Raw genomic sequence first — 57,671 nt, 5'->3', positions numbered from 1 at the left:
AAAATGTCGACGCTGCAGCCGAAGACATGTCGATAAACCAACCAATCATCACCCGCAGTTTAAAAGAGTTAATTCTATTTGGGTTTTATCAAAATAATTTTATTTGGTTTGCCATTATCGCAGGCCCTATAGCGGGTCAAATCCAGTGGGAAGAGATTGTTCAAACAAGACTTTTTCAACAACTCATTACTTGGGTTAATCACACCACCCATGAAAGCTTTATGCTGCAATTAGTCTTGTTTGTTGGGATCTTTATTGCTGGGTATTTGTTATTTTCTGCAATTTCAATTCTAGCCTCAGTGCTAAAGTATTACCCCTATACACTAGATAAACGCCAACAAACACTGCAAAGAAGTGGAGGTGTTATTGCGCATCAACAAGATGCGTTAGCGATAAAACGTATACAGGTGATCCACTTCCACCAACCTTTACTAGCAAGAATGGTAAATCGCTGGACCCTTTACCTTAAACAAGTAAAAGGCAATGAGATAGAAGAAAAAACCCAAAAGCATATGTTAATACCAGCTATAAAACCCAATGAAGTAGAGCGGATATTCAAGCCTCTCACCTCATTAAGCCAAAACCCGATCCATTTACCAGACAGTTATATGCCGATTAATATCGCTTGGTTATATAAACGTATTTGGCTACCTTTTATCCCTTTTACTGCCTTAATGGTTTTAACGTTATTTACGCCATTACCCATTGAGAACGCACTTATTGAAGTCGCATTTGTCGCCGCCTTAGTCGTCTGCACTTTACTTGTTGTCCGCTTTAAAAAGTGGGGGTATTTTTTACAGCATGACGCGATATGGCAACACAGTGGATTATTAGGTAGACATTGGAAGCGCATTCCATTTGAAAAAATTCAACACGTGAAAATCATTCAAACTCGTGCTCAGAAGGAAAAAAATCTTGCTTATCTTGAGCTTGGATTAGCCAGTGGAACGCTTGTGTTTCCCTATATCTCAATAGAAACCGCCAATCTAATAGCCGCTAGAGCATTCAACACGATTTCGCCGCAGTATAAGCAGTGGATTTAATGTTATTTTTCGTGATAGAGCACACTAGATCAAGCCTGTTATTGTTATTAAGATACTTAGTCACAACGCTAATACCTAATACATTCGCATCGTTATGTGGCTAAGGATTAAGCAACTGCTGCAGATAAGAGGATGAAGGTTAACTCATAACTAGATGTCAGTTCACAGTTCACAGTTCACAAGGATATTTTGTCAGGGCTAGTGACACTTATGCTGTCGATTAGTGTTGGTTTATAAGCTATTACCTCAATGCTATTCTGCAAGGCTGACGTTTTATGATGTCATGATTTTACATAAAACGGATAATGGCTTAACACAGCCCATAAAACTAAACCAAGAAAACATTACTTTTACCGCGACTTAACCCAAATAAGCGAATAAGTTTTTTTGCATACAGCTAATATTGGCGACTCAGCTGAATACTTACCAACAGATGACTTAATCTCAGCAGGGTTAAGAGATGAATAAATGACGTTTAAAGCATTCGTATTCAATCAGTTACAGTCAACCATCAACTGAGCACTGATATCAAGGCTAATTTACACGTCACTAGCAGGTCTATTGCAAGTCAATTCGACGAAGTTAGCGGTGCAAAGAACTGTTTGATATCCATTTATCATCTCAAAACTGAGGTTACTTAACCACTAGTACCGGGCAACGGGCTTGATTAGCCACCGACTCCGCCACGTTTTCATGTAAAAAATGCGCCAAACCGGTTCTTCCATGGCTGGCAATCACGACCATACCAATATCTCCAGAATTAGCCTCTGCGACTATCTCAGTTGCAGCATCGCCGCGACGGATAACGGTTTCAATCGGCATAGCAGTATTAAGCCCAGCAAGTAATGAATGCATCTTTTGCGCCGCAATCTCTTCCATATTTTTAGCCAGTTCTTCCGGAGTCACAGCTAACACCATGTAGTTTTCATCACCAAAAGGCTGATCAACAACATGTACTATTCTAATGCCCACATCATAGAGGTTAGCCATTTCGATAGCATATTGAAGAGCATGGGATGCCGTCTCAGAAAAGTCTGTTGGCCATAAAATTGTTTTACTTCGCATAACCACCTCCAGTCATATGGAACTCTCTCGAATCACAATCATCTATGTTCACACGGCGTTGAATCCAACAGATGATGTAAAAGCCACAAGCAAAATTTGTTTAAATAAAGATTAGCCCTGAGATCCCCATAAAGGAACAGGCGTGCGTCTCGTTCCCCCCACGATGTCAGTTTGCTAGTCAGTTTCATTATTAAGTGTAGCCTGTTGCATCGGGCAATTATTGATATAGCTCAAATTATCAACACTTCTTGCTTATATCCGTCGCAGGGATTAATATTAGACCGACTAATCAGTCGGTTTTTTATTAAACCTTAATTGACATTATTTTGCTGGAGTAACTTATGAATATGGCTGTTGAACAACCCCAATTATCACCACTGCAACAATTACTGCACAATCAACGCAGCCATTATTTGTCACACCCTGCACCTAGCTATCAATCCCGAGTAGACAAACTGAGACAACTCAAGCAATTACTTTTGCAGCATCAACCGCAAATTATTGCGGCCTTGATAAAAGACTATGGCCACCGCTCTGAAAACGACACAGTTATTTCAGATATCATGCCGTGCATCAATAACATTAACTACACCCTCAAAAATCTCAAGTCTTGGATGAAACCAAGCAAACGCCATGCGGGTTTATTGCTCTCACCATCAAAAGTGTCAGTGCATTATCAACCATTAGGAGTTGTCGGCATTATTGTTCCGTGGAATTTTCCGGTGATGTTATCTATTGGGCCTTTGATTACAGCTATCGCTGCAGGTAATAGAGCCATGCTGAAAATGTCAGAGTTCACTCCAAATACCAATCAAGTACTTAGAGATATGTTGGGGCAAATTTTTGCAGAAAATGAAGTGGCGTTAGTAGAAGGTGAAGCTAATATCGCGGCGCAATTCTCGGCACTGCCTTTTGATCATATTTTATTTACGGGTTCAACCTTAATTGGTCGCCATGTGATGCGAGCTGCGGCAGAAAACTTAACGCCTGTCACGCTAGAGTTAGGCGGTAAATCTCCAGCGATTATTGCCCCTGACATGCCAATTGAGACCGCCGTTGAGCGATTGATTTTTGGTAAATGTTTAAATGCCGGTCAAATATGTGTCGCACCTGATTACGTGCTATGTCCTGAAGATAAAATTGATGAGTTAATCAAAGCCTACCAAGCTAGATTCAATAAAATGTACCCTGATTTTGATCACAATCCTGATTACGGCAATATTATCAATGACAATCAGTTTGCACGATTAATGAAAGTGATTGACGATGCAAAATCAAAAGGGGCAAGGATTGTTTCAGCATCAAACACTGCAACCGCTATTGATAAACGCAAACTCGCCACCCAATTAATGACACAGGTTAATCCCGACATGCTTGTCATGCAGGATGAGATTTTTGGACCTATCCTGCCTATTATCGGTTATAAGTCGGTTGATGAAGCCATTGGATACGTTAATCAACGTGATAGACCCTTAGCACTGTATATTTTAAGTTTTGATAGCAGCACTCAAGCTCATATTTTACAGCACACCCATTCTGGCGGTGTGTGTATCAATGATACTGTGTTTCATGTCGCCGCTGATGACGCGCCATTTGGAGGCATTGGGCCTTCGGGAATGGGTCACTATCACGGCAAAGAAGGCTTTCTCACCTTCAGCCATGCAAAAACCGTATTAAACAGTGGTAAAATCAATACCGGCATTTTGGTGCATCCACCCTATGGCACATTTATCCAAAAAGCATTGATGAAGTTTTTTTTACGTTAGGAATAACCTCTTGTGACCATCGAACATGCGGTAAAAAAACAAACTGATAAGAAAAACGCCATTTTGGATTCCGCTTTGGCGTTATTTGTCAGCCAAGGGTTTCATGCCACATCCACAGCTTCTATTGCAAAGGCTGCTGGCGTCGCTACCGGAACCCTGTTTCACCACTTTCCGTCAAAAGACAGTATCATCAACCATCTTTTTTTAAATATTAAACAAGAGTTTGCCAATACTATTACTAGTAACAGTCAAGTTATCGGCGATATTGAATTAGATGCAAACGCCCTTTGGCAAAGTGCCATTGATTGGGCCATTGCTCAACCACTAAAACAAAAGTTTTTTTTGCAGTTTTCACTATCCGCAGAGATCAATGCCGCCACACGGCAACAGGCAATGAATGGGATTTTACGGTTTATCGTTGAGTTAATAGAAAAAGGCCAGCAACAAAATATCGTGGCTCACTACCCTATCGATTTATTATTAGAAAATTGCCATGGTCAATATTTAGCCGCCATTCGGTTTTTTACCGACCACCCAGAATTAGGGAAAGATGCATCACATCGTCATGCCAGCTTTCAATTATTCTGGAAAGCCATTAAAGCTTAAAGCAGTTTAATAGGGCTAGAGTTAGTAACACTTTGTATCCAACGGTTGTTAAGTATTAATGCGATAGAGAGATAGTGATAACATGATGTTTATGACTTGTTCCCTATTTAATCCCGAAGTAATAAGAAGGTTAAATATCAGGAATTTAGCGCTAAACACATTGAAGGTTATAAAGTCATTTATGCTTAAATACATACGTAATGTTTTATTATTCTTGATTGCAGCACCACAATTTATGATGCCTGCAGAAGCTGAACCTGTGTGTCTAGCTTCCAGTGACTGCATTACCCAAGGAGAGTGGGAGATCTCATTGGCTATGGGTTATGGCAAGAAAACCAATCCATTACAAGATTATGATGACATTCCATTGTACGTATTGCCATCAATTGCTTACTACGGTGAGCAATGGTTTTTTGACAATGGCAATTTAGGCTACAGCCTAAAAGAAGCGGAAAAGTTTTCTGTCAATCTTGTTACCAGTTACAGCGATGACAGAGCGTTTTTCTACGATTGGGATCCAAGTAATCTTTTTTTAAGTGGGGAGCGCAGCGCCACTGACGTGAATATCATGCCAATGAGAACCATGTCGCGGCAAATAACTGAGCCGCCCAAAGTGTTTGAAGAGTTAGAAAGCCGTCACTTTACCTTTTATGGTGGCATTGAAGCATTTTACTATGCTCGCTGGGGCTTTTTAAAGTTTGCCTACGCCCATGATTTACTGAATGTTCACAATGGTGAAACGCTTCACTTTAGCTGGAATTATGGCATGGCCATTGAACAATGGGTGTTTGATGCCGCATTAAGAGCTGATTGGAAAAGCGCAGAAGTGATTCAATATTATTATGGCGTTAGAGCAAGTGAAAATAGCTACTGGAGCGAGCATTATCGCGCCGATTCGGGCTGGAATACGGGGTTAGAATTAACCACGCGCTACATTATTAATGAGCAATGGAACATTTTAATGGCATTTCGCTATACAGCACTGTCAGATGAAATAACAGATAGCCCATTAGTCAATGAAGATAACAGCCAAAGTTATTTTGTTGGCGCAGCTTATAGGTTTTAACGTTGAAGTATTTCACCATGCGTGCGGCAAAGTGCTTTTGTGGCATATTAATTCTGTCGATGACTGGCTTTAACCTTAAAGCACAAACACTCGAACAACAGGCGCAGCTTAAAGCGACGCCAAATTTGTGCTTAACGGATGATCAATTTAATTACTGTGAAATAGATTTATTATTAACATGGAAAACGGTTAATGATGATCTTGTTTGCATCATATCTGATTATCCAACCATACCGCGTTGGTGCTCGGACGACCCAAGCGTAAAATCTGTCAACTTAACAATAAAAACCGATAAAGATATTCAATTTATACTAGTAAATAAGGACAGTAATCTCACCCTTGCCGGCGTAAAATTGAAAATAAATAAAGCCTCAACTCATCAAGTACGAAGGCGCTATCGGAACCCCTGGAGTTTATTTTAATGACCACGCCACAATTTACGCATAGAGTGCTATTAGTTGAAGACGACATTAGACTTGCCAATCTCATTGTTGATTATTTAAAGTCCCACGACATGCACGTTGAAGTTGAACGCCGTGGCGATACTGTATTAACCCGTCTAATCAGCTATAAGCCTGATATTATTTTACTCGACATTATGTTACCCGGTCTTGACGGTTTAAGCCTTTGTGAAAAACTGCCTGACTATTTTTCTGGCCCAATTTTATTAATGAGTGCACTTGGCAGCAATGAAGATCAAATTAAAGGTCTTGAATTAGGTGCAGACGACTACATAGTTAAGCCTGTAGACCCTGCTTTATTAGTCGCTAGAATGAATAACTTACTGCGTCGCCAAGCACAGCCAAACAAACCAGAATCACATTGTCTTAACTTCGGCAAACTCAGTATCGATCCTCATACTCAGGCCATTCGCTTAGGCAATACCGAAGTCGACCTAACCAGTCATGAATTTGAGTTGTTATGGCTACTTGCCTCCCAAGCGGGGCAAATACTCAGTCGCCAGTATATCTACCAATACCTGTTAAACATCGATTTTGACGGTAAAGACAGAAAAATTGATGTACGCATTTCACGTCTTCGTAAAAAACTCGGTGATAGCATTGAAACGCCTTTCCGGATTAAAACGGTATGGGGGCAAGGCTATTTATTTGCCCCAGAAGCGTGGAATAATTAAATGAGTTTCGAATAAATTGAAACGTCTATTCATCAGCCTGTATCTCTTATTAAGCTTAAGCTTTTTAGGGATCGGCTGGACTTTAGATAGTCTATGGCAAAACCATTTTGAAGATAATGGCGATATCGATGCACCTCTGATTGCGTTAGCATTAATACTTTCTAAGCACCCTGAAGTAGAACGCCAATTGTTGCTTGATGAAATAAGCGAGCAACACGCGTTTCCGCTTCAACTGCTGGCGCGAGATCAAATTGCCTTAAACGGCAACATGCAGTTGTCGCATAATGAGGTTCTCACCACTCAAACAGATAAGACTCAATTGCAATTCATCGCTGTGGATAATCAGGTGCTGATAGCAGGTCCGTTTGATATTGACCCCCGTGATAAATTGCGCGGCATTTTTACCATCATCTTCTATGTGTCTTTGGCTTTGGTTGCACTCGTTTGGGTATGGCCTTTGTCTCGAGATTTAAAAGTGCTTCGAAGTGCAACAAAAAAGTTTGGTGAAGCACATTGGGATACCCGCATCGAGCTCAATGGCCGCTCTCAAGTTGCACCTTTGGCACTGACATTTAATGATATGGCACAGCACATTAGTGGGCTGATTGATAACCAAAAACATCTCACTAACGCAGTGTCGCATGAAATCAGAACGCCGTTAGCCAGACTAAAGTTTGCCCTCGCCTTGCTACCTAAATATTGTTTACCTGACAGTGATATTCAGCAGCGCACTCACTTTTTACATGAGATGCAAACTGATATCAAAGAAATGGAAGATTTACTGCAAGAGTTGCTTACTTATGCCAGCTTAGAAACCATGCAAATTGAGCCAGTATTGGAAAATTGTGAGTTAGTCAGTATCAGTAAACAGCTTATCATTAGATTAAAAGATTTGAGTGAGCACCACATTGAGTTAACTTGGCCTGAACTGCACGATGAAATATATATAAAAGGTGAAGGTTCATTGGTTGAACGCGCGATTCAAAATCTGATTATCAATGCCCAGCGTTATGCAAAATCCAAAATTAACATCGACCTCAGTAGCGATCAAAGTCACATTTACTTATCTGTCAGCAATGATGGCCCCAGTATAGCTTTGGAAGACCAACCGCATATATTTGAAGCTTTTTATCGGAGTCAGTCGCAATTTCATGGTAACAAGGGACATGGGTTGGGATTAGCGATTATAAAAAGGATCATGTTGCGCCATCGTGGTAACGTCAGCATATTTAGCAATGAAGAAAAAACAGCATTTACGTTAAGCTGGCCTAAAAGCTAATCCAGTTTAAACTGATTTCTATCGCCTTAGACATCGTTATCATTCGGTTCTTCAAAGTCCAATTGAGTATTAATACTGGCTTGTAATTGCTGTTGCTGTAATTTTCTAGCATGAAAAACAGCATATTGACGGCGTTTTTTCCGTTGGGCGCACAAACGAATTACATCTTGTTTTTGCAGTTCAGAAAAACTCATCCAATTAAAACGCTCATCACGACTACGAAAACAACCCAAGCAATATCCTTTAGGATCTGACTGGCAAATACCTTTACAGGGGCTTGGTACGGCAAAAAAACTTAATTGTTCCATAGTAGAGCGTAATTAACTTATTGACGATATAGTTAAGGTTATACTAATAGCAGTAAAATTGTACAATTTTTGGAGAGTCTAATTATGTTGCAGTACACTTTTTGCCTAAATGCTTATCGCAGAGGTTTCTCGGCCTCAGTATTGCTAATGGCTAGCTTGGTCATATCTGGCTGCCAAAGTACTGTTAAAAATGACTATGATGTTAATTATGACTTCAGCAAACTGAACAGCTTTACGCTATTAGATGTCGTTAATGCCGAAGACCCGCTTACCGTTCAACGGGTACGTGAAGACATTATTCAAACCCTGACCCAGCAAGGTTTTACACCACAAGCAAAACCTAGCGATTTTAGCGTGAGCTTTGCTTTTAAAACCGAAGACAAACCCAAAAGTTCTGGTCTATCGATTGGTTTAGGCACAGGAAGTTGGGGCAATAACGGCGGCGCCAGCATTGGTACCAGTGTCGGGATTCCGATAGGCAGCGACACTGCGAAAATACAAACCATTCAAATCGATATAATCGATCCGACTAATAACCGTTTAATTTGGCGTGGCTCAGATAAATATGATTTCGAAATGGGCGGCCAAGGTAAAGCAGACAAGACAGCTGAAACCGTGCAGCATATCCTCAAACAGTTTCCGCCTAAAAACACTAAATAACCTTCAAAGCCTGATAAATATTGCAAATTTGTCAGCTTAAAACTCAATGCTCAAGAAGCCAAAAGCAAGATGTAAGAAGCAAAGAGCAAGGTTCATTCTAAAGTTTAACAACTGACATGATTGATCGATGTCGTAACTTGAGCTAGCAATAAAAACGTCCGCTGTTGCGGACGTTATTATTTCGGGCTTGAGAAGCCAACTCGACTCACTTTAGTCAATCGTTCTGACTGCTACTCAAATAATGCCATTTGGCTATTAGTGCCCCTCTGCAAAGAGGTAATTTAACCAACCTTGCATTCTAAGTAGTACTTTTCGCATAACAGACACGTGGCTAAAGTGCTCAGTATAAATTGCAGCTTGCCCTGCGACACCTGCGGGCAAAGAGTTAATGACCTCGCTGTCATCAAGATCAATTAATACTATCACTCGGCCTCGTTGAAATAAGCGACTCGATGACTGCAAACTGCCACTGAATTGAATTTCCCCTTCAGCCATAGCTGGCAATATTTTAGCGACTTTACCTTTGAAAACCACACCAGGAACCGCATCAATAATCACTTCAGCTTCATCACCTTCTTTTAAACGCAGTAATGAGTTTTGCCAAAATGCACCAGCAAAGTAACGCTCTTCATCAGGGATAAATGTTAATGCTGGACGAAGTGGAAGTGGCACCGCCATCACGCCTTCTCGCAACGCTAGCTGAGTGACGACACCGTCCGCCGGCGCGCGTACAACAGTTTGCTCTAGTTCAAATTGCGCTTTATCAAGTTCAGCCAGCAGGCCTGCAACCTTAGTATTGACACCATCGATATTAGACTCATACGCCAAACGATTACGAAGCACTTCTGCTCTTGCCCCATCAAGTTGAGCTAAAGATGCGAGATAAACCTGACGACGGTTATCTAATTCAAGTTCAGTAAATGGGGAGTTTTTCCCGCCTTTTCTTCGCCCTTCTTCGTATCGTCTATATGCTGACTCGGTTCGCGTAGAGTCTGCTTGAGCTTGTTCAAATTTTGCATGTGCAGCCTCGAATGCGGCTTTTAATTGTGGAACTTGCTGTTCAGCCTCTTTCAATGCTGCTTGTTTTTGCATAACGCTTGCAGCATAAGGTGTAGGATCAATTCTGAACAGTATATCGCCTTTTTTAACTGGCATGTTTGGGATGACATTAACTTCTGTCACTATGCCTTTTACGGCAGGGGTAATTGGAATAGAGACAAAGTATTCACGGGCAAATTTGGTATAAGGATGATTGTAGTTCATCAGTAACAACAAGGTACCGATTAACACTATGCCACCTAATATTGCTGTTGGCACAGTCCATTTATTCAATGGGATTTTGAATATTTTAAAAATCGCGATACAAATTGCACCGTAAGTAAGGATAAGTAATAAATCCATTATTTAAGCTCCTTACTATTCGATGTCGCAGCTTGGTCAGAATTAAACTCGGCTGTATGAGTATTTTCCATTAAGGCCAAACGTTGTGATAGGTCAGTGACTTGCTGAATCAACTCTTTTACTTCGCCCTCTAAAATCAACTCTCTTTTACGGCTATCGCTAAATCCCCATCCGCGGTCTTCACGGTATAAGGTGGCCCATATCCATAAAAACGGCCAAATGGCATGTAAGGTAAACAAACTCACCCAACCGGCTATATGCAGCGCATCTTGCTGTGGGTGATTACGTTTTTTAGCTATTTCATAGGGGATATCATGGATAGCAATTACACCATAAAAGATAAAAATGACCACAAAAAACAATACCCCTAACGCGAAGTAATCTAAAAACATTTTAGCCTCCAAGCTAAATTCAACTTTATGTTCACAAATCTTACACAGCCTCTTACAATTTACAACGCTTGTTTTATTGCTAGAACAAGTTAAACAGGTAAATCTATCAAACGTATATCACAAAAATGTATTCAAAAATGGCAACCATGCTTATTGAATAGGTAAACTGTTCTGATATCAGAACACTTAACAAGGTTTATTATGAGTCATTCTTCATTAGAGATTTTAGGTACCCCAAACCGAACTGATGCTGTTAAAGCCATGTTACTTGGGTGTGGTGAGCTGGGCAAAGAAGTTGCCATTGAGCTACAACGTTTTGGTATTGAAGTCATTGGGGTAGACAGATACCCCAACGCTCCGGCCATGCAAGTCGCACACCGTTACCATGTGATTAATATGTTAGATGGCGCAGCATTATCCGCTGTCATAGAGTCTGAAAAGCCGGATATTGTGATCCCAGAAATTGAAGCGATTGCTACCGATACTTTAGTCTCTCTGGAGGCAAAGGGCTTGAATGTGGTGCCTTGCGCGCAAGCGGCAAAACTTACCATGGACAGAGAAGGTATTCGTCGTCTTGCTGCTGAAACATTAGGCTTACCCACATCAGCTTATTTTTTCTGCGACAACCTAGATGAACTCACCATCGCAATTAACCAAATAGGTTTTCCCTGTGTCATCAAGCCTGTGATGAGCTCGTCAGGCAAAGGCCAAAGTATCATTAGGTCAGCAGAAGATATTCAACCGTCATGGGATTATGCTCAACAAGGTGGAAGAGCGGGTCAAGGACGCGTAATTGTCGAGGCTTTTATCAAGTTTGATTATGAAATTACGCTACTAACTATCAATGCCATTGACGGGATTCATTTTTGCGATCCTATCGGCCATCGACAGGAAGATGGCGATTACCGTGAGTCATGGCAGCCTCAGAGTATGCCAGATCATGTGTTGGAAAAAGCGCAAATAGTGGCGATGAAAGTGGTAAAAGCATTAGGTGGATTTGGACTATTTGGTGTTGAGTTATTTATTCAAGGCGATGAGGTATATTTCTCTGAAGTCTCGCCTCGCCCACACGATACCGGACTTGTCACGTTAATCAGCCAAGACTTATCCGAATTTGCCTTACATGTGCGTGCTATTTTAGGATTACCGATTGGCAAAATAACCCAATATGGGCCTTGTGCATCTGCAGTTATTTTAGGTGAAGGTAAGTCAGACAATATTCGTTTTCAAGGAATGGGTAAAGCATTAGCTTTGCCAGATACTCAACTCAGATTATTTGGCAAACCGGATATCGATGGTCGTAGAAGATTAGGCGTTGCTTTAGCTAAAGATAACAACATCGACAATGCGATAACAAAAGCCAAGAAGGTTGCTGCAGAAATTACCGTTATTCTGTAACGAAGAATATTAACCTAAGCCATAGTTTAAAGAATATACGCCATGTTTCATAATATGGCGTTTCTGTTTATTGACGATACGTTATTAACGACGAGGTAAAGCTTTATCGGCAAGATGGTAATGAACCAGCATAAAAAACCTAAATAACGATTTGAGTTTAAGCTGCTGATCATTTTGACCTGCTGCAATGAGTTTTTGCAAAAGGTTCAATCTTAAATAGGCTCGTTCGATTAACTTATCAGCGTTCCAATGCAAATATTTTTCAAACTCTTTGTAGCCATTAATTGTTGAGCTTTTTAATGGCTTAGAATGAATAGTACTCGATTGCTGCATAAGTTGTTTAAACACGCTACTTTCCAATCCCGCCACTATCACATCGCAGGGTAACTGTTGTTTAAAAGCAGATGCCATAAAATGAATATTCGATTCCATTTCGAATTGCAGTTGGCGTAAATTGATATCAGAGGCTTTCTTTAAATTGCGTTCTTTGTCGAATACATCATACAGTTCTTTATAAATACTCATGTGAATTCCGGCGATATCCTTAAACCAAATTAATCGGTGTACCTTGTATGTACTGAACACAATTGTTCACAGCTATGTTTAGCAGGTTTTGTCTAGCTTCCCTAGTTGCCCAGGCAATATGCGGAGTAATGCTAATGTTATTTGCAGATAATAAAGGATTATTCGCTTGCGGTGGCTCAGTGGATAATACATCAACACAGGCATAACCTTGATTTTGATTAAGCCAATCGGCTAAGGCTTGCTCGTTAATGAGATCCCCTCTAGCAGTATTTATCACCATGGCATTGAACGGTAGCAGCTTTAAGGTAGTAGCATTGATCATTTGATGTGTCGCTGCGGTTAACGGGCAATGCAGTGATAAAAACATAGCTTGGGATAACAACTCAGTTTGCTCGCACCAAGTTACGCCCTCTGGCAAATGTTTTTTGCGCTGGGGCGTATTAACCAAAACTTTCATCCCAAATGCTAGGGCAATTACAGCCACTTGCTGAGCGATATCACCATAACCAATGAGGCCTAATGTTTTACCTTTTAAGGACATTAAAGGACGTAAAGTAAAACAAAAGTCTCGATGCCGATTCCAATCACCTTGTTTAACAGCCTGATCGTGTAGCGCAACATGTTGGCTGTGATGCAAAATATGAGCGAACACCATTTGTGCCACAGCATCAGCGCCATAGGCGGGTACGTTGGTCACAACTATACCTTGCTGTTTTGCAAAACCGATGTCGACAACATTGGTCCCTGTAGCAAGTACCCCAATATATTTAACCTGAGGGAGACGCTTTATAACATCAGCGGATAAGACGGTTTTGTTGGTTAATACTATGTCGTAATCTTGGCATCTGCTGACAACATCTGCCGCCAACGTATGATCGTAAACTTGGCACTGCTGGGCTAAATCGCTAAATCCGTCCCAACTCAAGTCACCTGGATTTAACGTGTATCCGTCTAAAATGACAATTTTCATGATTTATCCTAACGCTTTAAGGCTGGCTTAAAAGCTAACCGCAACACCAATATTGGTTTGACCTTGCCACATTAAATCACCTTCAATTTGCCAAATACAGCTAGCTTGGTTACAAAACAAACCACCCGTAGAGTTTACAAAAGTGGCATAACCCCGAATATCAGCAAAGATACTGACGTTGTCGGTGAGCTCGTATGCAACGCCACCACCTAACCCCATTGAGAAATTAGTTTCACTTGAATATTGCTTATCGGGGCGAAGTTGGGTCAGACCAGCACTGGCTGTGATGTAGGGATTAATATTGCCATTGGGGAAATATAATGTCCCCCCCAAATGAAAATAGTTAACCTCTAGCTCAGTTAATATATCGGAAGATAGTCCGCCTTGGCGTAAATCCGTATTATGGCGACTAAATAGAAAGTACATATTGCCGGGATCATTAGTCGTCATGCCGACTATTAATCCGCTACTTCCACCCTCGCTCATATCCAAGTCCGTGGTCGTATCACTTTTGACTAAAACATCTAAGCCATTCCCGCCAAAACTATAACCGCCAAAAGGAGCAATAAACACTTCGGCATAACTAGGAACGCTGACAGTTAAGCATCCTGCAATTAATCCCCAAATTATCTTTTTCATCATTGAATCACTCCCGGTATTTACACCCTATAACAATATTGTCTAAGTCCTAACGCATACCCCTTGAGGTTTTTATCGCCTCATAAGCAGCTTGAATATCTTGTGCTTTATCCTTGGCTATCATCATCATTTCTTCAGGTAAGCCTTTAGCAACCAACTTATCCGGATGATGCTCATTCATTAACTTACGATATGCCCGCTTGATTTGCTGGTCGCTTGCAGACCCATCAATACCCAATACTAAATAGGCATTTTTAATAGGCATTTTACTGCCATGACTAGATTGATGATGTTGAAACTCAGCTTGCCAACGGGATAATAAGTCTTTTAATACGCCTGACATCCCTAATTGTTCAGCTATAACAGCTAACACTTGTTGCTCTTTTGCTTGCAGCTCGCCATCAGACAAGGCCGTTTGAATTTGAATTTCTAAAAACATCTGCAATAATTCATGCCGACTTTGGGTGACTCTTTTAAAATCAGCAAGTTGCTTAAAAAGATCAAATCCGCTTTGGCGTCCGGAACGAAACGCGTCTTGAGCCTCTTGCCGTGCACGGCCTGTCAGCTGCATTTTATCCATGAGTAATGTTGCAACACGAATATCTGCCTCAGTGACATGACCCGATGCTTTAGCAACATGCCCCATAACAGCAAAGGTGGTATTAAAAAAAATCGCTTGGCGCTCACCTGCATCTTGGATCAAGCCAGATAATCGCTGACGCTTATCATAAAGGTGACCCAGCCATAGCCCCAACAGACCGCCGAACACCCTGCCAAACATAAAACCAATAATAAACCCGAAAACCTTTCCCCAAATTCGCATCGACTTGTCCGTTATATTTAAAAAGGATAATTTGTTTTAAGATAGTGACTTTAAGCGCGCGTTCAAAGCATCTAATCTCGCTATAGTGCCAACATCACACCAATATTGGCTGAGACAATGACCATATATCTGCTCTTGTGCAATAGATTGCCTTAATAACGGCCCTAATGGTTGTGAGCCCTCAGCAAGCCCAGCAAACATTTGAGGATGATAAATGCCCATGCCACTATAGGTAAACTTAAGCTCACCTTCGAGTTTAACCAGTGATGCTGAATCTGTTTCAAAATGGGTATGATGTGAATTGGCGTCAAGACTAAAGTCACCTTGAGGATGATGAGCTGGATTTTCAACAAACCAAATATAGGCATCTGCTTGTTGCTGATTCAGTATTCTGAGTGCCAGAGCGATATCTGGTAGTTCATCAATAAAAATATCGCCATTTAGTAATAGAAAAGGTTCTGTTCCCAATAAAGAGAGCGCTTGTTTAATTCCGCCTGCGGTTTCTAACGCCTCAGTTTCAGCACTATATTGAATAGATAATCCCCAACGTTCACCATTGCCTAATGTTTCAGGCAACAAATGCCCAAGCCAAGCGTGATTGATAATCACCTGTTTGATCCCAATGGCAGCAAGCTTCTCTAAATGATATTCAATCAATGGCTTACCGTTAACGGCCACTAAAGGTTTAGGTAAAGTGTCGGTGATGGGTCTTAAGCGCTCACCTCTTCCTGCAGCTAAAATCATAGCTTTCATTCAATTGTCCCCTTCGGTGAGCCATTTTTTTCCTGCACTAAAGGTAAAACCAGCTTTTCAACCCACTCACCTAAAGGCATTAACTTTGGGTACCGTTTAGCAATATCAATAACATATTGTAGTGTTAGCGGGATATCCGCCATATACCCAGCTTTACCATCACGCAGTTTTAGCCTTGCAAAAATCCCCGCAGCTTTAAGATGACGCTGTAACCCCATCAAATCAAACCACTGTAAATACTGTGCAAAACTGGTGTCTGGCGTCATTAATTGATGCTTAATCGCTAGCGCATAATGATATTCAATCAATGGATTAATTAAGTTTTCAGGCCATTTGACATAACAATCACGTAAAAGTGATACCGCATCATAGGTAACCGGACCAACAACAGCATCTTGAAAATCAATCACTGCAAGGCGAAATTGCTGAGGATTATCCTGATTAATCAGTAGATTTCGACTGTGGAAGTCTCGATGCATCCCCACTTTAGGTTGCTGAATGACATTATCGACCAAAAGTTGAAAACAGCTTGCTAGCATGGTGGTTTCAGCTGCTGTCATGGCATATTGAAGGTGTTCGCCAATTAGCCACTGGGTGAAAATAGCTAACTCTCGCTCGACAAAGGCCGAGTCATATTCAGGCAAAAGTGATTGCTGTCCCGTTACATTGGAAATGGTGGTCGCCTTACTAATAGGTACAAGTAAGTCTAAGGCTTGTTGATAGTAATCACTGACATTAGTTGGCGTTATAACCGACAGCAGTTGCGTTTGACCAACATCTGTTTGCAAAACAAAACCATGTTCGTGACAAACATGAATAATTTTGGGCACCAATAACCCTGCTTGTTGGTAAGCATCGGCAACTGCAATAAAAGGCGCGACGGGAACAAGCTCGATTGGAGAGTCCGCGACGATATAATCAACATTATTAACCGTTAATCTAAAATAGCGTCTAAAGCTGGCATCACCACAAATCAGTACCAAGATGACTTCTTCACCAAAATATTGGTTTAACCAAGACACTAATAAATTGAATCTTAAATCTGTTTCACTCATCTCAATGGCTCTTCATCAAAAATTGCTTTATTATAGCGAGCATAACATTTGGAAACAGCTAAAGAATGGATTGTTTTGCATATACTTAACTAGCTGCATTTCTTTATCAGTCCAAACTTTCCTGAACAAGAATTCATAATTATTTGACAACAATGCAAATCCGATATTTTTTGGCTTTATGCCTTTTACCTCATTACGTGTTTGCCCAAACACCTGCTATCGAAGAGGAAACTGTTGAGAATCGACTTGCACTTTGTGTGGTTGAGCCTCCGGTATCACGTTCTTTTAATGATCGTGAAAAACTCTCTGGCATTAAAGATACTGACATTGTCATTATTTCGGATAACTCTTCAGCCTCTTTTGATGATAAGGCACACTTCAGTGGCGATGTTAGTTTTAGTCAAGGCTCTCGGCACATCGCTGCGGATGAAGCCATTTTAGATCAGAAAAAACAACAACTAAATGCCAATGGTAATCTAATCTTCAAAGACGAGCAGTTTACGATTACTGCTGAAAACTTACAGGCTCAAATGAGCAGCAGTAGTGCGACATTAGATGGTGCTGAGTATTGGTTTCATGGACAGCAAGCCCATGGTGATGCTCAAAAATTACAAATCACCTCAGAGAATAACCTCATTCTCTCTGGCACCAACTTTACCACTTGCCCACCGGGTGATGAATCTTGGCTGCTTGAAGCAGACATGATAAAAATCGATAGCGAAGAAGAATGGGGAGAGATTTGGAACGCCAAATTACGGATTGCAGATGTCCCCGTCATGTATATTCCTTATATGACGATCCCTGTATCAGATAAGCGTAAAACAGGCTTTTTATTCCCAAGTTTTAGCACCAGCACCACCAATGGTGTACAAATTAGCACGCCTTATTATTGGAATATTGCACCAGAATACGATTTAACCTTTACACCAGATGTCATGTCATCACGAGGGTTATTCGCAAAAACTGAATTACGTTACTTAGCGGGCGAGCAACAAAATGGCCAACTCAATGTTGAATATCTAGGTAATGACCGCAAATTATTTAACAATCCTGAACGTTATTTATTTCACTGGAACCATCAAGGTGCAATCGACGAAAATTGGCGAGTTAGAGCTAATTACACTGATGTCTCTGACAACAATTATTTCAATGATTTAAATTCAGATGTCAATCGCTCAACTGACAACCAATTATCACGTATTGGAGAAGCCAGCTATTTTGAACAGAACTGGGATTTCAATATGCGAGTTCAAGATATCAAAGTACTTGGCGAAGATGAATTGCCATACCAAGTCATGCCACAATTGAATTTCAATTACCGCGAAATTAACTTCTGGAACGCCATTGATTTTCGCTTCAACTCTGAACTGACAAACTTTCAACATCAAGATAATCAATACACCACAGCCACACGTTTGCATATGGTGCCAAGTCTAACCTTGCCAATTCAAGGCCCAGCAGGCAGCTTGACCAGTGAAATTAAATTGTTGCAAACACAATACTGGCAAGCCTCTGAAGACAAAGACACTCAGCTAGACGAATCAGTTAGCAGAACGATTCCGCAAATTCGTTTGCACGGTCAAATTAACTTTGAACGGCCAACATCTTTTTTTGATAGTGCTTTTAAGCAAACATTAGAGCCACAATTTCAATATCTTTATGTCGGGTATGAAGATCAATCTAATATTGGGATCTACGATACCGCTCAGCTGCAAGAAGACTATTTTGGTCTATTTCGTGACAGACGTTTTTCGGGTTTAGACAGAATTGCAGATGCAAACCAATTAACTCTCGGATTCACGTCTCGATTCTTAGATGAAGCAAACTTAGAAAAATTCAAATTTAGCTTAGGACAAACACTCTACTTTGAAGATTCAAGAGTGTTAGTTGAAAATCAATACCTTCAAGAATCAGAATCCACCTCAGTACTAGCCGCGGAAGTAGATGCTCATCTATTTAAAGATTGGTTTATAAGTGGTTCATTGCAGCACGATACTGAAAATAACAAAAATAAAAAAAATGAAGTCACATTAGATTTCAGACCTAGCAATGATAAATTATTACAGTTTAGCTATCGTTATGTACCCGATTTACTCAATACCAATACTAACGACAGAGTTAATATCTCTCAAGCAGGTATCAGAACCTCTTGGCCAATTCGTGACGACTTATATTTTGTTGGTAATTGGTATTATGATTTAAATGAATCACGCAGAATTGAAACTTATACTGGCTTTCAATATGAATCATGCTGTTGGGCCTTACGTTTAAGCTATCATTATCGAATCAAAACCAATTACGACGATGATTTATCACAAAGTATTGATGGACGTGAAGAATTTGAAAAAGGTATTTATTTAAACTTTGTTATAAAAGGCCTTGGAGGCTCAGGACCGCTTGGGGTTGATGACATGTTAAATGAAGGTTTATTTAACTACCGAAAACCACTTTACTTAAGGAATTAAGCGGCTTTTATGCTAGCTTATGGTAAATTGCTGAACCAAGATTAAAATGCGTAGTCCAACGTTAAGTTCGTTCAGTTGAACTTAATCGAAACAATAACGATAGATTTGGGCTCAACACCCGATTTGACAGAATTACAGTGCCAAGGATTTTTGGATGAAATACAGTAAGAAACTTTTTTTTGCATTATTCGCACTAGCAATGAGCCAAACAGCTTATTCAGCCCCGCAACCGTTAGATAACGTTGCTGTTCAATTAAATGACGGTATTATTCTAGAAAGTGAAATTAGCAATATGATTGCCAATGTTACCGCAAATGCCAAAAAGTCAAATCAGACTTTACCGTCGGCTGAAGCACTTCGTACTCAAGTTATTGAACGTCTGATATTGACCCGTTTACAGTTGCAAACAGCGCAAAGAATAGGTCTTTCAATTGGTGATTTACAATTAGACCAAACCATCGAGAATATTGCCAAAGAACAAAAAGCGACGGTTGCAGAAATGCAGCAGGAACTTGAAAAGGATGGAGTCAGTTTCAGTCAATACCGCGAACAATTACGTGAAGAAATTACCTTAGGTGAAATTCAACGCATTCAAGTGCAACGTCGTATTCAAGTCTCTCCTCAAGAAATTAGCAGCCTAGTTAAACTGATTGAAGAACAGGGATTAAAGGATGTTGAATTCCAAATTGGCCATATTCTGATAGAAATCCCTAACGATCCAACCAGTGAACAACTTGACTCATCAAGTAAACGTGCTGATATCGTAATCAAGCGATTAAATGACGGTGAAGATTTCCGTAGTACAGCTATTGCATCATCTTCTGGCCCGAAAGCATTAGAAGGTGGTATTTGGGATTTTATGAACATTAATGAAATGCCGACCTTGTTTGCTGAAGTGATTTCAGGCGCCAAAAAAGGTGAAATATTTGGGCCGATAAAATCAGGTTCAGGTTTTCATATCATTAAAGTGATGGATACTCGTGGATTACAAACACAAGAAATTGATGAAGTAAAATCGCGTCATATTTTGCTAAAACCTTCACCGATTTTATCCGATGACCGTGCTCAAGCTATGTTAGCTAATTTCCTAAGGGATATACGCAATGGTGATGCTGAATTTGATAAATTAGCCCGTCAATATTCTGAAGATCCGGGATCTGCCACTAAAGGCGGAGAGTTAGGCTGGGCAGAACCAAGTCTATATGTGCCAGAGTTTTCACAGACACTAGCTAGCTTAACACCAGGGCAAATTAGCGAACCATTTAGAACATCTCATGGTTGGCATATCGTTCAATTAGAAGACCGTAGAAAAACCGATGCCACTGACAAGTTCAACAGCAATCGAGCGCAACAATTAATTTTTCGTCGTAAATTTAACGAAGAATTACAAAACTGGTTAGATGAAATGCGCAGTGATGCATACATCGAAATATTCGAGCCTGAAAATTTACGGGGCTAGTATCATAATGATTAAACGTATCGCAATAACACCGGGTGAACCTGCGAGTATTGGCCCTGACATCGTCATTAAGCTCGCTCAGCAGGAATGGCCTGCTGAGTTAGTTGTTTGTGCCGATCCACAATTATTAATAGATAGAGCTAAATTACTCAATTTACCACTTGAACTCCGTCTGTATGATGCACTTAAGCCAGCTCAAGCCCAACAGGCCGGCACATTAACCATTATGCCGTTTAGCTTGGCTGAGCCTGTAGAGTGTGGTGTGCTGAATGAAGCCAACAGTAGTTATGTTGTAGAAACACTGCGGGTGGCTGGTGAAAAAAACATGTCAAAGGAATTTGATGCTGTTGTCACTGGCCCAGTTCATAAAGGCATTATTAATCAAGCAGGTATTCCTTTTAGTGGCCATACAGAATACTTCGCTTTGCAGGCTGATTGCCCTGACGTAGTCATGATGTTAGCGACACCAGGTTTGCAAGTTGCTTTAATGACAACCCATATTCCTCTTGCTTACGTGTCAAAAGCCATCACTAGAGACAGACTGCACCATATTATCAAAATCTTACATCGTGAATTAGTCAGTAAATTTGGATTAGGTTCTCCAAAAATATTTGTATGCGGTTTAAATCCACATGCGGGTGAAGATGGCCATTTAGGACGTGAAGAAATTGATGTCATGATCCCTGCCATTAACGAATTACGAGAGCAAGGAATTGATATTATCGGGCCACTACCTGCTGATACCTTGTTCCAACCTAAATATTTAGAGCAAGCTGATGTTGTACTTGCGATGTATCACGACCAGGGGTTACCTGTACTAAAATCTATCGGTTTTGGTAAATCGGTGAATATTACCTTAGGTTTACCCTATATTAGGACTTCTGTTGATCACGGCACCGCACTCGATCTAGCAGGTACCGGAAAAGCAGACAGTGGCAGTTTATTCTGTGCACTTCATAAAGCCATCGAAATGATCGACAAGAGTAAGTAAATAAACGTAATGAGCAATAAAGTACATTTAGGCCATACGGCCAGAAAACGATTTGGACAAAACTTCCTCACTGACGAAGGCGTCATCAGCAGTATTGTCGGTGCTATTTCACCAGACAATGACCATGTGATGGTTGAAATTGGTCCTGGGCTTGGAGCGCTCACTGAGCCTGTTGCAGATTCCATTGACAATCTAACGGTTGTTGAATTAGACCGTGATTTGGTTGAACGCTTAAAAACACATCCAGTTTTAAAAGACAAACTAACAATACACCAAGGTGATGCACTGCAGTTTGACTTTACCCAGTTAAAACAAGATGGCAAGAAAATGAAAGTGTTTGGTAATTTACCCTACAATATTTCAACGCCATTGATGTTTCACTTATTTGAATTTGCTGAACACATCGAAACCATGCACTTTATGCTACAAAAAGAAGTGGTGCTTCGATTATCTGCAAGCCCAGGTTGTAAAGCCTATGGCCGTTTAACCGTTATGGCACAGTATTACTGCCAAGTGGTACCTGTATTAGAAGTGCCACCAGGATGTTTCACACCACCACCGAAAGTGGACTCTGCTGTTGTACGGTTACTTCCTTATGAGCAAAAACCTTGGCCCTGTAAAGATGTGACAGTTATGCGTCATCTATGCACTACCGCCTTTAATATGCGTCGTAAAACACTGCGAAATAATTTGAAAGGGATGTTAGATGATGATGATTTTGCCGCTTTAGGTATCGATTCAACCTTAAGGCCAGAGCAAATCAGTGTCGAACAATATGTCGCGATGGCAAACTTGTTCATTGATAAAAGCACCGCAAATTAATCACTACACCTTAAAGGGCACATTCATTGAATCTGCCCTTTTGCTTTAGGATCCCTTTATGAGTCAAACTGAATCTCCAATCAAAATTAAAGTAGAAACAGAATACCTCGAACAGCAATCTGATATAGCAGAACAAAAATTTCTGTTTACCTACACTATCACCATTATTAATACCGGCGATCAAGATGTCACTTTGAAAGATCGCCATTGGATCATAACCGATGCTGATGGCAATAAGAGTGAAGTTAAAGGTCCCGGGGTTGTTGGCGAAACTCCCACTATTGCGCCTAATACTGCATATCAATATTCCAGTGGAACCGTGTTAGATACTCCGATCGGATTCATGGAAGGCGCTTATGGCATGACCTACAATGATGGTAAAAAGTTCTCCGCTGCTATCCCGACATTCAGATTATCAGTGCCAGGAATATTGCAATAAATTATGGCCAATTATTTTGTCGGTGATATTCAAGGCTGCTTTAAAGAACTACAAAGGTTATTAATTAAAGTTAGTTTTAACTCTTCAAAGGATACCCTATGGGCGGTAGGTGATTTAGTTGCTAGAGGTCCAGGATCATTAGAGACACTGCGTTTTTTTGAATCACTAGACGAGAGTGGTAAAGTGGTATTAGGTAATCATGATCTCCATTTAATGGCAGTGCAAGGTAAAGTTAAACAAGCAAATCCAGATGATCATTTGCAAGCATTATTGAATGCACCTGACTGCCGAAAACTTATTGATTGGTTAAGACAACAGCCTCTAGCACGGTTTCTACCTGAGCATAATTTAATCATGTGCCATGCCGGAGTTCCGCCTCAGTGGGATCTTGCTACCCTAAAACAAGAAAGCGAATTGGTTAGTGAGCAACTGAAACAAACTGATTACCTCGATCGCGTTATTAGGATAATGTATCAAAATAAACCTAATGCTTGGCAAGAGAATCTCACTGGTATTGAACGCACCATATTTTGTATTAATGCTTTAACAAGAATGCGTTTTTTGCATCGAGATGCTAGCTTAGACTTTGATTGTAAACTGCCACCATCAAAGACAAACGCCAAAAAATTAACCCCTTGGTTTGAATTTGCATCTAACCTTAAAGCCCCCTACCAAATCGTTTTTGGTCATTGGGCTGCATTAATGGGTAAAACACCGCATACTTATCTTCATGCATTAGACACTGGGTGTTGCTGGGGAGAGCATTTAACCTTATGGCACATTGAAACAAATGAAAAAATTACCCAAAAAAAGTTAATTTAGCGTTAAACTAAAAGACAAATAAGCCGATACTTAATAATCGGATTTAGAGATACCTGAGTACCCGAGCCCTCCTTACAGGGATAAAATAATAATAGGTTGGAGTAACATATGAAAATTAACGTGGCCACTAGGGTTATTGGTGGGTTTTCTGCCGTAACGTTATTGCTGATAATTCTTGGGGGCGTCACCCTCATAGGTAATAGTAGTATTAAAGATGGGACTCATATATTAAAACAAGTCAGCCTGCCCGCCCTAGAATCGACCAATTTGTTAAGTGAAAATTTAAGCAGCCAACAACTAGAATCATTACAAGGCTATTACAGTAATCACTCTTCAAAAATCCCAGCTATTGAAAAAAATCTTGCCAACGAAAATAAAAAGTTCCAAACAGAATTTAGTAAGTTAACCAGTACAATTTCAGGCCAAGCTCAACTGACACAACCGTTAAATCAATTAAAGTCAGCTTACCTAAACTATGAAACTATTGCAGAAAAAATGCTTAGCGAAAGAACGCTTGCGTTATCAAAGCAGGAAACACTACTCAAAATGAGAAGTGATTTGGAAAATGCTGCCGATGATGGATCATCAATTCTTTTAGATATTATTGATCTAGAAACTAGCGAAGATGAGACAGAAAGAAGTTTAGCGGCATCAGCAAGTGTCGTAGACAATACCTTTATTAACTTAATTACTACCGTATATGATTTAGTCGGAGCAACTGAGCAAAGTAAATACGACCTCATAATTAAAGAACTTGATTACATGGTCGGTGAAGCAAAAGGCAAATTAAGCCACATTAATATGCAAGGTCGCGACGTTATCGATAGTGACATTTTATCTGATTTAACGAAAGAAACGGATAAAGTGTTTAATTTATTATCGGGTTCAAATTCTATAATTTCACTAAAAAGCCAACAGTTACAACATGCTGAATCATCAACTCAAGCCCTAACTGAAACCCAAAAGAAAGCGAAAGTAGCAAACTCAAAAATGACAGAGCTTGCTTCTGCCATTGAAGCTTTCACTAATGACATCAGTACTCAGGCAATAGAAGTTATCGATTCTGCAGCAATTAAAACTATGGTTGTAGTATTAATTGCTATTTTTGTAGCCATATTTGTCAGTATTGCTGTAGTGCGTCCATTAACTCGTTCATTAGAACAAGTTAATCAAGCGCTAAACGTGCTGGCTTCTGGTGATTTAACCCATAAACTTGATGATACAGGCCATGATGAATTTGCTGAACTATCTAAAAACTGTAATCGTTTAGTAGACAGTTTACGGAGCTTAATTGCCGGTATTTTGGACCGTTCCAACCAACTAGCTGCAGCTGCCGAAGAAACCTCGGCGATTACCTCTCAGACAACAACGGGTATTCAAGAACAAAAGAGCCAAGTCGATCAGATTGCAACGGCAACAACAGAATTGAGTTCAAGCGCTCAGCAAGTTTCAATGAGTGCAGATCAAGCTTTAGAGCAAATCAAACAAGCAGATCAAGAAACTCAACATATGCGTGCTCTTGCTGATGAAAGTAAACTTACTATTTTAGCTCTTGCGGAAGAAGTAACCAAAGCAGGTACTGTAATTAACAAACTTCATACTGATAGCGCTTCTATAGGCTCTATTTTAGATGTTATTCGCGGTATTGCAGAGCAAACAAACTTACTGGCTTTAAACGCTGCTATTGAAGCTGCTCGCGCTGGCGAGCAAGGACGTGGTTTTGCCGTCGTTGCAGATGAAGTAAGAAGCCTTGCTTCACGCACCCAAGATTCAACCCGTGAAATTCAACTTATGATTGAAGTATTACAACAAGGCGCACAACAAGCCGTTGCTGTGATGGAACTAGGGCGCACTCAGGCAAATTCATGCGTAGATAAAAATGAGCAAGCCAACCTAGCACTTGAGTCAATCATTAAATCAGTACATAAGGCCTATGACTCAGGTACGCATATTGCGCATGCTGCCCAAGAACAAAATCTGGTTAGCCAGCAAGTATCAGAGAAACTTGAGCATATTGCCCTTATATCAGAAGAAACGGCGACCGGTGCAGAGCAAACAGCACAATCAAGTCATCAAGTCGCTGTTCTTGCTGAAGAGCTTCAAGCTTCTGTCGGTGAGTTTAGAGTTTAATACCATCACCCAAAAACATATAAAGGCCCTAGTGGCCTTTTTATGTTTTAGCCCCTTCACCCCCTTTTATTTGCTGATTGAAAGATGAGCATTTACTTCAAAAAATAAGCTCAACTAGGTTCGAAATATTAATAAGCGCAATTAAAATACATAAGATTAAATTATTTGTCTTTGTCTTTGTCTTTGTCTTTGTCTTTGTCTTTGGTGACATACCCACTTTTAATAAGCACAACCAACTAAGCTATTGAATAAATGTATTTAACTATTGAAACAAAGACCTATTTTATAGCAGATTAATCTTACAGACATTAAGCTTCATATTGGTGTCTTAATAGCTATATACTGCTTTCTGCTTTCTGCTTTCTGCTTTCTGCTTTCTGCTTTCTGCTTTCTGCTTTCTGCTTTCTGCTTTCTGCTTTCTGCTTTCTGCTTTCTGCTTTCTGCTTTCTGCTTTCTGCTTTCTGCTTTCTGCTTTCTAGGAAAATATGAGCTTAAAATAAAACAATGCTTTGTTTAAAAATATCAATGAACTTGCATTTTATGAGTATAATTTTTGCAAAAAAATACCGACTATGAAGTCGGCATTTATGGTGAAATTGATTAAATTATTTTAAAAATAGGTTTAATCTTCATCACCGGCACCACCACCAACGCGATCATTAATCGCCGCCGTGATTGGGCTACCACTATGACCATTGGCATTCGCCCAGTCAAGAATGGTTTTACCATCGGCTTCAGCAGCAGAAAGATCTGAAGCAGGTAAACGTTTTGCAATAAATTCACCGACATCATTTGCATTTGAATTGTAGGCAGTACGCAATAAACTGCTGCCATCACAACTTAATCCAGTGTAGATGTTGCGTAATTTAACACGCGCTTCTTTCATTTTTTTACGCAAACGGTTCTTATCATCAGACTTAACATAATCACATATGTTAGCCACTAACTGATCGGTGTTTGCGACGGCAGGGGCTGACACAGAAGATGCAGCAATCAGGACAGCAACGGCTACAGCCGCAGGCAATAAACGCATCTGACACTCCTTTTATATTATTATAGTATCTAAAACACTCCATCTATGTGGATATGTTGTATTGTTCTTAGGGTAACACGTGAGTAAGTTTACAGTTTTTAACAAAAGTGTTAAAGCTATATTGCAATCCTTTGTTATTTGTTGCAGTAACAGTTTGTTGCCGTTGCCAGCTACCATCATCCCAATCAGGAAAATAAGTATCTCCTTCAACATTCAGCTCGATGTGGGTTAAATATAGTACATCTGCTTTAGGAAGCAACTCGGCATATAGCTGTCCTCCTCCTATGATAACAAGCTCTTCACACTCTCCTGCAGCTAAGACCGCTTGCTCAAAACTTGCTACGCATGTCACCCCTGCAGGAGCATAATTAGGCTGACGAGTAATAACGATATTATGCCGTCCAGGTAAAGGCCTTCCTATCGACTCAAATGTTTTACGCCCCATGACCACAGGTTTTGCTAACGTCATCTCTTTAAAGTGCTTTAAGTCTTCAGGTAAATGCCAAGGCATTTGATTGTCTTTACCAATTACTCGGTTGTTAGCCATAGCGGCAATCATTGCGATACGCATACAAAATCCTATGTTTAAATAATGGGTCTATTCCGATAATACAGCAAACTGGGTAATGCTAGACCTACAGCTAATGCGCCAAGAATAAATACCGTTTTTAAGCCGTTTACAATAACCTGTGCGCTTAATTCGGGGCTTACCTGGCTCTGGGCGGTAAGTTGAATAAGGGCGATGACGGTATTAAATGCATAGGTACCGGGAACCATTGGAATGATCGCCGCCACGGCATACATTAATGGTGGAGCTAAATGGCGCTTAGCAAATTGAATCGTAATAACACCGACTAATGCCGCCGCTGCAAAGGTGGCCCATTCGATAGGCATATTGAAATGCATAAGCAAAGTTCGAAAACTGTGCCCTAATGCCCCCGCTAAAGCACAATAGCCCAAATACCTTTGCGGCACATTGAATAAAATCGCAAAACCTAATGCGGGAATGGCTGAAAAAAAAGCATCGTGCAGTAAATCAAGTAATAGGGACAACATTAGAAAATCCCCCCTAACTGCATCGCTATAGTAATGCCGATTACAGACGCTAACGTGAGTAAACTGGCATTACCCCAGCGGGAAATACCGACATTAATATGTCCTTTTACCATGTCTGAGATAGCATTAATCAATGGAAAGCCTGGGACAAGCATTAATACACTCGCAGCTAGAGTAACTTGAGGGGTGTCGGTGATTGGAAAAATATACCCAGTTTGAGCAACAACATTGGTAACAAATGCCGTAATGGCAAAGTTAACCAGTAGATTGTAATGACGCTTAGCCAAATACAACCTAACAGCCATACCTATCGAAGAGGCTAAAAATGTTAGAACACATGCCATTAAGTCGCCACCAAATAAATGGCAAAAACTCGCGCAAGAGATACCTATTATTGGAATGACGATTTTAGCAGGGTAAGTTTTAGGCTTAATTCTAGCAAGGCGACGGCGCACTTCATTTGCCCCGTAAACTCCTTTTTCGGTTAGTAGACATAACCGCTGTAATTCACATACCACCATCATATTGATCCCGTGAGCACGGATACGCCGGGTAGTGGTAATACAACGGCCATGCACAAGACTAGTCAACACAAGTGCGTTAGATGAAATGGACAGTTCAACACTTGCCAGACCCAAAGCCTTCCCTAGGCGCTGACTCAACTCTTCAACCAAGTCAGAGTCTGCACCATAGGCAAGCAACAATTGGGCACTACGAACAACTAAACGGGTAATATCATTTTGGTTGTCAGCGTACACAGGAATCCTTGGAAATTAACGTTGGTAAATAACTTCAACATCATAGTCATCTTCATCGAAGTCATCATCGTCTAGGTCGTCGCTGTCATCATAATTTTCATTGATGCTATCGTCCTTACCTTGATGGTAATTATCCCACTTGAATTCCACTTCTTTGTCGCCATCTTGTTCATCATCATCAACAGGAAGAGCTTGTATGTAGTCTAGAAGCTTAATGCTTAACTCTTCTGTACCTTGACGACTGTATGCAGACATAGTGAACACTTCCCCTTCCCAGGCAAGTTCTTTCACAATGCGATCGACTTTTTCGGCAACTTCATCTTCAAACAATAAATCGATTTTATTAAACACTAACCAACGCGGTTTCGCGGCTAATTTTGGAGAGTACTTTTCTAACTCAGCCACAATCGCTTTAGCTGACTCAACCGGGTCGCTTCCATCGATAGGGTTAATATCGACAATGTGCAATAACGCCCGGCAACGTTCTAAATGCTTTAAAAAACGAATACCTAAACCTGCACCGTCAGCAGCACCTTCAATCAAACCAGGAATATCGGCTATAACAAAACTTTGCCCCGGACGTGGGTTAACTACACCTAAGTTAGGGACTAAAGTAGTGAATGGGTAATCAGCCACTTTTGGCGTTGCACGAGATACAGATCGAATAAAGGTAGATTTACCCGCATTAGGTAAACCTAATAAACCGACATCCGCTAATAATAATAGCTCAAGTTTGATTTCGCGAACTTCACCAGGCGTACCCAGTGTCTTCTGGCGAGGGGCTCGGTTAGTACTGCTTTTAAAACGTGTATTGCCTAAACCGTGGAATCCACCTTTAGCAACAAGCAGCTTTTGACCATGGGCGGTCAAATCACCTAAACTTTCTTCGGTTTCAATATCAATCGCTCGAGTTCCGACAGGCACTTGAAGAACTAAATCTTTTCCTGCGTGGCCAGTACAATCACGACCTCGGCCATTTGAACCACGTTCAGCCATATGAAATCGAGTGAATCGGTAATCAATCAGGGTGTTGAGGTTCTCATTTGCTTCTAAGAAGACACTACCACCATCACCACCATCACCACCATCAGGCCCACCATCAGGAACATACTTCTCACGGCGAAAACTGACACAACCGCTGCCACCGTCACCGGCTTCTACACGGATATTGGCTTCATCAACAAACTTCATACTGACTCCTAACACTCCAACCTTCAAAAACAACCACGACAATATCGTTTCATCTTTGAGCTATGGCGCTAATTATAACCCTAAATACAGTAAATATCAGGGGGCAGAAAAGCGTTGTGTATGTCAATACATCTTGCGCTTGCTGCAACAAATAATACTTCAAATTTTACATTCACTGTTCGTCTTACCAAACAGGATAAAGTAGTTTTAGAAGTAAATCTCGTATCGGTTTTTAAACAAAAACTGATAACAAAAACACAAAAGCCCTACCAGAGGCAGGGCTTTAGATTCTAGCTTAGTTAAAGAATTAAGCTTCGATGCTAATAAACTTACGGTTATTAGGACCTTTAACTTCAAACTTTACTTTGCCGTCAGTTAATGCAAACAAAGTATGGTCACGACCAATACCTACGTTTACACCAGCGTGGAACTTAGTACCACGTTGACGAACAATAATGTTACCAGCTAGAACTGATTCACCGCCAAAGCGCTTAACACCAAGACGTTTACTTTCTGAATCGCGGCCGTTACGAGTAGAACCGCCAGCTTTTTTATGTGCCATGAGTTAGACTCCTAAATTATGCGCTGATCGCAGTGATTTTAACTTCAGTGAACCACTGACGGTGGCCGGTTTTCTTTTCGTGATGCTTACGGCGATTAAACTTTTGAATAGTAATCTTTTCACCGCGACCGTGGCTAACCACTTGAGCAACAACTTTACCACCAGCAACTAATGGAGCACCGATGTGAACGTTCTCACCGTCAGCAACCAATAATACTTGGTCAAACTCAATAGTTTCACCAGTAGCAACTTCAATTTTCTCTAAACGAACTGTATGACCTTCAGCAACACGGTGTTGCTTTCCGCCACTTTGAAAAACAGCATACATAGCTATTTTACTCCAAATGACTAGCACACTAACTCGATCTTACGAGGCTAGGCGCTAAAAAACTTTTAATGACAATGGGCGCGGATTCTACGCGAAGATTTCTAACCTGGCAAGTATTAATTCATCACCAAATGAAAAACCCTTAACTACCGCACAATATTAATCTATACAAGCTGAACATGACTTAAACATTAAGTAACATCGCCTAATAAATTATCAGCAGTAAATTTTAGAGTTTTTTATCGAAATCGTCTTGGATCATCTTTGCTGTATTTTGAAGTGATTTTACCTAAATCTATATAGAAAAGCACTGACTCTTTTATCTTGAAACACTTTAATGCGTTAACTTAGCGCTAATCTACAAAGGCAAAAAGTGCAATATGTCGATAAAGTGCATTAAATATTCACGATTCGTTATAACAACTTTGAAAAACAGCAGCTTTCTCCTGTAAGATATGTACCCAAATGCTACCCAATTTAGAAAGACGGACAACGTCTTCCACCAATAAACCAGAGAGTATTATGGATTTAACCGCCATTCGACAGTTGACTGATACGGACATGCAGGCCGTAAATCAACTTATTTACAAGCAACTCGAATCTGATGTTGCCTTAATTAATCAATTGGGGTTTTACATCATTAATGGCGGCGGTAAACGCCTAAGACCTTTATTATCCATTCTTGCTGCACGTGCAATTGACTATCAAGGTCAACAACATGTAAAGCTAGCAGCCATTATTGAATTTATTCATACCGCCTCATTACTTCATGATGATGTTGTAGATGAGTCAACACTTCGTCGAGGTCGTGAAACAGCAAACGCATTATTTGGTAATAGTGCTAGCGTTCTGGTAGGCGACTTCCTCTACACCCGCTCTTTCCAGATGATGACTGAACTCGATAGCATGCCAGTGTTGAAAGTATTAGCGGATACAACAAACGTTCTCGCTGAAGGGGAAGTGTTACAATTAATGAACTGTAACGACCCTGATACCACTGAAGAAACCTATATGCGGGTTATTTATTGTAAAACAGCGAAACTATTTGAAGCGGCAACCCTTTTAGCTGCCGTGCTGGCGGATGCCCCCCCTGAATGGCAACAAGCGCTTGGCGATTACGGTAAGTTTTTAGGAACCGCATTTCAGCTAACGGATGATCTACTTGATTACACAGCTGAAACCGACGAACTCGGTAAAAACATAGGTGATGATTTAGCCGAAGGTAAACCAACTTTACCGTTAATTTATGCCATGGAATATGGTGATGAACAGGCGAAAACACTTATAAAAACGGCAATAGAAAAAGCAGATGGCACTCAGGCGATTAATGAAATTATTGCTGCATTACACGCTTGTGGGGCGCTTGAGTATACTCAGAAAAAAGCTGAGCAAGAGGCACAAAAAGCCATCGACTCTCTTTCTGTGTTACCTGACACTGACTATAAGCAAGCGTTGATTTCTTTGGCGCATTTATCCGTTAATCGTAAAAACTAACTGATCACTAAGTTAATGAAAAGCAGTCGCTTAAGGTGACTGCTTTTTTGTATCTGCTAACCTATATTTGCCAATTAATCGGCGCTGATCCATTGCTTATTAACAGTTGATTAATTTTTGAAAAGTGACTGCAACCAAAAAAACCTCGATAAGCAGATAAAGGAGACGGATGAGGGCCTGACAAAATTCTATGTTGTTCCCCTTTGATCAAACGCCCCTTTTTGATCGCATGGCTGCCCCATAACACAAATATAATTGATTTTTCAGAGCTATTTAAAAAATGCAAAACATTATCCGTAAAGGTTTCCCAGCCTGATTTTGCGTGCGAATGAGCTAAAGACTTTTCAACTGTTAGCACGGTATTGAGTAGCAATACCCCCTGCTCCGCCCATTTGGTTAAGTTTCCATGTGATGGGATAGAAAACCCATCAATGTCTTGCTTTAATTCTTTATATATATTGACCAGTGACGGCGGAATTTTAACTCCCGGTTTAACAGAAAATGCCAAACCATGTGCTTGTCCTTCTCCATGGTATGGGTCTTGTCCAATGATCACAACTTGCACATTCTCTAAAGAGGTTAATTCAAAGGCACGGTAAATTTCGCTTTCTGGAGGGTAAATGGTTTTCCCTAGGGCGTGTTCATGCGTTAAAAACTCATTTAACGCAACGAAATAGGCTTGTTGCTTTTGATTGTCAATAAAATCCTGCCAGTTCTTCAAGCACTATACTCCGCTATAAATTATTGATAAATTGCTAATTATTATCGTCTACTCTAAAATGAGTTTATTATAATAGATTACAGGTAATGATAAAGTTTATGTCTTTTTATCGTCTTAAGCAGTATGGTTTTACACTTATTGAATTAGTGGTGGTAATTATCATTCTGGCAATTCTTGCAATCATTGCTTTGCCTAAATTTATTAACTTGTCTCAAGATGCGCATGTCTCAAATGTTAAAGGAACAGGTGGAGCATTTTCTTCAGGGATCGGCCTTGCCCATGTAAAGTGGGCAGCGATGGGGAACTCAGGTCCTGCTGACAACTTACAGATATATGAAAATGCAGGCGTCAACGGACAACTTGATATGAATTTATGGGGTTATCCAGCACAAAATTATCCACCTTTTGAAAGCTCGCCTCGGCTAAACAATAGCGCAGACTGCATTTCAGTATGGAAAACCATTCTTCAAGATGCACCAAGTGTTTCTACCAGTGCTAGCCCTGAGACATCACTCTATAGAGCGACTTATATTAATCCTGATCAATGCCGTTATTATTATAATCAGCTCAGTACACTATCTATTTATTACGATTCACGTAATGGGCAGGTCATCACAGATTCTGATCCTAACAACTAATTTTTAACTGAATTTTCTCGCTAAACTCGGTACACTTAGCTTTTTACTGATCATCTAAAGTGAGCATTATGTCTGAACAATCTGCACCTCCAAAAGCACAAAGCGCAACGACAATTTATCAACTAGCCGATCAATTTATTGCACTAGCAAACCAACTAGGTCAAACAGAAAACGATATCGGCAAAGTGGGCACTGCATTACGTTATGCCGCTGCACGTTATAATGCGTTTGAAGCGGCAATAAAATCATCTGATTTAGCTGCAGAAAAAGATAATGCTCTGGCTTGGTTTTCAAATGAATTTAAAGAAATGCTAAATGAGAATTTAGACGACCACATTAAACACCCACCAGTCAGCAACGCAGAACAACCAACAAAAGATGACAGTGTTCAAGTATTCAAAAACTAGAATTAGTTAATCTACGACAAAAAAGCCATCTTCATGATGGCTTTTTTGTGTAATTAACTCACTTGACAAAGATGTTATTAGAGAACTGTGATTATGACTCTTAACGCCAATGCGATTAGCACCACACCGGATAGCCTATCTATCCACAACGCCTTTTTGCGCAGCTTAGGTAATATAGAGGAATGAGATAACACGATGGCAATAAACGTATACCACAGCCCATCGACAATTAAAGGTGTTAATACAATTAAGGTTTGCCCAGTTATAGTTTCAGCTGCAAGAACAAATTGACTAAATAAAGCCAAAAAAAATAATAATATTTTGGGATTAAATATTGAAATCGCTAAACCATCTCGAGCGGCTACCCATAAACTGGTTTTCGTACCCGCTTGCAGTTTTTGCTGCATGCCGCCTTTAGACCGTAACGCTTGAATACCAATCCAAGCAAGATACAAAGCACCTATAAGTGCGATACCATTGAACAATAATGGTGAAGTTTTCAGTACTACCGCTAAACCAAGTAGGGTGACTAGGGCATAAGCACCAATGCCAATAGAATGCGCCCAGGCGCAAACAATCCCGTGTAAACGACTTCCGCCAAGTGTGTGCCTTACAACCATGGCCAAACTAGGCCCGGGCGACATTGCGCCTAAACAACAAATAGCTAATAAACCTAGCCATGTAGTGAAACTCATACTATCCCTTAGTCATTTTCTCAAATTGCAAAAACAAATATTTAATCACATTAACACCAAATTAAGTAAACCTTGATAAGCTAATCGCTCTATTTTCTCAATAAGCATCATTATGTCCATTATCGCGTATTTATTACTCACTTTATTAATGCTAGCGATCGCTGGTTTATTATTTGCTAAATATAAAGGTAAAGCGATCCCTATGGCTGTGATAGTGATACTTGGAGGATTAGCTATCTGCCTTGCGAGTATCATTGCTTTTGTCAATCGCGGCGAAGATTATAATGCATATCAAAAACTCTATTGGCAGCCACTCACTCCTGAAAAAATTGCCCCGTATGTTGAACAAGGATATACGGTTTTTGTGGATATCACCGCCGACTGGTGTGTACCTTGCCAAGCTAATAAAGCTAATGTGCTTCACCGAGAGCAAGTCGTGAATACTCTCTTGGCAGACAATATCGTGCTCATGCAAGGTAACTGGTCAGAGGCTGATAGTGTCATCGAACAATATATGGGAATTCAGGGCGCGGCTGGCACCCCCTACAATAAAGTCTATGGCCCAGCCTATCCACAAGGTATTGAGCTCCCAAGAGAACTTTCAATAACTCATGTTTACCAAGCATTAGATATGGTGAATAAATAATAAACGCTTTGTAAATGCTGATTTAAAGCCTTATTTGCACAAGACTGGCGTCATAAACATCAATGGCTTTTTCATTGCTGATTTAATTCATAAAGCTTTAAACCGTGAACAGCCATTTAAAGACAATTAAAAGTACTCTTTTTAAGCCATCTATAATTACTTTTGCAATTTTAAGCCTTCATTATGAAGGTAAAAACTCAGCTATGGGTAGTCACACCAATGCATCAAGACAAAAACATACAAAACATGGCCTTGCCATTTTTAATAACCACAACACCTTTCAATAATTTTAAAAAAATTAAATAAAAAAGACTGCCTAAGCAGTCTTTTTATTCAAACGTTTCGCTATTTCTAGAAGCGATAGTTCACTTTACCGTAGTAGTAGCCGCCATTGTAATCAAACGGGCCACTTTCATAATAAACGGCACCTAACTCACCTAATGTGCCATCTTTCAGCTTCTGAGCTTCTTGGTCAAATATATTATTCGCCCCAACTGAGAAGGTTAAACTATCCATAACTGTGTAGCTAACTTCAAGGTCAAAAGTAACAGCTGAACCAGCCATTTCAGAGCCCCAATCAGAAGTGTCATCTGCATGAGTGGCATAATATTCACCGAAATAGTTAGCACGTAAGTTCATGCTTAAATCATCCCAGTTTTGTCCCCATGTCAAAGTACCACGATGTGCAGGAATGCCATCCTCTAAACGACGAACTTTACCTGGGTCTGTGGTTTCTTCGTTGAACTTGTCTACACTGGTGTCTGTCCAGCCATATGCTAGGCTAAATTTAGTATCACCTGCGAATAGCTCTGTATCATAAGAACCAACAATATCGACACCTTGAGTTGTAGTATCAAAGTCATTGGTATAATAAGTGACTGCCGAAATCAGTTCAGGGAACTCAACACCCGCTGCACGAAGATCATCATAATCTTTGGCTTCAACTTCAATTTGGCTTGATTGAGCAATACGGCCTGTTACTTCAATGTTGTAATAATCAACGGTTAAGAAGAAATCACCACTTTGATAAACCGCACCTAAAGCATAGTTAACTGATTCTTCAGGCTTTAACACTTCACCACCATAAAATGCCGCTAGCGGATCTGTAGGTGGAGCAATAAAGGTCTGAATTAAATCGCCATTAACAATTGACGTTTGGGTATTAACTACGTTTTCTTGCCCAACAGTTGGCGCACGGAAACCGGTACTGTGCGATGCACGAAACGCTAAATCATCGGTAGCTGAGAACTGCGCGGTGATTTTATAGTTTACGGTATCACCAAAGGTTGAGAAGTCTTCATAACGAAGCGCTGCACCAAGCAACCATCTTTCACCTAAATAAGCTTCAACATCTGTATACACAGCGATGTTACTACGATCGTTTTTACCAGCAGATTCAGGTCCAAAACCTTTAAAGCCGTGTGAGCCAATGTTGAAACCTTGATCAGCATATGGACCAGCTATCCAAGAAGCTTCTTCACCTTGGGTAATTTCGAAAGATTCTTCGCGGTATTCAAAACCTGACGCGAAGTTAAGACCATTCATTACATCAAACAAGCGAGAAAAGTCTAAGTTAACAGTTGTTTCAACTTGCTCGTAAGCACCTGTTTCAAAATCTGTAGGCGTATCTAGCCCCATAGAAGGGTTTAAAGAGTTACGTAAACTGAAGGTTGCTTTGTTCGAGCCAGTACCCGCACTAGCATCATAATCCCATTCTGCAATTTCACCTTTAACACCGGCGAAGAATGACATATCGTCAATGGTGCCAGCAAATTGTGGGGTATATCCACCAGGGCGAATTTGATTCATAGAGAAACAATTAGGATCGGCAACCATGGCTTTGTAGGCATCAGTATCTAGCACATTGGGTACATTTGCAGGTACTACAGCACAAGTAGATTGATCACCGTTAACTGCACCAACTAATAATGTATCTCCACCATCGACAGAATAAACGTTTCCACGGTTATGTGGGTTACGGTAATAGAAACCACCAATAGCTTCACGTGAAGATACGTTACCAAAAGCATAAATGCTGTGTTTATCGTTAATATCAAAACCAGAGTTAATAAAGACTGTGTAATCGTCTTTTAATTCTGGATTACCCCATACTTGAGCAGGATTTTGAATGAATTCATTACCACCAGCAGCAATCGCCGCTGCATCGGGACGCTGCACGCTGCGACTGGTCGCATCTGCGGTTTTATATTGAGCACTTAAATTAATAAAGCCTGCATCCGTTAAGGGTAGGCCTATATTTCCATCAATTGTTGTAGCTGCGCCGTCGCCTTCATAATACTCGCCTTGGCTTACTGAAATTGAGCCACCTTCAGCGCTGTCTTTTAAAACAAAGTTCATTACACCAGCAATAGCATCTGAACCATATTGCGCGGCAGCACCATCACGTAACACTTCAACTTGCTTTAACGCTGCACTTGGGATAACTGAAATATCGGGGCCCTGTGCACCATCATTAACCCCACCACCTTGGAAGGCAATAACCGATGCACGATGACGGCGCTTACCGTTAACAAGTAATAAGGTACTATCGGAAGGTAGACCACGTAAGTTCACTGGGCGAACAAGCGTTGCGGCATCACTAATAGGTTGAGCGCGCGAGTTAAAAGAAGGCACTGATGTTACCAACATGTCGATCATGTCAGTTGAACCATTTTTCTTTAAATCATCACTGCTGATAATATCAATCGGCACAGGTGACTCACCAACAGAACGAGGTGCAGATCGAGAGCCAATTACGGCAATTTTTTCTACTTTCTCACTCACTGCCTCTTCTTCAGCGGCAAAGGCTTGCGTACTTAATAAAGTACCAGATAGTGCGATGGAAACAGCTAAGCTTAATGAGCTCTTGCCGAATTTACTTTTATGATTAATTGTCATTATATGTTCTCAGTCATTATTATTTTGTTTAATGCTTGATGACTATTCCAAACACATCCTCTGTGTGAGAAACCGTCTCTCCCAAAGATAAAAATCATCATTCCACCTACATTTTTATAACAATATTTACACAAATGCTAATATTTATTGGAGAACAACAGACAAATTTAATGATAAAAAATCGCAAAACCCATAAAAAAACAATAAAATCACATTAAAATCAAAAACTTAAATAAATAATAAATAATTCAACTTTTTTGAACAAATTTCACCAACACTAGTGTGTACACAAAATATTACACACAATAATTACCTAATTTACATTACAATATGCTCAATAAATCAACTATATAGTTGTAACAGTACAGGATGTTTAACGGGTCATTATTCGCTTCGCTTCACTTAAATCCAAATTTCAATTTAACCTCAATAAAACCAGCCTCCAAAATAGAGTAAATACTCCTAAATACAATAATATACTTAACTGGACACAATCACACAAAACAGCAGTTTTTCATTGACCTGAAGCCTAAAAGCGCACTAATCTAAACACTCGTTTGATTTATTAACACCCAAGATAATTACAATACAAAAAGGTGATCTTTATGGCTTACGATGCAGATTCAACACTTGACCTTGACAAATATTCCTCAATTGTTGATTTAATAGAAAAAAGTTGCGCTAAATACGGCAGCAAGACAGCTTATGCTTGCCTAGGCAAAGACACCACTTTTGATGAAATAGAAACATTATCGCGAGATTTTGCCGCTTATCTTCAACACTGCACCAATCTCCAACCCGGTGATCGTGTCGCCATTCAGTTACCGAACATCACTCAATTTGTTATTGCAGCTTATGGGGTTATCCGTGCGGGTTTCGTGATAGTAAATACCAACCCTCTGTATACCGAGCGTGAGTTAATCCATCAATTTAATGACTCGGGAGCAAAGGCATTAGTTGTCCTATCGGATCTTTTACCGTCATTGGCCAAAGTGGTTAAATCAACACCGATTGAGCATGTTATTTCGACCCATGCTTTAGATCTCATAGCACCGCAAGTACAACCTAAAACCGCAATGCACAATTTAGAGTTCAATACTGTATTGAAGCTAGGAAAACAACATACCTACTTGCCTGTTAAACCAAGCCATGATGATCTAATTGCCTTGCAGTACACAGGTGGCACAACGGGTTTATCAAAAGGTGCCATGCTCACGCACCGCAATCTGTTGGCAAATTCTGGCCAAGTTAAATCTAGAATCGCCAGTACAATGAGTGAAGGTAATGATGTCTTTGTCGCACCATTACCGATTTACCATATTTATGCCTTTATGGTGAATCTTGTACTGTATTTTGAATCGGGAGGTTGCTCGGTACTCATCCCTAATCCACGTGATATTGGTGGGTTAATTAAAACCATGAAGTCTTATCCTTTTACAGGGTTTGCAGGCCTAAACACCCTGTTCATAGGTTTGTGCCACCAGCCAGAATTTAAGGCGCTTGATTTTAGTAAAATGACGATTACGATTTCAGGCGGCACGGCATTGACAAGTGCTGCAGCCAATTTATGGCAACAAACTACAGGCTGCATGATTTCTGAAGGTTATGGTTTATCTGAAACCTCACCGGTAGTCAGCTTAAATGCCCCGGGCCACCAGCGCCTTGGCACCATTGGTAAGCCAGTGTTAAACACCAAAGTTAAAATCTTAGATATGGATGATAATGAGGTGGAAACAGGCACCGCAGGCGAACTGGCAGTTAGCGGGCCTCAAGTCATGTCAGGTTACTGGAATAAGCCCGAAGAAACGGCCAAAGTTATGACAAAAGACGGCTATTTCAAAACCGGTGATATTGCCATTGCCACTGAAGAGGGTTACCACTCGATTGTCGATCGCAAAAAAGACATGATTATCGTTTCTGGTTTTAATGTTTATCCCAATGAAGTTGAAGATGTGCTTTCAGGACATGAACTGATTATGGAATGTGCAGTTGTAGGTGTGGCTGATGATCATTCTGGAGAGGCGGTCAAAGCCGTTATTGTACTCAAAGATCCAGACCAAGATCACGACGCAGCAAAATCAGCCATTAACGCTTATTGCCGTACCCAGCTTACCGCTTATAAAGTGCCGCGAATTATTGAGTTCACGCAGCAGTTACCTAAAAGCACCGTTGGAAAAATTTTGCGAAGAGAGCTAAGAAAATAGCCGCTCGGTTTATCTGGTTTCGGGCTAATCACACTTCAATAATAAGCTGATGAAACGCCAATACCATCACTCAAACTCATAAAAAGATGCTTAGGCATCTTTTTTATGGGTCACTAACCTAGGCTCTGGTTAATTAGCTTAAGGCTGCTCAGACAATAATTGTAAATTAGCAAACTCGCGGTAAAGATCACTCGATTGCATAAGTTGATTGTGAGTTCCCGATGCAACTAACTGGCCTTTATCTAACACTAAAATACGATCCACATTAATAACCGTGGCTAATCTATGGGCAATAATCAATGTTGTCCGCCCCTGCATCAATGTCTCTAATGCTTGTTTCACCTTAATTTCACTTACCGCATCAAGTGCACTGGTGGCTTCATCTAACAGCAAAACCGGCCTATTGGCTAAAATTGCTCTGGCAATCGCAATACGTTGCTTTTGCCCCCCAGATAAACGCACACCACGCTCACCTAAATAGGTTTCATATCCCTGTGGAAAATCAACAATAAACTCATCTGCTTTTGCCGCAATACAAGCCTGCTTAACGTCCTCAGCTGTAGCATCAATTCGCCCATAACGAACATTTTCAAACACACTGTCAGCGAAGATTACAGACTCTTGCGGAACTAAAGCATACTGTTGGCGTAGTTGTGATAAAGACAAATTGGCAATATCAATTCCATCTAATGATATTGCCCCTGACTTAGGTTGATAAAAGCGTAATAACAACTCAAATAACGTACTCTTTCCTGCACCACTTGGTCCAACTAAAGCCACTCGTTCACCGGCTTTAATGTCTATATTTAGATGATTAATCACCTCAGTATTAGGCTCTGATGGGTAAGCAAACACTAACTCGGATAATGCTAACGCACCTTGTGTTTTACCGATTAACGACTGCGGTTGTGCTAACTCGATAATATCGGTTGGTACCTGGCTCAACTCAATTAAACGTTCCGTTGCACCTGATGCCCGTTGAATTTCACTAAATACTTCACTGATCGTTGCCACAGCGCCCGCCACCATTACGGCATAAAACATAAAAGCTGAAAGCTCCCCGGCGGAGATTTCCCCTAACATGACATCTTGAGCGCCAACCCATGTCACAAAAGCAATGGCCGAAATACTTAAAAACATTACAGTAGAAATAAGCAAAGCACGGTATTTTATGCGCCCTTTGGCTACACTCATCACGGCTTCAACTCGAGTTGCAAACGCGGCGTTATCTTCAGCTTCGTGGGTATAGGCTTGTACTGTATGTATTTCATGTAGGGTTTCATCGATATAAGCCCCTAGATCGCCAACCCTATCTTGGCTCTCGCGTGAAAAACGTCTTACCTTGTTACCAAAAAATGCCACAGGCCCTAATACTAGCGGCACAGCCAGCAATACTAACCCAGTGAGTTTTACCGAGGTAAATCCCATCATAATAATGCCGCCCAACACGGTAACAGACGAGCGTAATGCCATCGACAAACTTGAACCCACAACACTTTGCAACAGCGTAGTGTCGGCGGTAAAACGAGAAATAACCTCACCAGTGCGTTGAGAGGCAAAAAAAGACGGTGATAAAGTCAGTAAGTGTGAATACACTTTGAGTCGAATATCAGCACTAACCCGCTCACCTAACCAGGTCATCAAATAAAATCGACAAAACACTGCGGATGCGCTGACGATTGTGATGGCGACAATCAGCAAAATGATTTCATTTAATCTGCCGCTATTGTCAGCAATAAATCCCTCATCGACCATCAACTTAACCCCTTGCCCCAGCGACAACCAGGCAAGCGAACCGATAAATAAAAACACAATCGCCGCGAAGACCTTCACTTTATAAGGACGCAGAAAACTCATAATCCAAGGGAGAACGCGATAGGATGAAGTGTGCGACGAAGCGTCAACCGACTGTGCCTTCGTGGTGATATGAGTCAATGTAATAATCCGCTAAAAACTAAGTTATCCAGATAGTAACAACAAAACACTTTATTGTGGATGTATTATCAATAGTCCTCATTGAGTAAGCTATGCAACCGCTGATTATAGAATTAACGACCAAATAATGTGTTTGTTAACCTGGCAAGTTCTTATCGATTGCTTTTAACGAGCGTAAAAATATCCCTAAACCGCCCACACTCAATACTAAAATAACGATCAAGTCGAATGCACTCATATGGATAAAACGAAAATTAATCGAGCTAATAACCCCAAAAATGAGTCCAACTAAAGACCCAAAAGTTAATATCCAGCCGAGTATATTTTTGGCGTTATAAAACATTAAACCAACCCCAAAAATAAACGGGATCATAATCATTCCACTTGTCAGATTCATGCCGTCTGCGCTATAAAGGCTATGGCTAAAACCAAATGAGCTAGTGACCTTAATCGCTTTTAACAGCATATAAAAGCCACCACACATCATCAGCAAACCAATAAAAAATGACCCAATTCCACCGGATGTTCCACCTGCACCTTTCATATCAATCCTTTGTTTAACCAGTATTTATTTGTTTATCATACCCATAAGCCACATAGACAAGCAAATAGCCATATCAGTATTCACTACTGACAAATTTTAATTACCATCCTATTTATGGCTAACTTCTGTAAGCACCCGCCCTGTGGCACCGCTTGGTTGAGTGATACTTAACTTATTTGACAGTGTTGGCGCTATATCATAAGGCGTGACTTGACGATCTATTCGCTGGCCTTGAATGTTATAACCAGCAAAAATGATAGGAACATGAGTGTCATATCGCCAAGGAGAACCATGCTTAGAAGCAATTACAAGCCCTTCCAAATCGTTAATATATTTACGCGCTGAGAATACGACATATACATCGCCAGATCGTTGTGGATGGTGATTGTTGATCACTAATTGGCTAACACGGTTAATCGAGACACGATTCGATTCGATATCTGTACTGGTAATCGCCATTTCAACGCCTTTGACTTTCTCAATTTCATCAGCAATTGCCGCTTGAACCGCTGCTAGAGATAACTTTTTCTCGATGATGAGATCACGATTTAAATAAATATAGGGTTCAGAAAATAACGAAATAACCTCATCGCCTAAACCAAACTCTTGTTTTAAGCGCTGCCTAACACCTTTGGTAAGCAAAGTATCTGCATCAAAGTAACCTGCCTCAACAAATCCCATATCATGAACATGCGGCGCTGTTTCTGGCACACCATGATCGGCAGATAAAACGATTAAGGTATTTTCTAAGCCAACCTGTTTATCTACATGCAAAAATAAGTCGGCTAAAGTTTTATCTAAACGAACTAAATTGTCTTCTGTTTCAAGACTATTAGAGCCAAACATATGAACCACATAATCATTTGAAGAAAAGCTAACCGCTAAATAATCGGTTGTTGTCGATTTCCCTAACGCCTCTTCGGCCAAAAGTGTTTTCGCAAAATCGGCAGTTAATTCATCTCCTGCGGGGCTTAATGTCAGCTTAGTTGTGAAGTATTTACTATCACTTGAGCCAAATGGATGGGGAAAGGCATTATTAAAACCCGCCAAGTCAATTTTATGGGAAGCCTCTGGATCAACTAAGGTATATTGTTGCTGTGGCAGACTTAATTGCCACTGCTTATCTGAATACCCATTCGCCACTTTTTTGTTATTCCAAGCATTTACCCAAATGGGGTACTGTGAGTAATAATAATTACTGGTTACAAATTCCCCCTGCGCTTTAGAAAACCAAAAGGCTTTGCCCATCTGGCCCGCTAACGAAATAGCGCCACGGTCTTTAATTGACACTGAAAAAACTTTGGCCTGACCATTACTTGCAATTTTTAACTCATCTGAAAAAGTTGTACTCAAAATAGGGATAGGCGAACGACCATCGTTTAAGGCCGTTTTTTGGGTTGGGTCTATTTCTGTAGATTTATCAACACCCGCCATGGCGGATAGCATGCGATAATTTTCATCTTCAACGTTATAAACGAGTCTTGCTTGGGTACGGTCATACCAAACATTGCCTACCATGCCATGCACACTAGGTGGAGCACCTGTGGCTAATGAGACATGGCCAACAATGGTTTCTGTATTGCTGTGTTGGTAATGGGCATTGGTATAATATGCACCTTGTTTAAGAAGATAATTAAACCCATTCTCAGCGAAATTATGCTTATAGCGATCAAGTAAATCACCGCGCAGCCCATCTACTGTAATCTGTAAAATCAGCTTAGGTGACTCTGATGCCATAGCAGGCAACACCGACAATGCGGCGCCCATCAACACAACTAAATGTGATATTTTCACAACCAGCTCCTATTTTGTTGTTCATAACCCATCTTGAAACATCAAAATGTTGTTTGTTTTCCCTTTGACTTGATTCACACAATAGCAATATTTACTGAGTGAGCAACGGATTAAGTCAGCAACTTGAATAAAATTAGAGGATTAATGTCAAATGACAGTAAATATTTAACATCTAGGACACGCTCAACAAACCTGGTTAACTTGCAATATAACAGTCTGCATTTCGGGTTAAGATAGCAATAATTGATTTCATTCTTTGGCTTGAACTGAGATAATTAGCGGCTTTGATGCTATAAATTTCTGGGTAAACTCATGACCGCTAGCCAATTCTCCTGTCAAGGTATCGCACTTTCACTATTCCGCTACCCTAAACAGCAAGAATCTAATCTGCAAGCTTGGGATGCTGGCGACGAGCACCTAGTAAAACATCTACTGGAACATCAGTTTGAAACGGTCAATACTGCAATTATTAATGACAGTTTCGGTGCCCTTCAGTGTGCATTAACCTCTATTAATCCAACTTGGCCATTAATGGTTGAAACGGACGCCAAAACCAGTTTGTTAGGCGCTGAGCAAAACTTACTCGCTAACCAACTTAACAATACCAATATCAGCTACTTTAACAGCCGTGAATTACTGCCGGGTAATATTCAACTGGTACTGATGAAGTTGCCTAAAAATTTAAGTTACTTCGCTCATCAATTACAACGTCTTTCACATGTATTACCAAAGGGTGTACAAGTGTTAATTAGTGCTAAAGCCAAAGCCATTAATAAAACGATAATCGAGTTAATTAAGCAAAATTTAGGACCGGCCTCAGCAAGTTTAACTTGGAAAAAAACACGCATTATTACTTGTATCAGTGACGGAATTGAGCGCGATTTGCCTAACAATGTCAGCTGGAATGTCGACGAATTAGATTTAACGATTAACAACCTAACTAACGTATTTGCGGCTAACAAGCTCGATATTGGTGCTCGATTTATGCTAGATAATATGCCGAAAGGTGAATACCGTAATATCGTGGATTTAGGCTGTGGCAATGGCATTTTGGGTTTACGTGCAGCGCAGTTACACCCTAATGCAACGATCCATTTTGTGGATGACTCAGAAATGGCTGTAGAATCGAGTCGGATTAACTTTCAGGCCAATCAACTTCAAGCAAAGGCTGAGTTTCATTGGGATGATTGCTTAACAAATTTGGGTGATGAGGCTCCTGATCTGGTGTTATGTAATCCACCTTTTCATCAAGGAGAAGCCATAACCGATCATATTGCCTGGCAAATGTTCTTAGATGCATATCGCAAACTGGCCACAGGCGGCGTATTACACATAGTGGGCAATCGCCATTTAGCCTATCATGTTAAAATTAAACGCATTTTTAAAAACTGCACCACAGTGGCATCAAACGGGAAGTTTGTGATTTTACAGGCGATTAAGCTATAAAACTTACCCAATAACTCCCCCAGCACTGCCAAGGTTTTCTATGCCTGCTGTTCTCTCTCAGCGGGTTCTTTCTTTGATGAACCCGCGGTTTGTGGCGGTGAAAACAACAGCTTAACTTTCTGCCAGCCTCTTAGGTTAGGATCACCAACGTCAGCCAGTAAATCTCGCCACTCAGCGAATGTTACTGTGATAGGGTTCAGGCTATTAACGGGCTTAGTGATGCCATACTCAACCGTGGCAACTTCTGGCTCAAATGTGCCAAATATCTTATCCCAAATGATTAACACGCCAGCGTAATTTTTATCAATATACTGTGGATTACGCCCATGGTGTACCCTGTGATGAGACGGGGTATTAAAAATGTACTCAATAATGCCTAATGACTTAACGGCTTGAGTATGCACAAAAAATTGCAAACCTAAATTCAGTAAAACCGCAAACACGACCCAGTTTGGGTCGAAGCCAATCACGACAAGTGGCAACCAAAACAGCCACATACCCGCTAATGGATACATGAGGCTCTGTCTAAAAGCGGTACTGAAATTCATATTTTCTGAGCTGTGATGAACAACATGTGCAGCCCACATCCAGCGAATACGATGACTGGCACGATGAAACCAGTAATAGCAAAAATCTTGGGCGACCAACAAAACAATGAAACTCACCAGTGTCATTTGGATATCGAATAAGCGCCAGTCAAACAACCACAAATACAGCTTGGCAATCAATAATCCACTTAGAAGATCAGCAAGTTGATGCATAGCCGCAAGCGCAAAATTACACATTACTTCAAGGCCATGATATTGAGCACTTGCTGGTAATCGATTTCTGGCAAGCCATTCGAGCAAAATACACACAAAAAATAACGGTGCAAGTACCAGAAGTAACACTTCTGGATGGGATATTAGCCAAGCAAAATTCATTTAGTTTTCCGTTTCATCGTCCATAAAGAAAGCATCATTACCATTTAGCAAAATGATCTTCAGCTAACCCGAGTTGATTGTGTAATTGATACTTTTTGCCTTCATTATCAGTTAAAACACCACTGTAATAACCAATATATTGGCGAAAGTTATTTTTAATAAATCCAAGATTTAGTTTTTCTTTACGGCAATTAAGTGCTCTAAAGGTTAAATCGACTTGTCCATCGTTGGTGGTTATTTGCCAAAAGTCATCACTAATATGGCGATTAAACAAAAAGTTAGCAGCACCTAAAAAATGACGTTGACCATTAATCCACATTACATTTTCAGTATTTCCGGTTTCATTTACACCGGCAGCCAAGTTTAATCCTATAGTCCCTTGTGACGTTATAGCGTTTATCGAAGCCCAGCGCCATGCGGTTTTCGCCCGCATATAACCTGCCGAAAAATCATAACTTGCCAAAGCATGTTGTAATGGTTGTGGCTCACTATAAATGGTCAGCTCACCAGTGACCGCCAGTGCATTGTGCTTTTGGGTATAGGTCCAGCCGTTGTATCCGGTTGGTGTTGATAAACTAAGCGGTAAACTCAAGGGCGGTGCAGACAAAGCCAACTTAGCTTGAATATTGGTTAGGATAATATTGACGTGCCACTGACCATTTTTAATATCAAACTCAAAATGATGCTGCTTAGTGCCAACCCTGGCTATCCCATTTTGAGGCGATGAACTTAACCGGCAGCCTAAGCCAAATGGTCTCAGCCACTCAGACTGGACTAAACGATTAGATTTAATGTCGTATAGATAACAAAAACTGGAAGCGGCATATCGAATATCAGCGATGGCTAAGCCTAAAATATAGCGTTGAGTAACGATACTCACAAATTGAAACTGTTTAAAATCAAAATGCTTGGCCATTAACGATGCAGGTTTATCCATTTCGTTATGGTACTTGAACGCTTTTAGATTGAGGTTTCCAACGCTGCCATCAAATAAACCAAAAGTAGGTTGGCCATCATGACCTATCAAATTTTCCGGAGCCAGTTGCGGCTGCACAAGCTGCATAATACATCCATATCTTTAAACATCGTTATTGCTGTTAACTTGACCTGATCACTGCCGATTGTCAATCAAGATAAATCGGCAACCCAAGACAATCCCAACTCTGTTAAAAAGAAAGATTTCTGGTATCCTTTACACATCTGTATTCTGTTAACACAATGATTTTTAAACGTCACTATGAAAAAAATAATTCCAACTGTATTAAGTATTCTGTTATTGAGCGCTTGTGCTAGCAACGAGCCCACTCATATTGCATTAAATCCCACTCTGGGAGCCGTTAGTTTGCATACCAACAATGATACGGCTATCAGTTTTGAAATGGTTGATACTCGATCTAAAAACTTTATTGTTCAATTTGATCAAGCGCCAAAGCCACCAAGATTAGTCAGTGCCAGTGAGCCCGTTCGAGTGCAGCTTGATGCCCTTTTTCGTGCTGGAATGCGAAAAGCTGGTTACGTGATTGATCCCGCGGCAAGTAAGCAAGTGCAATTTCAACTAGAATACTTACTGACCGATGTCACTGATAATACGATGAATTACGAAGCCAAAACACGCCTAGTAATCAATGTGAAGGCGACAAACTCACGTCAAGAGTTTACCAAAAGCTTTAGTGGTAATGGCTACCTAAAAGGCGCATTTAGTCCTGATTTCGCAACGCTCGAATTAGACATTAATAAGTTAATCGATAAATTAACCACAGAAATTCTCAATGATGATGAGTTGCATCAATTCTTGAATAATTAATCGTTAAACATTCAATAGCTAATCGCTGACATCAAATAGTAAGAAAAGGGATCCCCATGTTTGCTAGATTTAATGCCATTATCGCTGCTATTGCACTCGTGCTTATCAGTATGAGTCAAGCTCAAGCCGTCGTTGATATTCAACCTGATACGCTTTATCCCAAAGTGGCATTCGACACATCTATGGGTAAGATTGTTGTAGAGTTAGATCGCACCAGAGCCCCAAGAACTGTAGATAACTTTCTAACTTATGTGGTGAAAGGTGAATATAACAACACCATTTTTCACCGCGTGATTGCCGAATTTGTTGTTCAAGGTGGTGGATTAACGCCGACGTTAGAAGAGTTACCGTCTTCAGATGCTGTAGTGAATGAATCTGGAAATGGTTTATCTAATGGCTTAGGCACAATTGCGATGGCAAGAGATAACGACCCACATTCAGCAACTCGTCAATTTTACTTCAATGTGGGTGACAACAAAAAACTCGATCCCTCGAAGCGTCGCTGGGGATATGCGGTATTTGGTGAGGTCGTGGAAGGAATGGATGTACTAGAAGCTATATCTTTAGTGCCTACGGCACATAACACTAGCTTAAATTGGCCTGATGTTCCGGTTAATCAGGTTATTTTAAACAAAGCGACTTTGTTAGCCCGATAAATCATTTTCTCGATAGCTGAATATTTCACAAAATTGATCCGCTTTAGCTAAAACGATAGCGTATTTTACCCCTTTAGATGCGCTATCGGCAAAAACCTGACTTTTTTTAATGTTATTTTTGTTGCCTTGACATTATTAAACCGCAATTCATTTGTAACCCATTCAATTAAATCATTAATTTAATCGATTTTAACAAACATTAATTTTTCAGTTCTTTCCTATCGATTTACACTTTTACGTCTATACTCTAAAAGTAGTTTAAACGCTGTTTTTCTACACGCATTCATTTCAAGGACGTTCATATGACAGCTAATGATTTTATTGAAACCAAAGCACCGCAACTGGCTTTTTACGGTAAAGCCTTTTTAGACAACCAACTAGAATACCAAGAAATTCAACTTTACATGTGGGATGTACTAGAAGAATGGCAACATTTAACAGAAATGACCCCGGCGATGGAATGTCCACAAACTGACACCGAAACCGTATTTTGGTATTTATTACATTGTTTCGACAAGTGGCCTGATTGGGCACTTCGCGGTAATCAATTACTGCGTAGCCAAGTGGACGAATGTTGCGACTACATTAATATTGGCGGGGCTTTTCCACAAAGTTGTGTCGGTGTTCGCCCCTAGTCCATTTGGCAAGGTTCACATGACAAAACCCCATTGTTAATACTCACTGACCACACAGAGCCATTGATTTGAGCTAAATTCAAACCAATTCGGGTTAAAGGATGCTTTAACGACATTTAAATGCTTACATGCAACAGCTTACTATTAACTCTCAACTTTGTACTGATAATAAGGTGAATTGACGCGTCAATAATAAGTCTATTGCAAGTCAATTTAATCCTGTTAGCGGTACAAAGAACTGTGCGATATGCATTTATTATCCCGAGCTGAGGTTAAATTAATAATCAATGGCTTGAACCATTCAATCACACCCCGTAAGCTAGCCCTATTGCCTCCTTAGTCTTGAATTCATGTCGGATATATTAAGTCGTTTTCGTGACCTAGCTGCTGTTTATTATCATAAACGGGTGCTTATTTTATTATTACTCGGCTTTTCAGCGGGTTTGCCATTAATGCTCGTTTTTTCAACCTTAAGCTTTTGGTTACGAGAAGCTGGAGTTGATCGTGCTGCCATAGGCTACTTTAGCTGGATAGCACTGACATACGCCTTTAAATGGGCTTGGTCGCCGTTAGTTGATCGCATGTCTTTACCCATATTCACCGCTTTTTTTGGCAGACGTCGCGGATGGATGATCTTCGCTCAGCTATGTTTAATTGGCGCTATCATAGGCATGTCGACCAGTGATCCTTTAGAAGATCTGGAACGACTTGCCCTTTGCGCCCTGCTATTGGCTTTTGCTTCTGCAACCCAAGATATTGTTATTGATGCATTTAGAATCGAGTCAGCACCTGAAAAAATGCAAGCTGCATTAGCAGCCGCTTACCAGGTTGGTTATCGCAGCGCCATGATCGTCGCCACCGCTGGCGCATTGACCATTGCAGCATGGGTATCACCAAACGATCTAGAATATAATCTTGCGTCTTGGCAAACGGCGTATTTCATTATGGCATTGTTAATGAGCGTAGGCCTTATTACGGCATTATTTGCCAAAGAACCGCTTGTTGATACCAAAGAAGCTGATGAAGAAGAGCGCCAGTTACAATTACACTTTGCTGAACGTTATCCTGATAAAGTTGCTAAGGCTTTCGCATGGATATACAGCGCTAGTGTCTTGCCATTCAGTGACTTTTTTAGGCGTTATGGTAAAACGGCCATTTTGATATTGTTACTGATCTCTTGTTATCGTATTTCCGACATTGTCATGGGCGTTATGGCCAATGTGTTTTATGTGGATATGGGCTTTAGCAAGGAAGAAATTGCATTTTTAAGCAAGGTTTATGGCTTAATTATGACCTTGCTCGGTGCTGGTGCTGGGGGGGTTTTAGTGATGAAATACGGCACTATGCGGATTCTATTTTTAGGCGCATTGTTAGTCGCCTTGACCAATTTATTGTTTGCCTGGCAAGCCCACATTGGTTACAACGTGTCATTTTTAACCTTCGCTATTTCGGTCGACAATTTTAGCGCTGGCATTGCAACCGCGGCCTTTATTGCTTATTTATCAAAATTAACCAGCAGCGGTTATAGCGCAACCCAATATGCTTTGTTGTCATCGATTATGATTTTATTCCCTAAGTTTATTGCAGGGTTCTCTGGGGAATATGTAAATGCATTTGGTTATGTCAACTTCTTTATCGCAGCCAGTTTAATCGGCTTTCCAGTATTGTTACTGATTAGTTTACTTAATAGGGCCAATATCAAAGAAGATAACCGCATTCAAGCTGAAATTAAAAGTGAACGAGACTGTGATAAGGAATAACGCCCCTTGAAACGGCTAGGCGTAAACGCCCAGATAACTCCTAAATTTTTGACTTGGTTGTATGAATATAACTCCAAATTTCAACTCTCTAGCCAGCAAGATTAAATCACCTGAACTCTGGTTAATGAATTTACCAGAGTTCAGGTGAAATATGATTACATGATCGTAAATGAGCCTTGTATTGCTGAATGCTGGAAAATAAAAAACCGACACAATCGCTGTCGGCTTTTTATTGAACATACTGTCTATTAGTCTTTAAAATTATTAAACTGGAAAGGTTGGTCTAATTCGGATTCACGGGCAATGCGCATCACCGCTTGCAAGTCATCACGTTTCTTACCTGTTACTCGAATACTGTCACCCTGAATAGCCGCCTGCACCTTGAGTTTGCTATCTTTAATCAGTTTAACCAACTTCTTCGCCGTTAATGCTTCAATACCTTCTTTAAACTTCACTTTTAAAGAAAAGGTTTTACCACTGTGAACGGCTTTTTCATCAACTTCCATTGAGGCAGGATCAACATCGCGCTTACTTAATTGCATGCGTAACATGTCAACGAGTTGATTACACTGAAAGTCATCTTCAGCAGATAATGTAACCACTAAATCTTTTAGCTCAACATTGGCATTTTTGCCGCGAAAATCAAAGCGCGTGTCTAATTCACGTTTAGTATTATCGACTGCGTTGCGCACTTCTTCTTTTTTAACTTCAGACACGATATCCATTGATGGCATAAGAAACCTTAACTAAAACTGAGAGAATTTAATTCATTTTAACGCAATAAGGGGCTTTTAGGCGAGATAGACACGGAATATAGATGACTTTAAGCACTAGTTTTCTTATGATGGGGCAAATTTTTGCTAAGCCCCAAGGCAGATGTAACACTTGTGATCAATTATCGGAATTTTTTTAAATTAGCGCTGTTGGTAGCGGTTGTGGTAACCAGCTACTTGGTTTTCTCAAAACCTAATTATCCGCAAACCTTCCAGCATATGGATAAAGTCGGCCATTTAGGTAGCTTCTTCGGACTCGCATTCCTTGCGCATTATGCATTTAAACCCCAATGGTATTATTTGTTTGGGGTATTAGCCAGCTATGCCATTTTAATTGAAATCGTTCAATCAAGATTGCCTTACCGCAGTGCATCTATTGGTGATGTTATCGCTGATTTAGCTGGCATCGTGTTGTTTTACCTGCTGAATTTTAGCTTTGTGCAGTATAAAAAGCTCAAAGCTAAGCATAGTCAAACTGAGTAATCAGTGCCAAAAATGACAAGACATAGAATTGGCATTATTGGTGCGGGTGCTATCGGGCAATTATTATTTCAGCAGTTTCAGCAGTTATTAACAAATACGCCTCCACTTGCTAACGGGCTTTGGGTTCAACTAATTAGTCGCGAACCTGAGTCTGTGCAACAATCCTTGTGCTTTACTGATATTAATCAACACGAACAGCAGACAGTCGTCGATGTATTAGGCCAGCACAGCCCTGAAATCGCCAAGCTTGATGTCATCATAGTGTGCGTTAAAGCCTATCAAGTTGACGATCTTATCAATGAATTACTGCCCAATCTGGCGCCAAACTGCCATATTATTCTTTTGCACAATGGTATGGGGCCACATATCAATTTAGCGCAAAGACTATTAGGTTATCCGCAGATGGGCTTAAGCCTAGCGACAACGTCTCAAGGAGCGCTTCGCTCGGCTAAATGGCACATTGCTCATACGGGGATCGGGCAAACAATCATAGGTCATTATTCAGGGATAACACTTAAACAACCGATTAAAAATATACTATTAAAGGCGATCCCTAATGCCAGTTGGCATGATCAGATTCTCAGTGCTTTATGGCAAAAACTCGTCATCAATTGCGCCATTAACCCGCTGACAGCATTTTACCAATGCAGAAATGGTCAGTTAGCAAACGATGAATATAAAGCGGAAATTAAACAGATTATTGCAGAGTGTATTACCGTAGCTGCAGCTGATAACGTTGAACTAGAGATGTTGGCATGCCATGAGCTTGTCTATAAAGTGATAGCTTTGACCAGTAATAACCTGTCATCAATGTACCAGGACATTTATCATCAGCGCCAAACTGAAATTGACTATATTAGCGGTTACATTGTTGCTCGAGGCACGCACCATCAGATTGCCGTGAAGGCAAATAATATCAATCTACAGCGTATCAAAAGACTTGAAGCGCAACAAAAGTCGCCAAGCTAACTCCACATCACCAAAATCGCCGCAACGGCAATTAACAGTAACCCGAGCATATCGTTTACTTTCACTTTTTGTTTAAGCCAAAAACTGGCAATCAACATCATGAAAAACACCTCTATTTGCCCGAGTGTTTTTACATACGGTACTGCTTGTAAAGACATCGCCGTAAACCACCCTATTGAACCGATACAGCTGGTTATGCTGATCAATAAAGTTAATTTAGGCCGTTTGAATAAATCGGATAAGGTCGATTTATCATAAACCATTAAATAACTGACCAATAAAATTGTTTGCAAACCTATCACGGCCAAGAGTACCCATGCCGCACCATGGGGAAACGGTGCATCAAGTTGTAAGCTAGCTTCTCGCACCCACAACGAAGTAAGGGCAAAGGCACTGCCACAGGCTAAACCTAACAGTACCGTTTTGATAGATAACTGCCTAAAGCCCTGCTTAGCACTTAATAGCATAATGGCAATACCACCGATCACCACGCCGAGCCAACCTAGCGCTGTGAGTTGGGTACCAAAGAATAACACCCCCAAAATCGCCGCAACCAATGCTTCGCTTTTTGCCAGTCCCGCTCCTACAGCAAAGTTTTGCATTTTAAACAGCTTTACCATTAGGCCGGTAGCCAAAATTTGCATCAAAGATGCACCAATCACAAATTGAGTAAAAGCGAAATTAAAATAAGGAATATCTGTGGGTTGCCACTGGTACAAACTAAATAGATAAACAAGTGCAATAGGGCCCGCCCAAATAAAGCGCGCTAAAGTGACACCAGCAATATTAACCTCTTGGCTTAATTGGCTTTGAAACGCATTGCGCCAAGCCTGCATAAAAGCAGCAAGTACCGTAAACGCTATCCACATTTCCTATGAGTCCTTTACCACTTATCAATAAAAAAGCCCTGAAGGTTCAGGGCTTTAGATATGTAGATTACTTACTGGTATCGATATAATCAAACGATTTAACTAAATCATCGACCGCTTTCATTTGAGTGAGATAATTTTCTAGCTGATGTAACGGTAAAGCGCATGGGCCATCGCATTTAGCGTTGTCAGGATCAGGATGCGCTTCGATAAATAATCCTGCAATACCTAACGCCATGCCACTTCTGGCAAGCTCGGTAGCTTGAGCACGACGTCCGCCTGCGGAGTCAGTTCGGCCTCCTGGGCGTTGCAGCGCATGGGTTGCATCAAAAATTACCGGATAACCAGATTGCTTCATTTCGTCCATACCCAGCATATCCACGACGAGGTTGTTATAACCAAAGCAGCTGCCACGCTCGCACAGTAAAATATTATCATTACCCGCTTCATTGAACTTTTTAACGATATGACGCATTTCATGCGGAGCTAAAAACTGCGGCTTTTTCACGTTAATAATGGCACCCGTTTCCGCCATCGCCACCACTAAGTCAGTTTGGCGGGCTAAAAAAGCCGGCAACTGGATTACATCAACCACTTCGGCAACAGGTTTACATTGATACACTTCGTGCACGTCAGTAATGATAGGAACATTAAAGGTACGCTTAATTTCTTCAAAGATTTTTAAACCTTGTTCCATACCTGGACCACGGTATGAATGAACCGATGAACGGTTTGCTTTATCAAAAGAGGCTTTAAACACATATGGAATGCCCAACTTTTGGGTCACTTCAACATAGTGTTCAGCTATCGACATGGCTAAATCACGCGATTCAAGCACATTCATGCCGCCAAACAGAACGAAGGGTTTATCGTTGGCAACTTCAATGCCATTTGCTAGTTCAATGATTTTCTGATTCATTTGACCCTCTTAGCGATTTACGCGCCAATAATTTGTAAAAACTGACCACATAGCCATGCCATGTAAGTACCTAATGCATAACCTAAAACAGCTAACAACACACCTACTGGGGCCAGTGCTGGGTGAAATGCCGCCGCCACAACCGGAGCTGAAGCTGCACCACCCACGTTAGCTTGACTGCCTACCGCCATATAAAATAACGGGGCTTTAATTAATTTCGCCACTATTAACATAAATCCTGCATGAACTAGCATCCACACAATACCCACTAAAAAGTAGATAGGCGTATCCATAATTTTGGTCACATCCATATGTAAACCAATAGTCGCAACCAGGATATATAAAAATGCTGTCGCCACTTTAGAAGCACCCGCGGCCTCAAGGTGTCTAATAGGACTAAAGGACATAGCCAGGCCGACGGTAGTCACTATCACCACTAACCAAAAAAACTTTGACGTTAAACTGTAATCGGCTGTCCAAGGGTAATGGGTTTCGAAAAATGGACCGAGAAAATCAGCGGCTAAATGCGCCAATCCAGTAATACTGAAACCAACAGCAACAATCATCATTAAATCGCGCTGGCTGGGAATACGGGCATTCTCAGCCTGATATTTCTCAACCTTGGCTTTGAGCACTTCAATAGCACGGGTATCTGCGCCTGTTTTTGCATCAATCTCTTTGGCTTTAGAGGCCATAAATAATAGCACTGCCATCCAAATGTTGGCGACAATCACATCGACCGTTACCATCACAGAGAATATTTCACCGCCAACATCATAAATCTCTTTCATTGCGGCTTGGTTAGCCCCACCGCCAATCCAGCTACCTGCAAGCGTTGTCATTCCACGCCAAACAGCATCAGGCCCATTATTACCTACCAGGGTTGGATCAATAAATGACACCAGCAATAACGCAATCGGCCCGCCGATAACAATACCGACAGTACCAGTTAAAAACATGATTACCGCTTTAGGCCCTAGACCTAAAATAGCCTTTAAATCAACACTGAGAATTAATAACACTAAACATGCAGGCAGAAGGTAACGTGAAGCCACAAAATACAATTGCGATGCATGGCCATCAATCACCCCAAAGGTGTTCAGTAATGATGGTAGGAAGTAACACAACAATAATGCTGGAATAAACTTATAGAATTTTTGCCAAAATGGATGTGGCGAAGAGCTGGTATAAAACACAAAACCTAAAATGGCAGCGAGTAGACCCAGTGCGGTGGCGTCATTCGTGACCAGTGCAGACGTCGTCATGCAATTTTCTCCCTTGCAAATGCAGTGTAAAAGCGATTTTCGCTTAATTTTATTTTATTATTTTTTACTGTTTATTTTTATTCTAATAACTAAACCATAATCATTTGAGCTAAATGAGATTATTTAGCCAACAGAGTCGGCTGACTTGTAATTGCAACCAAGTTGTTTACTTGTCTGGAAGCAACTCATGCCACGATTTAATCAAGGCAAGTTGTCCACAACTAAGACAAACACCCTATGATATAAACCAAGA

At 40.6% G+C, this 57,671-nt stretch carries 57 protein-coding genes (1 of these 57 only partly in view); 28 read left to right on the top strand and 29 right to left on the bottom strand.

From position 1 onward, the window contains the following. A protein-coding gene (locus IEY03_RS06515; RefSeq protein WP_188840549.1) for a PH domain-containing protein crosses the window boundary here: on the top strand, positions 1 to 1,043 show its 3' portion. It extends 538 nt beyond the left edge of the window; only the last 1,043 of its 1,581 coding nucleotides appear in the window; its start codon lies beyond the left edge, outside the window; the stop codon is at positions 1,041 to 1,043. A gap of 633 nt (positions 1,044 to 1,676) precedes the next feature. Here IEY03_RS06515 and IEY03_RS06510 read toward each other — a convergent pair. Beyond that, the gene (locus IEY03_RS06510) at positions 1,677 to 2,108 is read right to left on the bottom strand and encodes a universal stress protein (RefSeq protein ID WP_188840548.1); all 432 of its coding nucleotides are present in this window, start codon (positions 2,106 to 2,108) and stop codon (positions 1,677 to 1,679) included. A gap of 341 nt (positions 2,109 to 2,449) precedes the next feature. Here IEY03_RS06510 and IEY03_RS06505 point away from each other — a divergent pair, with 341 nt between their 5' ends. From IEY03_RS06505 to IEY03_RS06480, 6 genes are all read left to right on the top strand, one after another. Further along, the gene (locus tag IEY03_RS06505; protein ID WP_188840547.1) at positions 2,450 to 3,874 is read left to right on the top strand and encodes a coniferyl aldehyde dehydrogenase; all 1,425 of its coding nucleotides are present in this window, start codon (positions 2,450 to 2,452) and stop codon (positions 3,872 to 3,874) included. Between the two features lie 12 nt (positions 3,875 to 3,886). Next, positions 3,887 to 4,480 carry a TetR/AcrR family transcriptional regulator gene (locus IEY03_RS06500; protein WP_188840546.1) on the top strand — a complete coding sequence of 198 codons (594 nt, stop codon included), beginning with the start codon at positions 3,887 to 3,889 and terminating at the stop codon, positions 4,478 to 4,480. 181 nt (positions 4,481 to 4,661) lie between these two features. Continuing rightward, positions 4,662 to 5,546 carry a MipA/OmpV family protein gene (locus tag IEY03_RS06495; protein WP_188840545.1) on the top strand — a complete coding sequence of 295 codons (885 nt, stop codon included), beginning with the start codon at positions 4,662 to 4,664 and terminating at the stop codon, positions 5,544 to 5,546. A 17-nt stretch (positions 5,547 to 5,563) separates the two neighbouring features. Further along, on the top strand, positions 5,564 to 5,968 hold the full coding sequence (locus IEY03_RS06490; protein ID WP_308424618.1) for a DUF3019 domain-containing protein: 405 nt from the start codon (positions 5,564 to 5,566) through the stop codon (positions 5,966 to 5,968). Continuing rightward, complete coding sequence (locus IEY03_RS06485; protein WP_188840543.1) at positions 5,968 to 6,681, top strand: winged helix-turn-helix domain-containing protein; 714 nt, start codon at positions 5,968 to 5,970, stop codon at positions 6,679 to 6,681. The genes IEY03_RS06490 and IEY03_RS06485 overlap by 1 nt, the downstream gene beginning before the upstream one ends. A 16-nt stretch (positions 6,682 to 6,697) precedes the next feature. Next, positions 6,698 to 7,960, top strand: coding sequence for an ATP-binding protein (locus IEY03_RS06480; protein ID WP_188840542.1), 1,263 nt, complete (start codon positions 6,698 to 6,700; stop codon positions 7,958 to 7,960). 26 nt (positions 7,961 to 7,986) lie between these two features. Here the strand turns inward: IEY03_RS06480 and IEY03_RS06475 are convergent, their stop codons facing one another. Further along, entirely contained in the window at positions 7,987 to 8,268 is a 282-nt protein-coding gene (locus IEY03_RS06475; RefSeq protein ID WP_188840541.1) for a DUF1289 domain-containing protein, read from the bottom strand. A gap of 84 nt (positions 8,269 to 8,352) precedes the next feature. On the opposite strand from IEY03_RS06475, the gene IEY03_RS06470 reads away from it, so the two are divergent. Further along, a complete protein-coding gene (locus IEY03_RS06470) occupies positions 8,353 to 8,928 on the top strand; it encodes a DUF4136 domain-containing protein (RefSeq protein ID WP_188840540.1) in 576 nt (191 codons plus the stop codon). 255 nt (positions 8,929 to 9,183) lie between these two features. Here the strand turns inward: IEY03_RS06470 and IEY03_RS06465 are convergent, their stop codons facing one another. Both IEY03_RS06465 and IEY03_RS06460 read right to left on the bottom strand, forming a co-directional pair. Further along, a complete protein-coding gene (locus tag IEY03_RS06465) occupies positions 9,184 to 10,329 on the bottom strand; it encodes an HlyD family secretion protein (RefSeq protein ID WP_188840539.1) in 1,146 nt (381 codons plus the stop codon). Beyond that, positions 10,329 to 10,721, bottom strand: a complete 393-nt coding sequence (locus tag IEY03_RS06460; protein WP_188840538.1) for a DUF3302 domain-containing protein — start codon at positions 10,719 to 10,721, stop codon at positions 10,329 to 10,331. Before IEY03_RS06460 ends, IEY03_RS06465 begins: the two co-directional genes overlap by 1 nt. 222 nt (positions 10,722 to 10,943) lie before the next feature. Between IEY03_RS06460 and purT the strand changes: the two genes are divergently transcribed. Further along, positions 10,944 to 12,119, top strand: a complete 1,176-nt coding sequence (purT, locus tag IEY03_RS06455) for a formate-dependent phosphoribosylglycinamide formyltransferase (RefSeq protein WP_188840719.1) — start codon at positions 10,944 to 10,946, stop codon at positions 12,117 to 12,119. Positions 12,120 to 12,203: 84 nt separating this feature from the next. Here the strand turns inward: purT and IEY03_RS06450 are convergent, their stop codons facing one another. The 6 genes from IEY03_RS06450 to IEY03_RS06425 are packed head-to-tail and all read right to left on the bottom strand — an operon-like array spanning position 12,204 to position 16,884. Continuing rightward, positions 12,204 to 12,644, bottom strand: a complete 441-nt coding sequence (locus IEY03_RS06450) for a hypothetical protein (RefSeq protein WP_188840537.1) — start codon at positions 12,642 to 12,644, stop codon at positions 12,204 to 12,206. A 19-nt stretch (positions 12,645 to 12,663) separates the two neighbouring features. After that, positions 12,664 to 13,614, bottom strand: a complete 951-nt coding sequence (locus IEY03_RS06445) for a D-2-hydroxyacid dehydrogenase (protein WP_188840536.1) — start codon at positions 13,612 to 13,614, stop codon at positions 12,664 to 12,666. 27 nt (positions 13,615 to 13,641) lie between these two features. After that, the gene (locus tag IEY03_RS06440; protein WP_188840535.1) at positions 13,642 to 14,256 is read right to left on the bottom strand and encodes an outer membrane beta-barrel protein; all 615 of its coding nucleotides are present in this window, start codon (positions 14,254 to 14,256) and stop codon (positions 13,642 to 13,644) included. Between the two features lie 46 nt (positions 14,257 to 14,302). Then, complete coding sequence (gene djlA / locus IEY03_RS06435) at positions 14,303 to 15,076, bottom strand: co-chaperone DjlA (RefSeq protein WP_188840534.1); 774 nt, start codon at positions 15,074 to 15,076, stop codon at positions 14,303 to 14,305. Positions 15,077 to 15,112: 36 nt separating this feature from the next. Next, positions 15,113 to 15,829 carry an N-acetylmuramate alpha-1-phosphate uridylyltransferase MurU gene (gene murU, locus IEY03_RS06430; protein ID WP_188840533.1) on the bottom strand — a complete coding sequence of 239 codons (717 nt, stop codon included), beginning with the start codon at positions 15,827 to 15,829 and terminating at the stop codon, positions 15,113 to 15,115. Next, on the bottom strand, positions 15,826 to 16,884 hold the full coding sequence (locus tag IEY03_RS06425; protein ID WP_188840532.1) for an aminoglycoside phosphotransferase family protein: 1,059 nt from the start codon (positions 16,882 to 16,884) through the stop codon (positions 15,826 to 15,828). The genes murU and IEY03_RS06425 overlap by 4 nt, the downstream gene beginning before the upstream one ends. Positions 16,885 to 17,036: 152 nt before the next feature. Between IEY03_RS06425 and lptD the strand changes: the two genes are divergently transcribed. From lptD to IEY03_RS06390, 7 genes are all read left to right on the top strand, one after another. Further along, positions 17,037 to 19,349, top strand: coding sequence for an LPS assembly protein LptD (gene lptD / locus IEY03_RS06420; RefSeq protein ID WP_188840531.1), 2,313 nt, complete (start codon positions 17,037 to 17,039; stop codon positions 19,347 to 19,349). A gap of 154 nt (positions 19,350 to 19,503) precedes the next feature. Continuing rightward, positions 19,504 to 20,808 (top strand): peptidylprolyl isomerase SurA, encoded by a 1,305-nt coding sequence (gene surA, locus IEY03_RS06415; RefSeq protein WP_188840530.1) that lies wholly within the window; start codon positions 19,504 to 19,506, stop codon positions 20,806 to 20,808. A gap of 4 nt (positions 20,809 to 20,812) precedes the next feature. Beyond that, positions 20,813 to 21,799, top strand: coding sequence for a 4-hydroxythreonine-4-phosphate dehydrogenase PdxA (gene pdxA / locus IEY03_RS06410; RefSeq protein ID WP_188840718.1), 987 nt, complete (start codon positions 20,813 to 20,815; stop codon positions 21,797 to 21,799). Between the two features lie 9 nt (positions 21,800 to 21,808). Then, on the top strand, positions 21,809 to 22,621 hold the full coding sequence (gene rsmA / locus IEY03_RS06405; protein ID WP_188840529.1) for a 16S rRNA (adenine(1518)-N(6)/adenine(1519)-N(6))-dimethyltransferase RsmA: 813 nt from the start codon (positions 21,809 to 21,811) through the stop codon (positions 22,619 to 22,621). Between the two features lie 58 nt (positions 22,622 to 22,679). Next, positions 22,680 to 23,060 (top strand): Co2+/Mg2+ efflux facilitator ApaG/CorD, encoded by a 381-nt coding sequence (gene apaG, locus IEY03_RS06400; protein WP_188840528.1) that lies wholly within the window; start codon positions 22,680 to 22,682, stop codon positions 23,058 to 23,060. A 3-nt stretch (positions 23,061 to 23,063) separates the two neighbouring features. Next, positions 23,064 to 23,882 (top strand): symmetrical bis(5'-nucleosyl)-tetraphosphatase, encoded by an 819-nt coding sequence (locus IEY03_RS06395; protein ID WP_188840527.1) that lies wholly within the window; start codon positions 23,064 to 23,066, stop codon positions 23,880 to 23,882. Between the two features lie 108 nt (positions 23,883 to 23,990). Continuing rightward, positions 23,991 to 26,012 (top strand): HAMP domain-containing methyl-accepting chemotaxis protein, encoded by a 2,022-nt coding sequence (locus tag IEY03_RS06390; protein ID WP_188840526.1) that lies wholly within the window; start codon positions 23,991 to 23,993, stop codon positions 26,010 to 26,012. A 622-nt stretch (positions 26,013 to 26,634) separates the two neighbouring features. Here the strand turns inward: IEY03_RS06390 and IEY03_RS06385 are convergent. The 7 genes from IEY03_RS06385 to rplU form a co-directional block, all read right to left on the bottom strand. Beyond that, positions 26,635 to 27,045 (bottom strand): DUF3718 domain-containing protein, encoded by a 411-nt coding sequence (locus tag IEY03_RS06385; RefSeq protein ID WP_188840525.1) that lies wholly within the window; start codon positions 27,043 to 27,045, stop codon positions 26,635 to 26,637. 67 nt (positions 27,046 to 27,112) lie between these two features. After that, positions 27,113 to 27,616: a type 3 dihydrofolate reductase gene (folA, locus tag IEY03_RS06380; RefSeq protein WP_188840524.1), complete on the bottom strand. Its 504-nt coding sequence runs from the start codon at positions 27,614 to 27,616 to the stop codon at positions 27,113 to 27,115. A 14-nt stretch (positions 27,617 to 27,630) separates the two neighbouring features. Then, positions 27,631 to 28,101 carry a threonine/serine exporter family protein gene (locus IEY03_RS06375; protein ID WP_188840523.1) on the bottom strand — a complete coding sequence of 157 codons (471 nt, stop codon included), beginning with the start codon at positions 28,099 to 28,101 and terminating at the stop codon, positions 27,631 to 27,633. Beyond that, positions 28,101 to 28,859: a threonine/serine exporter family protein gene (locus IEY03_RS06370; RefSeq protein WP_188840522.1), complete on the bottom strand. Its 759-nt coding sequence runs from the start codon at positions 28,857 to 28,859 to the stop codon at positions 28,101 to 28,103. The genes IEY03_RS06375 and IEY03_RS06370 overlap by 1 nt, the downstream gene beginning before the upstream one ends. Positions 28,860 to 28,874: 15 nt before the next feature. Beyond that, positions 28,875 to 30,050, bottom strand: a complete 1,176-nt coding sequence (gene cgtA, locus IEY03_RS06365; protein ID WP_188840521.1) for an Obg family GTPase CgtA — start codon at positions 30,048 to 30,050, stop codon at positions 28,875 to 28,877. A 307-nt stretch (positions 30,051 to 30,357) separates the two neighbouring features. Further along, positions 30,358 to 30,612 (bottom strand): 50S ribosomal protein L27, encoded by a 255-nt coding sequence (gene rpmA, locus IEY03_RS06360; protein WP_007650346.1) that lies wholly within the window; start codon positions 30,610 to 30,612, stop codon positions 30,358 to 30,360. A gap of 16 nt (positions 30,613 to 30,628) precedes the next feature. Beyond that, on the bottom strand, positions 30,629 to 30,940 hold the full coding sequence (rplU, locus tag IEY03_RS06355) for a 50S ribosomal protein L21 (protein ID WP_188840520.1): 312 nt from the start codon (positions 30,938 to 30,940) through the stop codon (positions 30,629 to 30,631). A 522-nt stretch (positions 30,941 to 31,462) separates the two neighbouring features. On the opposite strand from rplU, the gene ispB reads away from it, so the two are divergent. Beyond that, the gene (gene ispB / locus IEY03_RS06350; protein ID WP_188840519.1) at positions 31,463 to 32,434 is read left to right on the top strand and encodes an octaprenyl diphosphate synthase; all 972 of its coding nucleotides are present in this window, start codon (positions 31,463 to 31,465) and stop codon (positions 32,432 to 32,434) included. 61 nt (positions 32,435 to 32,495) lie between these two features. On the opposite strand, the gene ung is transcribed toward ispB, so the two are convergent. Beyond that, positions 32,496 to 33,155 (bottom strand): uracil-DNA glycosylase, encoded by a 660-nt coding sequence (ung, locus tag IEY03_RS06345; RefSeq protein WP_188840518.1) that lies wholly within the window; start codon positions 33,153 to 33,155, stop codon positions 32,496 to 32,498. A 98-nt stretch (positions 33,156 to 33,253) separates the two neighbouring features. On the opposite strand from ung, the gene IEY03_RS06340 reads away from it, so the two are divergent. Next, a complete protein-coding gene (locus IEY03_RS06340; protein WP_188840517.1) occupies positions 33,254 to 33,793 on the top strand; it encodes a prepilin-type N-terminal cleavage/methylation domain-containing protein in 540 nt (179 codons plus the stop codon). 68 nt (positions 33,794 to 33,861) lie between these two features. After that, the gene (locus IEY03_RS06335) at positions 33,862 to 34,200 is read left to right on the top strand and encodes a DUF3144 domain-containing protein (protein WP_188840516.1); all 339 of its coding nucleotides are present in this window, start codon (positions 33,862 to 33,864) and stop codon (positions 34,198 to 34,200) included. 77 nt (positions 34,201 to 34,277) lie between these two features. On the opposite strand, the gene IEY03_RS06330 is transcribed toward IEY03_RS06335, so the two are convergent. Next, on the bottom strand, positions 34,278 to 34,895 hold the full coding sequence (locus tag IEY03_RS06330; RefSeq protein WP_188840515.1) for a LysE family translocator: 618 nt from the start codon (positions 34,893 to 34,895) through the stop codon (positions 34,278 to 34,280). A gap of 112 nt (positions 34,896 to 35,007) precedes the next feature. Between IEY03_RS06330 and IEY03_RS06325 the strand changes: the two genes are divergently transcribed. Further along, entirely contained in the window at positions 35,008 to 35,541 is a 534-nt protein-coding gene (locus tag IEY03_RS06325; protein ID WP_188840514.1) for a thioredoxin family protein, read from the top strand. A gap of 351 nt (positions 35,542 to 35,892) precedes the next feature. Here IEY03_RS06325 and IEY03_RS06320 read toward each other — a convergent pair whose 3' ends face one another. After that, on the bottom strand, positions 35,893 to 38,439 hold the full coding sequence (locus IEY03_RS06320) for a TonB-dependent receptor plug domain-containing protein (RefSeq protein WP_188840513.1): 2,547 nt from the start codon (positions 38,437 to 38,439) through the stop codon (positions 35,893 to 35,895). 605 nt (positions 38,440 to 39,044) lie between these two features. Here IEY03_RS06320 and IEY03_RS06315 point away from each other — a divergent pair. Then, positions 39,045 to 40,643, top strand: coding sequence for an AMP-binding protein (locus IEY03_RS06315; RefSeq protein ID WP_188840512.1), 1,599 nt, complete (start codon positions 39,045 to 39,047; stop codon positions 40,641 to 40,643). Between the two features lie 138 nt (positions 40,644 to 40,781). Here the strand turns inward: IEY03_RS06315 and IEY03_RS06310 are convergent, their stop codons facing one another. The 3 genes from IEY03_RS06310 to IEY03_RS06300 form a co-directional block, all read right to left on the bottom strand. Then, positions 40,782 to 42,500, bottom strand: coding sequence for an ABC transporter transmembrane domain-containing protein (locus IEY03_RS06310; RefSeq protein WP_188840511.1), 1,719 nt, complete (start codon positions 42,498 to 42,500; stop codon positions 40,782 to 40,784). A gap of 214 nt (positions 42,501 to 42,714) precedes the next feature. Next, entirely contained in the window at positions 42,715 to 43,122 is a 408-nt protein-coding gene (locus tag IEY03_RS06305) for a hypothetical protein (protein WP_188840510.1), read from the bottom strand. Between the two features lie 108 nt (positions 43,123 to 43,230). Continuing rightward, on the bottom strand, positions 43,231 to 44,916 hold the full coding sequence (locus tag IEY03_RS06300; protein WP_229778217.1) for an alkaline phosphatase family protein: 1,686 nt from the start codon (positions 44,914 to 44,916) through the stop codon (positions 43,231 to 43,233). A 312-nt stretch (positions 44,917 to 45,228) separates the two neighbouring features. Between IEY03_RS06300 and IEY03_RS06295 the strand changes: the two genes are divergently transcribed. Further along, positions 45,229 to 46,362, top strand: coding sequence for a methyltransferase (locus IEY03_RS06295; RefSeq protein ID WP_188840509.1), 1,134 nt, complete (start codon positions 45,229 to 45,231; stop codon positions 46,360 to 46,362). A gap of 38 nt (positions 46,363 to 46,400) precedes the next feature. Here IEY03_RS06295 and IEY03_RS06290 read toward each other — a convergent pair whose 3' ends face one another. Next, the gene (locus IEY03_RS06290) at positions 46,401 to 47,285 is read right to left on the bottom strand and encodes a sterol desaturase family protein (RefSeq protein WP_188840508.1); all 885 of its coding nucleotides are present in this window, start codon (positions 47,283 to 47,285) and stop codon (positions 46,401 to 46,403) included. A 37-nt stretch (positions 47,286 to 47,322) separates the two neighbouring features. Beyond that, positions 47,323 to 48,348, bottom strand: a complete 1,026-nt coding sequence (locus IEY03_RS06285) for a DUF2804 domain-containing protein (RefSeq protein WP_188840507.1) — start codon at positions 48,346 to 48,348, stop codon at positions 47,323 to 47,325. A gap of 174 nt (positions 48,349 to 48,522) precedes the next feature. Here IEY03_RS06285 and IEY03_RS06280 point away from each other — a divergent pair, with 174 nt between their 5' ends. The 4 genes from IEY03_RS06280 to IEY03_RS06265 all read left to right on the top strand — a co-directional run bounded on the left by IEY03_RS06280 (position 48,523) and on the right by IEY03_RS06265 (position 52,140). After that, complete coding sequence (locus tag IEY03_RS06280) at positions 48,523 to 49,089, top strand: YajG family lipoprotein (RefSeq protein WP_188840506.1); 567 nt, start codon at positions 48,523 to 48,525, stop codon at positions 49,087 to 49,089. Between the two features lie 110 nt (positions 49,090 to 49,199). Continuing rightward, entirely contained in the window at positions 49,200 to 49,745 is a 546-nt protein-coding gene (locus tag IEY03_RS06275) for a peptidylprolyl isomerase (RefSeq protein ID WP_188840716.1), read from the top strand. A gap of 302 nt (positions 49,746 to 50,047) precedes the next feature. Continuing rightward, complete coding sequence (locus IEY03_RS06270; protein WP_188840505.1) at positions 50,048 to 50,380, top strand: hypothetical protein; 333 nt, start codon at positions 50,048 to 50,050, stop codon at positions 50,378 to 50,380. A gap of 350 nt (positions 50,381 to 50,730) precedes the next feature. Then, entirely contained in the window at positions 50,731 to 52,140 is a 1,410-nt protein-coding gene (locus IEY03_RS06265; protein ID WP_188840504.1) for an AmpG family muropeptide MFS transporter, read from the top strand. Positions 52,141 to 52,388: 248 nt separating this feature from the next. On the opposite strand, the gene IEY03_RS06260 is transcribed toward IEY03_RS06265, so the two are convergent. Continuing rightward, positions 52,389 to 52,874, bottom strand: coding sequence for a YajQ family cyclic di-GMP-binding protein (locus tag IEY03_RS06260; RefSeq protein ID WP_188840503.1), 486 nt, complete (start codon positions 52,872 to 52,874; stop codon positions 52,389 to 52,391). 153 nt (positions 52,875 to 53,027) lie between these two features. On the opposite strand from IEY03_RS06260, the gene IEY03_RS06255 reads away from it, so the two are divergent. Then, positions 53,028 to 53,396, top strand: coding sequence for a VanZ family protein (locus IEY03_RS06255; protein ID WP_229778229.1), 369 nt, complete (start codon positions 53,028 to 53,030; stop codon positions 53,394 to 53,396). Between the two features lie 12 nt (positions 53,397 to 53,408). Further along, positions 53,409 to 54,365, top strand: a complete 957-nt coding sequence (locus IEY03_RS06250) for a ketopantoate reductase family protein (protein ID WP_188840502.1) — start codon at positions 53,409 to 53,411, stop codon at positions 54,363 to 54,365. Here IEY03_RS06250 and IEY03_RS06245 read toward each other — a convergent pair. From IEY03_RS06245 to IEY03_RS06235, 3 genes are all read right to left on the bottom strand, one after another. Next, complete coding sequence (locus IEY03_RS06245; RefSeq protein ID WP_188840501.1) at positions 54,362 to 55,234, bottom strand: DMT family transporter; 873 nt, start codon at positions 55,232 to 55,234, stop codon at positions 54,362 to 54,364. The two genes, IEY03_RS06250 and IEY03_RS06245, sit on opposite strands and share 4 nt — an antisense overlap. Positions 55,235 to 55,301: 67 nt before the next feature. Then, the gene (kdsA, locus tag IEY03_RS06240) at positions 55,302 to 56,153 is read right to left on the bottom strand and encodes a 3-deoxy-8-phosphooctulonate synthase (RefSeq protein ID WP_188840500.1); all 852 of its coding nucleotides are present in this window, start codon (positions 56,151 to 56,153) and stop codon (positions 55,302 to 55,304) included. A 17-nt stretch (positions 56,154 to 56,170) separates the two neighbouring features. After that, positions 56,171 to 57,418: a DUF819 family protein gene (locus IEY03_RS06235; RefSeq protein ID WP_188840499.1), complete on the bottom strand. Its 1,248-nt coding sequence runs from the start codon at positions 57,416 to 57,418 to the stop codon at positions 56,171 to 56,173. Positions 57,419 to 57,671: the final 253 nt, after the last annotated feature.

The sequence above is a fragment of the Shewanella aestuarii genome, assembly GCF_014647215.1.
Classification (GTDB): Bacteria; Pseudomonadota; Gammaproteobacteria; order Enterobacterales; family Shewanellaceae; genus Shewanella; species Shewanella aestuarii.
This window is presented reverse-complemented; position numbering and strand designations above follow the sequence as displayed.

Coding starts and splice junctions, on each gene's coding strand:
- folA (WP_188840524.1), bottom strand. CDS start 27,616: ATGCGTATCGCAATGATTGCCGCTATGGCTAACAACCGAGTAATTGGT.
- IEY03_RS06315 (WP_188840512.1), top strand. CDS start 39,045: ATGGCTTACGATGCAGATTCAACACTTGACCTTGACAAATATTCCTCA.
- IEY03_RS06465 (WP_188840539.1), bottom strand. CDS start 10,329: ATGGATTTATTACTTATCCTTACTTACGGTGCAATTTGTATCGCGATT.
- IEY03_RS06340 (WP_188840517.1), top strand. CDS start 33,254: ATGTCTTTTTATCGTCTTAAGCAGTATGGTTTTACACTTATTGAATTA.
- IEY03_RS06425 (WP_188840532.1), bottom strand. CDS start 16,884: ATGAGTGAAACAGATTTAAGATTCAATTTATTAGTGTCTTGGTTAAAC.
- IEY03_RS06295 (WP_188840509.1), top strand. CDS start 45,229: ATGACCGCTAGCCAATTCTCCTGTCAAGGTATCGCACTTTCACTATTC.
- IEY03_RS06445 (WP_188840536.1), bottom strand. CDS start 13,614: ATGAAAATTGTCATTTTAGACGGATACACGTTAAATCCAGGTGACTTG.
- IEY03_RS06270 (WP_188840505.1), top strand. CDS start 50,048: ATGACAGCTAATGATTTTATTGAAACCAAAGCACCGCAACTGGCTTTT.
- djlA (WP_188840534.1), bottom strand. CDS start 15,076: ATGCGAATTTGGGGAAAGGTTTTCGGGTTTATTATTGGTTTTATGTTT.
- IEY03_RS06495 (WP_188840545.1), top strand. CDS start 4,662: ATGCTTAAATACATACGTAATGTTTTATTATTCTTGATTGCAGCACCA.
- IEY03_RS06385 (WP_188840525.1), bottom strand. CDS start 27,045: ATGCGTTTATTGCCTGCGGCTGTAGCCGTTGCTGTCCTGATTGCTGCA.
- IEY03_RS06505 (WP_188840547.1), top strand. CDS start 2,450: ATGAATATGGCTGTTGAACAACCCCAATTATCACCACTGCAACAATTA.
- IEY03_RS06330 (WP_188840515.1), bottom strand. CDS start 34,895: ATGAGTTTCACTACATGGCTAGGTTTATTAGCTATTTGTTGTTTAGGC.
- IEY03_RS06335 (WP_188840516.1), top strand. CDS start 33,862: ATGTCTGAACAATCTGCACCTCCAAAAGCACAAAGCGCAACGACAATT.
- IEY03_RS06325 (WP_188840514.1), top strand. CDS start 35,008: ATGTCCATTATCGCGTATTTATTACTCACTTTATTAATGCTAGCGATC.
- apaG (WP_188840528.1), top strand. CDS start 22,680: ATGAGTCAAACTGAATCTCCAATCAAAATTAAAGTAGAAACAGAATAC.
- IEY03_RS06285 (WP_188840507.1), bottom strand. CDS start 48,348: ATGCAGCTTGTGCAGCCGCAACTGGCTCCGGAAAATTTGATAGGTCAT.
- rpmA (WP_007650346.1), bottom strand. CDS start 30,612: ATGGCACATAAAAAAGCTGGCGGTTCTACTCGTAACGGCCGCGATTCA.
- rplU (WP_188840520.1), bottom strand. CDS start 30,940: ATGTATGCTGTTTTTCAAAGTGGCGGAAAGCAACACCGTGTTGCTGAA.
- IEY03_RS06475 (WP_188840541.1), bottom strand. CDS start 8,268: ATGGAACAATTAAGTTTTTTTGCCGTACCAAGCCCCTGTAAAGGTATT.
- kdsA (WP_188840500.1), bottom strand. CDS start 56,153: ATGAATCAGAAAATCATTGAACTAGCAAATGGCATTGAAGTTGCCAAC.
- IEY03_RS06235 (WP_188840499.1), bottom strand. CDS start 57,418: ATGACGACGTCTGCACTGGTCACGAATGACGCCACCGCACTGGGTCTA.
- surA (WP_188840530.1), top strand. CDS start 19,504: ATGAAATACAGTAAGAAACTTTTTTTTGCATTATTCGCACTAGCAATG.
- murU (WP_188840533.1), bottom strand. CDS start 15,829: ATGAAAGCTATGATTTTAGCTGCAGGAAGAGGTGAGCGCTTAAGACCC.
- IEY03_RS06305 (WP_188840510.1), bottom strand. CDS start 43,122: ATGAAAGGTGCAGGTGGAACATCCGGTGGAATTGGGTCATTTTTTATT.
- IEY03_RS06460 (WP_188840538.1), bottom strand. CDS start 10,721: ATGTTTTTAGATTACTTCGCGTTAGGGGTATTGTTTTTTGTGGTCATT.
- IEY03_RS06250 (WP_188840502.1), top strand. CDS start 53,409: ATGACAAGACATAGAATTGGCATTATTGGTGCGGGTGCTATCGGGCAA.
- IEY03_RS06490 (WP_308424618.1), top strand. CDS start 5,564: ATGCGTGCGGCAAAGTGCTTTTGTGGCATATTAATTCTGTCGATGACT.
- IEY03_RS06290 (WP_188840508.1), bottom strand. CDS start 47,285: ATGAATTTTGCTTGGCTAATATCCCATCCAGAAGTGTTACTTCTGGTA.
- IEY03_RS06310 (WP_188840511.1), bottom strand. CDS start 42,500: ATGAGTTTTCTGCGTCCTTATAAAGTGAAGGTCTTCGCGGCGATTGTG.
- IEY03_RS06280 (WP_188840506.1), top strand. CDS start 48,523: ATGAAAAAAATAATTCCAACTGTATTAAGTATTCTGTTATTGAGCGCT.
- IEY03_RS06390 (WP_188840526.1), top strand. CDS start 23,991: ATGAAAATTAACGTGGCCACTAGGGTTATTGGTGGGTTTTCTGCCGTA.
- IEY03_RS06245 (WP_188840501.1), bottom strand. CDS start 55,234: ATGTGGATAGCGTTTACGGTACTTGCTGCTTTTATGCAGGCTTGGCGC.
- IEY03_RS06485 (WP_188840543.1), top strand. CDS start 5,968: ATGACCACGCCACAATTTACGCATAGAGTGCTATTAGTTGAAGACGAC.
- IEY03_RS06265 (WP_188840504.1), top strand. CDS start 50,731: ATGTCGGATATATTAAGTCGTTTTCGTGACCTAGCTGCTGTTTATTAT.
- IEY03_RS06395 (WP_188840527.1), top strand. CDS start 23,064: ATGGCCAATTATTTTGTCGGTGATATTCAAGGCTGCTTTAAAGAACTA.
- IEY03_RS06470 (WP_188840540.1), top strand. CDS start 8,353: ATGTTGCAGTACACTTTTTGCCTAAATGCTTATCGCAGAGGTTTCTCG.
- lptD (WP_188840531.1), top strand. CDS start 17,037: ATGCAAATCCGATATTTTTTGGCTTTATGCCTTTTACCTCATTACGTG.
- IEY03_RS06320 (WP_188840513.1), bottom strand. CDS start 38,439: ATGACAATTAATCATAAAAGTAAATTCGGCAAGAGCTCATTAAGCTTA.
- IEY03_RS06450 (WP_188840537.1), bottom strand. CDS start 12,644: ATGAGTATTTATAAAGAACTGTATGATGTATTCGACAAAGAACGCAAT.
- IEY03_RS06440 (WP_188840535.1), bottom strand. CDS start 14,256: ATGATGAAAAAGATAATTTGGGGATTAATTGCAGGATGCTTAACTGTC.
- IEY03_RS06260 (WP_188840503.1), bottom strand. CDS start 52,874: ATGCCATCAATGGATATCGTGTCTGAAGTTAAAAAAGAAGAAGTGCGC.
- IEY03_RS06510 (WP_188840548.1), bottom strand. CDS start 2,108: ATGCGAAGTAAAACAATTTTATGGCCAACAGACTTTTCTGAGACGGCA.
- cgtA (WP_188840521.1), bottom strand. CDS start 30,050: ATGAAGTTTGTTGATGAAGCCAATATCCGTGTAGAAGCCGGTGACGGT.
- IEY03_RS06375 (WP_188840523.1), bottom strand. CDS start 28,101: ATGTTGTCCCTATTACTTGATTTACTGCACGATGCTTTTTTTTCAGCC.
- IEY03_RS06275 (WP_188840716.1), top strand. CDS start 49,200: ATGAGTCAAGCTCAAGCCGTCGTTGATATTCAACCTGATACGCTTTAT.
- ispB (WP_188840519.1), top strand. CDS start 31,463: ATGGATTTAACCGCCATTCGACAGTTGACTGATACGGACATGCAGGCC.
- rsmA (WP_188840529.1), top strand. CDS start 21,809: ATGAGCAATAAAGTACATTTAGGCCATACGGCCAGAAAACGATTTGGA.